The 57,671-nt window shown below is 59.9% G+C and carries 47 protein-coding genes and 9 pseudogenes (2 of these 56 cut by a window edge); 29 read left to right on the plus strand and 27 right to left on the minus strand.

Translation table 11 applies throughout. The features are described from left to right. From NLM32_RS09255 to NLM32_RS09265, 3 genes are all read right to left on the minus strand, one after another. Positions 1-776, minus strand: the 5' end (the start) of a protein-coding gene (locus tag NLM32_RS09255; protein WP_254128542.1) for a recombinase family protein. Its footprint begins 1,297 nt before the window's first position; only the first 776 of its 2,073 coding nucleotides appear in the window; its start codon is at positions 774-776; its stop codon lies off the left edge, out of view. 333 nt (positions 777-1,109) lie between these two features. Then, positions 1,110-1,634 carry a helix-turn-helix domain-containing protein gene (locus NLM32_RS09260; RefSeq protein ID WP_254128543.1) on the minus strand — a complete coding sequence of 175 codons (525 nt, stop codon included), beginning with the start codon at positions 1,632-1,634 and terminating at the stop codon, positions 1,110-1,112. Positions 1,635-1,832: 198 nt separating this feature from the next. Continuing rightward, the gene (locus NLM32_RS09265) at positions 1,833-2,156 is read right to left on the minus strand and encodes a DUF5372 family protein (RefSeq protein WP_256561097.1); all 324 of its coding nucleotides are present in this window, start codon (positions 2,154-2,156) and stop codon (positions 1,833-1,835) included. Between NLM32_RS09265 and NLM32_RS09270 the strand changes: the two are divergent. The 3 genes and pseudogenes from NLM32_RS09270 to NLM32_RS09280 all read left to right on the plus strand — a co-directional run. Further along, positions 2,150-2,926: pseudogene (locus tag NLM32_RS09270) on the plus strand (IS21 family transposase); the annotation flags it as partial. The gene NLM32_RS09265 and the pseudogene NLM32_RS09270 overlap by 7 nt on opposite strands. A 16-nt stretch (positions 2,927-2,942) precedes the next feature. Further along, complete coding sequence (gene istB / locus NLM32_RS09275) at positions 2,943-3,704, plus strand: IS21-like element helper ATPase IstB (protein ID WP_254128756.1); 762 nt, start codon at positions 2,943-2,945, stop codon at positions 3,702-3,704. A gap of 99 nt (positions 3,705-3,803) precedes the next feature. After that, positions 3,804-4,373, plus strand: a pseudogene (locus NLM32_RS09280) (IS630 family transposase); the annotation flags it as partial. A 1,408-nt stretch (positions 4,374-5,781) separates the two neighbouring features. Here NLM32_RS09280 and NLM32_RS09285 read toward each other — a convergent pair. Both NLM32_RS09285 and NLM32_RS45995 read right to left on the minus strand, forming a co-directional pair. Beyond that, entirely contained in the window at positions 5,782-7,008 is a 1,227-nt protein-coding gene (locus NLM32_RS09285) for an IS91 family transposase (RefSeq protein WP_254128757.1), read from the minus strand. Positions 7,009-7,029: 21 nt separating this feature from the next. Continuing rightward, positions 7,030-7,885, minus strand: a pseudogene (locus tag NLM32_RS45995) (tyrosine-type recombinase/integrase). A 576-nt stretch (positions 7,886-8,461) separates the two neighbouring features. Here NLM32_RS45995 and ltrA point away from each other — a divergent pair. Continuing rightward, positions 8,462-9,844: a group II intron reverse transcriptase/maturase gene (ltrA, locus tag NLM32_RS09300; RefSeq protein WP_254128725.1), complete on the plus strand. Its 1,383-nt coding sequence runs from the start codon at positions 8,462-8,464 to the stop codon at positions 9,842-9,844. 418 nt (positions 9,845-10,262) lie between these two features. Here the strand turns inward: ltrA and NLM32_RS09305 are convergent, their stop codons facing one another. After that, positions 10,263-11,699 carry an IS701 family transposase gene (locus NLM32_RS09305; protein WP_254128466.1) on the minus strand — a complete coding sequence of 479 codons (1,437 nt, stop codon included), beginning with the start codon at positions 11,697-11,699 and terminating at the stop codon, positions 10,263-10,265. Between the two features lie 405 nt (positions 11,700-12,104). On the opposite strand from NLM32_RS09305, the gene NLM32_RS09310 reads away from it, so the two are divergent. The 3 genes and pseudogenes from NLM32_RS09310 (at position 12,105) to NLM32_RS09320 (ending at position 14,867) form a co-directional block, all read left to right on the plus strand. After that, entirely contained in the window at positions 12,105-12,341 is a 237-nt protein-coding gene (locus NLM32_RS09310) for a hypothetical protein (RefSeq protein WP_254128758.1), read from the plus strand. 432 nt (positions 12,342-12,773) lie between these two features. Continuing rightward, positions 12,774-13,538, plus strand: coding sequence for a LuxR family transcriptional regulator (locus NLM32_RS09315; RefSeq protein WP_254128759.1), 765 nt, complete (start codon positions 12,774-12,776; stop codon positions 13,536-13,538). A 203-nt stretch (positions 13,539-13,741) separates the two neighbouring features. Further along, positions 13,742-14,867: pseudogene (locus tag NLM32_RS09320) on the plus strand (IS3 family transposase). A gap of 377 nt (positions 14,868-15,244) precedes the next feature. On the opposite strand, the gene NLM32_RS09325 reads toward NLM32_RS09320, so the two are convergent. Continuing rightward, positions 15,245-15,985 carry an outer membrane protein gene (locus tag NLM32_RS09325; protein ID WP_254135264.1) on the minus strand — a complete coding sequence of 247 codons (741 nt, stop codon included), beginning with the start codon at positions 15,983-15,985 and terminating at the stop codon, positions 15,245-15,247. Between the two features lie 40 nt (positions 15,986-16,025). After that, positions 16,026-16,448 (minus strand): hypothetical protein, encoded by a 423-nt coding sequence (locus NLM32_RS09330; protein WP_254128760.1) that lies wholly within the window; start codon positions 16,446-16,448, stop codon positions 16,026-16,028. A gap of 1,178 nt (positions 16,449-17,626) precedes the next feature. Between NLM32_RS09330 and NLM32_RS09335 the strand changes: the two are divergent. Continuing rightward, positions 17,627-18,415, plus strand: a pseudogene (locus tag NLM32_RS09335) (prolyl oligopeptidase family serine peptidase); the annotation flags it as partial. 1,839 nt (positions 18,416-20,254) lie between these two features. Here NLM32_RS09335 and NLM32_RS09340 read toward each other — a convergent pair. The 9 genes from NLM32_RS09340 to NLM32_RS09380 all read right to left on the minus strand — a co-directional run bounded on the left by NLM32_RS09340 (position 20,255) and on the right by NLM32_RS09380 (position 26,951). After that, positions 20,255-20,452 carry an aminotransferase class I/II-fold pyridoxal phosphate-dependent enzyme gene (locus NLM32_RS09340; RefSeq protein WP_256568230.1) on the minus strand — a complete coding sequence of 66 codons (198 nt, stop codon included), beginning with the start codon at positions 20,450-20,452 and terminating at the stop codon, positions 20,255-20,257. Between the two features lie 200 nt (positions 20,453-20,652). Next, positions 20,653-22,242 (minus strand): class I tRNA ligase family protein, encoded by a 1,590-nt coding sequence (locus tag NLM32_RS09345; protein ID WP_254128762.1) that lies wholly within the window; start codon positions 22,240-22,242, stop codon positions 20,653-20,655. A gap of 1 nt (position 22,243) precedes the next feature. Then, the gene (locus NLM32_RS09350) at positions 22,244-22,567 is read right to left on the minus strand and encodes a cupin domain-containing protein (RefSeq protein WP_254128763.1); all 324 of its coding nucleotides are present in this window, start codon (positions 22,565-22,567) and stop codon (positions 22,244-22,246) included. 299 nt (positions 22,568-22,866) lie between these two features. Then, on the minus strand, positions 22,867-23,019 hold the full coding sequence (locus NLM32_RS09355) for a hypothetical protein (RefSeq protein WP_254128764.1): 153 nt from the start codon (positions 23,017-23,019) through the stop codon (positions 22,867-22,869). Next, positions 23,004-23,438: a SidA/IucD/PvdA family monooxygenase gene (locus NLM32_RS09360; protein ID WP_309144838.1), complete on the minus strand. Its 435-nt coding sequence runs from the start codon at positions 23,436-23,438 to the stop codon at positions 23,004-23,006. The genes NLM32_RS09355 and NLM32_RS09360 overlap by 16 nt, the downstream gene beginning before the upstream one ends. Before the next feature lie 312 nt (positions 23,439-23,750). Beyond that, positions 23,751-24,335 carry an aminodeoxychorismate/anthranilate synthase component II gene (locus tag NLM32_RS09365; RefSeq protein ID WP_254128765.1) on the minus strand — a complete coding sequence of 195 codons (585 nt, stop codon included), beginning with the start codon at positions 24,333-24,335 and terminating at the stop codon, positions 23,751-23,753. Then, the gene (gene pabB / locus NLM32_RS09370) at positions 24,332-25,726 is read right to left on the minus strand and encodes an aminodeoxychorismate synthase component I (protein WP_254128766.1); all 1,395 of its coding nucleotides are present in this window, start codon (positions 25,724-25,726) and stop codon (positions 24,332-24,334) included. The genes NLM32_RS09365 and pabB overlap by 4 nt, the downstream gene beginning before the upstream one ends. 107 nt (positions 25,727-25,833) lie before the next feature. Then, positions 25,834-26,169: a Dabb family protein gene (locus NLM32_RS09375; RefSeq protein WP_254135266.1), complete on the minus strand. Its 336-nt coding sequence runs from the start codon at positions 26,167-26,169 to the stop codon at positions 25,834-25,836. 149 nt (positions 26,170-26,318) lie between these two features. Next, positions 26,319-26,951 (minus strand): GntR family transcriptional regulator, encoded by a 633-nt coding sequence (locus tag NLM32_RS09380; RefSeq protein ID WP_254128767.1) that lies wholly within the window; start codon positions 26,949-26,951, stop codon positions 26,319-26,321. A 113-nt stretch (positions 26,952-27,064) separates the two neighbouring features. Between NLM32_RS09380 and bioB the strand changes: the two genes are divergently transcribed. The 5 genes from bioB (at position 27,065) to NLM32_RS09405 (ending at position 31,613) form a co-directional block, all read left to right on the plus strand. Continuing rightward, the gene (gene bioB / locus NLM32_RS09385) at positions 27,065-28,060 is read left to right on the plus strand and encodes a biotin synthase BioB (RefSeq protein WP_254135267.1); all 996 of its coding nucleotides are present in this window, start codon (positions 27,065-27,067) and stop codon (positions 28,058-28,060) included. Between the two features lie 51 nt (positions 28,061-28,111). Further along, positions 28,112-28,465 (plus strand): aspartate 1-decarboxylase, encoded by a 354-nt coding sequence (panD, locus tag NLM32_RS09390; protein WP_254128768.1) that lies wholly within the window; start codon positions 28,112-28,114, stop codon positions 28,463-28,465. 81 nt (positions 28,466-28,546) lie between these two features. Then, positions 28,547-29,692 carry an 8-amino-7-oxononanoate synthase gene (locus NLM32_RS09395; protein WP_254128769.1) on the plus strand — a complete coding sequence of 382 codons (1,146 nt, stop codon included), beginning with the start codon at positions 28,547-28,549 and terminating at the stop codon, positions 29,690-29,692. 6 nt (positions 29,693-29,698) lie between these two features. Further along, positions 29,699-30,343: a dethiobiotin synthase gene (gene bioD, locus NLM32_RS09400; RefSeq protein ID WP_254128770.1), complete on the plus strand. Its 645-nt coding sequence runs from the start codon at positions 29,699-29,701 to the stop codon at positions 30,341-30,343. Beyond that, on the plus strand, positions 30,330-31,613 hold the full coding sequence (locus tag NLM32_RS09405) for an adenosylmethionine--8-amino-7-oxononanoate transaminase (protein WP_254128771.1): 1,284 nt from the start codon (positions 30,330-30,332) through the stop codon (positions 31,611-31,613). Before bioD ends, NLM32_RS09405 begins: the two co-directional genes overlap by 14 nt. A gap of 391 nt (positions 31,614-32,004) precedes the next feature. Here the strand turns inward: NLM32_RS09405 and NLM32_RS09410 are convergent. After that, positions 32,005-32,220, minus strand: a pseudogene (locus tag NLM32_RS09410) (IS5/IS1182 family transposase); the annotation flags it as partial. Positions 32,221-32,376: 156 nt separating this feature from the next. On the opposite strand from NLM32_RS09410, the gene NLM32_RS09415 reads away from it, so the two are divergent. Then, a complete protein-coding gene (locus NLM32_RS09415) occupies positions 32,377-32,673 on the plus strand; it encodes a hypothetical protein (protein ID WP_254103339.1) in 297 nt (98 codons plus the stop codon). A 297-nt stretch (positions 32,674-32,970) separates the two neighbouring features. Next, on the plus strand, positions 32,971-34,554 hold the full coding sequence (locus NLM32_RS09420) for a Fic family protein (protein ID WP_254128772.1): 1,584 nt from the start codon (positions 32,971-32,973) through the stop codon (positions 34,552-34,554). Positions 34,555-35,300: 746 nt separating this feature from the next. On the opposite strand, the gene NLM32_RS09425 is transcribed toward NLM32_RS09420, so the two are convergent. Both NLM32_RS09425 and NLM32_RS09430 read right to left on the minus strand, forming a co-directional pair. Then, entirely contained in the window at positions 35,301-35,669 is a 369-nt protein-coding gene (locus tag NLM32_RS09425; protein ID WP_254128773.1) for a hypothetical protein, read from the minus strand. A gap of 38 nt (positions 35,670-35,707) precedes the next feature. Next, on the minus strand, positions 35,708-37,288 hold the full coding sequence (locus tag NLM32_RS09430) for a Fic family protein (RefSeq protein WP_254128774.1): 1,581 nt from the start codon (positions 37,286-37,288) through the stop codon (positions 35,708-35,710). 454 nt (positions 37,289-37,742) lie between these two features. On the opposite strand from NLM32_RS09430, the gene NLM32_RS09435 reads away from it, so the two are divergent. The 6 genes from NLM32_RS09435 (at position 37,743) to NLM32_RS09460 (ending at position 40,295) form a co-directional block, all read left to right on the plus strand. Then, entirely contained in the window at positions 37,743-37,991 is a 249-nt protein-coding gene (locus NLM32_RS09435; RefSeq protein ID WP_254128775.1) for a hypothetical protein, read from the plus strand. A gap of 30 nt (positions 37,992-38,021) precedes the next feature. Further along, positions 38,022-38,315, plus strand: coding sequence for a hypothetical protein (locus NLM32_RS09440; RefSeq protein ID WP_254128776.1), 294 nt, complete (start codon positions 38,022-38,024; stop codon positions 38,313-38,315). Positions 38,316-38,330: 15 nt separating this feature from the next. Beyond that, complete coding sequence (locus NLM32_RS09445; RefSeq protein WP_254128777.1) at positions 38,331-38,561, plus strand: nucleotidyl transferase AbiEii/AbiGii toxin family protein; 231 nt, start codon at positions 38,331-38,333, stop codon at positions 38,559-38,561. A 7-nt stretch (positions 38,562-38,568) separates the two neighbouring features. Continuing rightward, on the plus strand, positions 38,569-39,018 hold the full coding sequence (locus tag NLM32_RS09450; protein ID WP_254128778.1) for a nucleotidyl transferase AbiEii/AbiGii toxin family protein: 450 nt from the start codon (positions 38,569-38,571) through the stop codon (positions 39,016-39,018). A 10-nt stretch (positions 39,019-39,028) separates the two neighbouring features. Next, complete coding sequence (locus tag NLM32_RS09455; RefSeq protein WP_254128779.1) at positions 39,029-40,045, plus strand: IS1595 family transposase; 1,017 nt, start codon at positions 39,029-39,031, stop codon at positions 40,043-40,045. A 70-nt stretch (positions 40,046-40,115) separates the two neighbouring features. Then, complete coding sequence (locus NLM32_RS09460; protein WP_254128780.1) at positions 40,116-40,295, plus strand: hypothetical protein; 180 nt, start codon at positions 40,116-40,118, stop codon at positions 40,293-40,295. A 296-nt stretch (positions 40,296-40,591) separates the two neighbouring features. Here the strand turns inward: NLM32_RS09460 and NLM32_RS09465 are convergent, their stop codons facing one another. From NLM32_RS09465 to NLM32_RS09485, 5 genes and pseudogenes are all read right to left on the minus strand, one after another. Further along, positions 40,592-41,095: a Mov34/MPN/PAD-1 family protein gene (locus NLM32_RS09465; protein WP_254128781.1), complete on the minus strand. Its 504-nt coding sequence runs from the start codon at positions 41,093-41,095 to the stop codon at positions 40,592-40,594. After that, complete coding sequence (locus tag NLM32_RS09470; RefSeq protein ID WP_254128782.1) at positions 41,056-42,750, minus strand: ThiF family adenylyltransferase; 1,695 nt, start codon at positions 42,748-42,750, stop codon at positions 41,056-41,058. Before NLM32_RS09470 ends, NLM32_RS09465 begins: the two co-directional genes overlap by 40 nt. Positions 42,751-42,838: 88 nt before the next feature. Next, complete coding sequence (locus NLM32_RS09475) at positions 42,839-44,056, minus strand: nucleotidyltransferase (RefSeq protein WP_254103352.1); 1,218 nt, start codon at positions 44,054-44,056, stop codon at positions 42,839-42,841. Positions 44,057-44,070: 14 nt separating this feature from the next. Next, positions 44,071-45,264 (minus strand): SAVED domain-containing protein, encoded by a 1,194-nt coding sequence (locus NLM32_RS09480; RefSeq protein WP_254128783.1) that lies wholly within the window; start codon positions 45,262-45,264, stop codon positions 44,071-44,073. Positions 45,265-45,374: 110 nt separating this feature from the next. Next, positions 45,375-45,956 (minus strand): annotated as a pseudogene (locus tag NLM32_RS09485) (IS630 family transposase); the annotation flags it as partial. A gap of 78 nt (positions 45,957-46,034) precedes the next feature. Between NLM32_RS09485 and NLM32_RS09490 the strand changes: the two are divergent. After that, on the plus strand, positions 46,035-47,207 hold the full coding sequence (locus NLM32_RS09490) for an IS110 family transposase (RefSeq protein ID WP_254128738.1): 1,173 nt from the start codon (positions 46,035-46,037) through the stop codon (positions 47,205-47,207). Positions 47,208-47,671: 464 nt separating this feature from the next. Here the strand turns inward: NLM32_RS09490 and NLM32_RS09495 are convergent. Then, positions 47,672-48,220 (minus strand): annotated as a pseudogene (locus NLM32_RS09495) (IS630 family transposase); the annotation flags it as partial. A 37-nt stretch (positions 48,221-48,257) separates the two neighbouring features. Between NLM32_RS09495 and NLM32_RS09500 the strand changes: the two are divergent. Beyond that, positions 48,258-48,551 (plus strand): LexA family transcriptional regulator, encoded by a 294-nt coding sequence (locus tag NLM32_RS09500; protein ID WP_254128687.1) that lies wholly within the window; start codon positions 48,258-48,260, stop codon positions 48,549-48,551. 388 nt (positions 48,552-48,939) lie between these two features. Here the strand turns inward: NLM32_RS09500 and NLM32_RS09505 are convergent. After that, a pseudogene (locus NLM32_RS09505) lies at positions 48,940-49,357 on the minus strand (DUF1810 domain-containing protein). A gap of 96 nt (positions 49,358-49,453) precedes the next feature. Between NLM32_RS09505 and NLM32_RS09510 the strand changes: the two are divergent. The 6 genes from NLM32_RS09510 to NLM32_RS09535 form a co-directional block, all read left to right on the plus strand. After that, the gene (locus tag NLM32_RS09510; RefSeq protein WP_254128784.1) at positions 49,454-49,642 is read left to right on the plus strand and encodes a hypothetical protein; all 189 of its coding nucleotides are present in this window, start codon (positions 49,454-49,456) and stop codon (positions 49,640-49,642) included. A 217-nt stretch (positions 49,643-49,859) separates the two neighbouring features. Further along, positions 49,860-50,780, plus strand: a complete 921-nt coding sequence (locus NLM32_RS09515) for a DNA-processing protein DprA (RefSeq protein ID WP_254128785.1) — start codon at positions 49,860-49,862, stop codon at positions 50,778-50,780. Beyond that, positions 50,752-51,408, plus strand: a complete 657-nt coding sequence (locus NLM32_RS09520) for a hypothetical protein (RefSeq protein ID WP_254128786.1) — start codon at positions 50,752-50,754, stop codon at positions 51,406-51,408. Before NLM32_RS09515 ends, NLM32_RS09520 begins: the two co-directional genes overlap by 29 nt. 1,197 nt (positions 51,409-52,605) lie before the next feature. Further along, positions 52,606-54,612, plus strand: coding sequence for a methyl-accepting chemotaxis protein (locus tag NLM32_RS09525; protein WP_254128787.1), 2,007 nt, complete (start codon positions 52,606-52,608; stop codon positions 54,610-54,612). A gap of 65 nt (positions 54,613-54,677) precedes the next feature. After that, the gene (locus tag NLM32_RS09530; protein WP_254128788.1) at positions 54,678-54,983 is read left to right on the plus strand and encodes a hypothetical protein; all 306 of its coding nucleotides are present in this window, start codon (positions 54,678-54,680) and stop codon (positions 54,981-54,983) included. A gap of 869 nt (positions 54,984-55,852) precedes the next feature. Beyond that, positions 55,853-57,671, plus strand: the 5' portion of a protein-coding gene (locus tag NLM32_RS09535) for a DEAD/DEAH box helicase (RefSeq protein WP_254128789.1). Its footprint extends 485 nt past the window's final position; only the first 1,819 of its 2,304 coding nucleotides appear in the window; it begins with the start codon at positions 55,853-55,855; the stop codon falls past the right edge of the window.

Genomic DNA, 57,671 nt, shown 5'->3' on the forward strand with positions numbered 1-57,671 from the left:
TAGCGCGGATTATGGATGATCTGCCGAGCGCGACAGTGCAGGAGCTCAGCCCACACGAGTTCGCCCTTGTGTGCGCCACTTCTCAAACGGCGCGGGAACAGCAGCTCCTTCGCGTGGAACTCCTTTACCACCGCCAAACAGGAGCCTGCGCGCCTGAAGGTGTCGAAGAACAGCCGCACGGCTGCCTGCACCTGGAGGTCCGGATCAAGGATAACACGCTCCTGTGTATCATGCACAAAGCCGACCGGGACCATCTGCTTCAGCTCGCCGCGGCGGGCGCGGCTGAGGATGCCGCCGCGAAGTCGCGCCTTGAGCACATGAAGTTCGGCTTCACTCATGGTTCCTTTTAAACCCAGGAGTAGACGGTCATTGAAGTGCGCCGGATCATACAGCCCGTCTTCATCCAGGATCAGTGTGTCAGCGAGTGCACACAGCTCGAGCAATCGATGCCAGTCGGTGTTGTTGCGCGCAAGGCGCGATACTTCAAGTCCGAGTACGATCCCGACACGGCCCAGGCCAACCTCGCTGACCAGACGCTGGAAGCCCTCGCGGTCGGCCGCGCTGGCGCCGGATTGCCCGAGATCGCTGTCGATGACCACGATCCGATCAAGCGGCCAACCGAGTGCGACGGCACGATCGCGCAGCGCATACTGGCGCTGCGTACTCTCGGTGTTCTCGAAGACCTGGCGCAGCGTCGACTGTCGCACGTACAGGAATGCCATGCGCGACAGATGCGTGGCCGTGATCTTCTGATTGGCCTCACTGTTCATTGGCATGATCGATATCCCTCCTTCGGTTCGGGTGTTCGACACAACGCGTCGAGAGAACCAGATTGGCCAGAAGCGCAGTCAGATCGCGATGCGGCACGCTGCCGAGCCACTGCGGCGCAGACCACGCGCTGGGAGGTTCAGCCGCCGGCATCTCCGCGGCGTTTGCGGTGCGCAGCACGCCTGACGCACGGATAACGCCCTCAAGTGCCCTGAGCCACCTGGGCATCCCTTCGCACAGCAGCAAGGCAAGACCGACGCCGCCGGGCTGACCTCTTGGACTCACCCCGCCGAGATCGGCTCGCGCGCCGATGACCTGTGAACGAAGCAGCTCGTAATGGGCTACGTACGGCGCGGGTTCGAGCGCTGCCGCTTCGGCGATCGGGAGCGTTTTTTTTCCTGCGGTTTCAGATACGGGAGCAGACGTCGCAGGATGCTGCGGGGATGGGCATAAATGCCGCAACGTTCGGCCAAGAGCTCGGCCAACTCTGCACCGCTTGGCATGCGTTCGGCCTCGCGCACCGCCTGCGCCAGCACGGCAAGGGCCTCCTCGGTAAGCTTGTGCGCACGCTTCGGCCCGCGTTTGCGTGGTAACAGGCCCGGCAGACCTTCGCGATTGAACAGCTCCCAGGTCACGTAGTAGACCGGCCGGGACAGTCCAAAGGCCTCTGCTGCATCCACCACGGCGCGCCCCTCCTTCTCGACGCTGCGTAGCATCTCGTACTTGACCTGGACCAGATCGTTCGGATCGAAGAATGCACTGCCGCGAAAGAGCGGATCGGTCACGGCCTGAGGGCGCGGGTGGGTGGCGCCCTGCGCCAGCAAGGCCTGTCGGCGCCGCGCCCGCTGACGTGAATCTGATGCCATCCGGCCTCCTTGAAGCACGAATCGCGTATGTGTCTTGATAAATAGATACAACATATGGACGGATATCAAGAAGATGGGATCGCAAAATCCACAATTGTCCTATCTTATCGCCGATTATTTGCTGGTCACCGTGTGTCGTCTCGCGCGCCACCGCCGATGCATGCACATATTTCCTAAGACACATTGTACATAATTTGCCTAACATGACGGTGGCTCCTCCTGCTGCCTCCGGCCCTCATCGATGAGCTTGCGCAGCTCACGCAGTCGATCGGCTCGGAAGAAGGCGCGACCAGCACCAACCGTGACTACGAGTTCGGGCTCGATAACGTCAGTCCATTCGACCGGAAGCGTGCGCAGCCTCCCTTCGGGGCCTGCGTATGACACGCGGTCTCCGCCCCAGTTGTTGCGCACGGCGAGCAGCTCGAACGTCTGTCCTCGCAGCGGATGGAACGGATGGGTGACCGTAAAAACTTGCGCGCCATGCTCGTCACCGTATGCAATGCGCGCTCGACTCCAAGGCAAAGGTCGAAGTTGCGGTGCAAGTCGCCCAGCGATGGATTCTGGCTCGGCTGCGCAACCAACGCTTCTTTTCGTTGGCGGAGCTGAACGCGGCCATCAAAATACTCGTCGTCGAACTCAATGCAAGGCAGATGCGCGACTTTGGCGCCAGCCGCGCCGAACTGTTCGCCGAGCTCGACAAGCCAAAGCTCACAAAGCTGCCGGACCAGGCTTACGCTTTCGCGCGCTGGAAGCGATGCCGGGTCGGCCCCGACTATCATATCGAGATCGACGGACACTGGTATTCCACGCCGTATCGGCTCATCCGTGAGCTCGTTGATGCGCGCATCGACGACAGGACGGTCGAGATCTTCCACAACGGCCGCAGGATCGCCAGCCACGCCCGCGAGCCCAACCGGCGAGGCCACACCACCGTCACCGACCACATGCCCAGCGCCCATCGCCGCTACGGCCAATGGACGCCCGCCAGAGTGATCGCCGCCGGCGAGCGGATCGGTCCGTCGACCGCCGCCTTCTTCCAGACCGTGATCGCGGCCCGGCCGCACCAGGAGCAAGGCTTTCGGACCTGCCTCGGCATTCTGTCGCTCGTCAAAAGCTACGGTGCCGAGCGCGTCGACGCAGCCTGCCGGCGTGGCATTCTGATCAAGGCGCGATCCGTCGCCTCGATCCGCTCGATCCTCCAGAACGGCCTGGATCGCACCTTTCTCGACGAGTCCTCCGAACACCAACCCCTGCGCCACGGCAACATCCGCGGTCGGGATTATTTCCACTGAAGCCAAGGAGACCTGTATGCTCAACCATCCTACCCATGAACGCCTGATCGAGCTCGGCTTGAGCGGCATGGCCAAGGCCTTCGAAGAGCAGCGACGATCGCCTGATCTCGAAGCCTTGCCGTTCGAAGATCGCATCGGCCTAATGGTCGACCGGGAAGCCGCGGAACGCGACACCAGGCGGCTCACCACGCGCCTCAAGCTGGCCTCGCTCCGCCAGAATGCGTGCGTGGAGGACGTCGATTTGCGCACGCCGCGGGGCATCGACCGGGCCGTCTTCGCCAAGCTCGTCAGCGGCGACTGGATCAATCGCCACGAGAATTTGCTCATAACCGGGGCGACCGGATTGGGCAAAAGTTGGTTAGCCTGTGCCCTCGGCCACAAAGCCTGCCGCGACAATCGCTCGGTTCTCTACCATCGCGTCCCAAGGTTGTTCGAAGCGTTGGGGCTCGCGCGGGGCGATGGACGTTATGCTCGCTTGCTCAAAACACTGGGCCGCGCCCAGGTCCTGATTCTCGACGATTGGGGATTGTCAGTGCTCACTGCGGCCGAGCGGCGCGATCTACTGGAAATCCTTGACGATCGCCATGGCCGCGCCTCCACCATCGTAACCAGCCAACTCCCTGTGGACACATGGCACGAAGTTATTGGAGATCCCACGCTCGCCGACGCGATTCTGGATCGCCTCGTCCACAACGCTCACCGCCTCCAGCTTGCCGGCGAAAGCATGCGAAAACGCAACGCCAAAACCATCACCCTTGACGAGCAACCAGAACGCTGACCCTATCACCGCCTCGGCCGGAGCGAGCTGCTCACGATCGTCTGAATTCGGCGCTCATGATCGCGCGAAATTGCTGCTCACGATCAGCGAAATATGCACCCCGTCCAGCTCATCGGCGAGGTGCGCCAGCCGATCCCGGCTCAACCGGGACAGCGCGAGCGCTACGATTACGAGTACCGCCGCAACGGCACCGTCAATCTCTTCGTCACCTTCGATCCGCATCTCGGCTGGCGCAACGTCAAGGTCACCGAGCGCCGCGCCGCCGTAGACTACGCGCACTGCATGCGCGAACTCGTCGACGTCCACTATCCCGATGCCGTCTGCATCCGTGTCGTGCAGGACAATCTGTCGATCCATACCGCCGGTGCGCTGTATCAAGCCTTTGCGCCCGCCGAGGCCCGGCGCATCCTGCGCCGCCTCGAGTTCCACTACACCCCAAAACACGCCAGTTGGCTCAACATGGTCGAATGCGAGATCAGCGTGCTGCAGCGCCAGTGTCTCGGCCGTCGCATCGACGATCCCAAAAGGCTTCGAAAAGAGATCGCAGCATGGCAACGGCAGCGAAACAAAGTCCGAGCCCGCATCAAATGGATGTTCACAACCGACGAGGCCCGCGCCAAACTTGGCCGCGCCTATCCAGCCATCGCCAAAGAGTCAAAATCACGGTGATGAACCACTAGCCGCAACGCACTGCGCAATGTTTGCCGAGCAAGGGCGAACACGAGACTGCCCGAGAGCAACTTGAGATTGCTGTACGGCCGCGCGGCGTGCAGTGCCGGCCATAGCCGAGTCGCCGCATGACAGAAGTATGAGGCCCGCGTAATGGGACGCGGATGCGGTTCAGGGTTCGAAATCAAGATGCCTTGCGCTGCTGATGCGCGATGCGCATCAGCTCTATCGGAAGATTGCGCTGGCCGCCCGCGCAGATCCTGCCGAGGTAGATACGCGCGAACCGAATGCACCACGGGTCGCCGCCACACTCGTATCGGAGACGTATCGCGTGATCGAGGTTTTCGTGTCGTTGCTAGAGTGTTTTTGACTCCGCATCTACGCGCTCCGCGGATACTCCCTCTCAATTCGGAGTTGGCACGTGGCTAACGTTAAAGAGAACAGCCACGCCGTCGTCTCGATCTCAAATCTGCAAAGGAGGTTTGGAAATCTCCCGGTCCTGAAAGGCATAAGTCTTTCGGCGCAGCGAGGTGATATCGATCCTCGGCTCGTCTGGATCAGGCAAGTCGACAATGATCCGCCGTGTCAACATGCTCGGAGGTTCCCGATTCCGGTGAAGTTCGACTCGGAGGAGAATGATCGAGCCGACGCAGAGCGCGCGAGGAGTACATCCCAGTGCGAGGTGTACATCCCAAAAGGGAAGTCAGGTGGATCGCATCCGGAGCTTGGCTGCGAAGGCATTTCAGTCATTCAATCTGTGGTCACATCTCACAATCTCGAGAACATCATCGAGGCGCCTGTACACGCGCCGCGACGTAGTCGCGCCGAGTGCACCTTCACAGGCTGAAGCTTTTCTCCAAAAGGTCGGCATCGCAGACAAGCGGAACCACTATCCCAGCCAACTGTGCCGGAGGTCAGCGACAGCGCGCGGGATGATCTGGTCCAGCCGCGCCCGGAACAGGTCGTTCGATCCCGTCGTCTTGTGCTTCTTCGGCCGCATCGTGCCCTCCGATGCACCACAGAATCATGGTCCGCGGCGAAAGGGAATCTGGAGGGTTCTGTGAGGTCGCGCTCACGCGAGGGCGCGGCAAGCGCTTCTACCGCGACCTCATTGAAGCCGGATTGAACGAAGGCGCGGGAGAATATGCACGGTGGTGCGGCTATGGGGATAGTTTGAGATCGCGGGTTGCTATCGGCAGACTGCGGAGCTGACGCGGCGACGTTTTGGTTGCGCAATGGCGGCAACTTGAGACAGAGAGCATTTTACAGGCGGTCGTGGTCGAGGGCCCGCAGCATCGAATAATCTTCATCGCGCTGTTTGGCCGCACGGATTCGGCAGCGTCTGCGATGATCGAGACGATGGGATCATAATGACGAATGATGATCGTCGTGCAGGGCATGAATTGGCTCACGATGTGTCGCACCGGAACGATTGGGTTGGAGCGCCGGAACGATTGAAGCTGTGTCGAAAGCGCTCAATGATGCGCATGACGCCACCACAATCGGGACAGGCAGGAACCTCGGCCCACGTCAGGGCTTCCGAATCCACAGGCGACGGCTCGCCATCGTTTGATGCTGTCCGCTCACGCTCGAGAAGTTTGCGGCAAAGGGCGAGTTTGGCAGCGCGATGGCCGTTGGCCATGAAGCCGAAGTGGCGGATGCGATGGAAGCCATCGGGCAGCGTGTGAAGAAGGAAGCGGCGGATGAACTCGTCGGGCTTGAGCTTCATGATCTTTGTCGCGCCGTTCTGGCGGTAGTCCTTCCAGGTGAAGGCGACGTGATCCTCGTCAAGGGCGACGAGCCGGCTGTTGGCGATTGCAATGCGATGGGTATAGCGGCCGAGATAGGCCAGCACCTGCGCAGGGCCGCCGAACGGCCGCTTGGCGTAGACAACCCAGTTGATGCGCCGCATGGCGACGAGGTGAGTTGCGAAGGCGGCAGGCTCGGCCAGGGATGCGAGATCGCTGAAGAAGTTCAGGGTGCCAGCGTCGAAGGCGGCGGTCAGACGTTCGAGGAACAGGCGTCTGAACAGCCGGGCAAGCGGTTTGATGGCCAGCAAGAAGTTTGGTCGGCTGGCGATCCAGCGTGTGCCATCGGGCGAGAGGCCGCCGCCCGGCACGACGCAGTGGACGTGGGGATGGTGCGTCAGCGCCTGCCCCCAGGTGTGGAGGACGGCGACGACGCCGATCTCGGCACCGAGCCGGCGTGGATTGGCGGCGAGCGTCGACATCGCCTCGGCGGCGGCTTTGAACAGGATCGCATAAACGATGGCCTTGTTCTGAAAGGCGATCGCGGCGATCGGAGCCGGCAGTGTGAAAACGACGTGGAAATAGGGGACCGGCAGCAGGTCGGCTTGACGCGCGGCGAGCCACGCGGCCCGGGCTGGCCCCTGACACTTCGGACAGTGCCGGTTGCGACAGGAATTATAGGCGATCCGCGTCATGCCGCAGTCGTCGCAAGCCTCCATGTGGCCGCCGAGCGCCTCGGTCCGGCACGCCACGATCGCGCTCATCACGCGCCGCTCGACGCGACCGAGATGACCGGCATGTACACGGCGATAGGTGTCGCCATGCCAGCGCAGGACATTGGCGATCTCGATGGCGGGTCTGGGTGGGCGGACGTCGGGGCGAGCCATAACCCGCATCCCGACGCGCTGTCATCCGGATGGCGTCACTTCCAGCGACAGGCGGACGAGCGGGCTCTGCGTCGCCCGGATCGTATGGGTGGCAACCTGCGTGTAGCGCGCCGTCGTCGACAAATTATTGTGCCCGAGCAAGACCTGAATGATCCGGATATCGGTTCCGTTCTCGAGAAGATGTGTCGCGAAGCTGTGGCGCAGCGTGTGCAGCGTGACGCGCTTGGTCAGGCCCGCAGCCTTCACCGCCGACCGACAGGCGGCGTGCAACACGGTCTGATCGCGATCGGATGATCTTCGTCACGACCAGGGAACAGATAAAGCCGCGGCCGGGCGAGCCGCCAGTAGGTGCGCAGGATGCCGAGCAGCTGCGGCGACAGCATCACGTTGCGATCCTTCGCGCCCTTGCCGTGGCGCACCTGGATGACGCCGCGGGCGCTGTCGATGTCTTCGATCCGCAGTCCCGCGACTTCGCAGGCCCTGAGCCCGGCCGCATAGGCGGTGGTGAGCGCGGCGCGGCTCTTCAGGCTCGATACCGCTTCAAGAAACTGCACCACTTCGTCGGCACTGAGAACGACCGGCGCGGTTCTCGCGCATAGGGAATGCGTTCCGGGATCAGCGCCTCGCCGAGCGTCACGCCGTAGAAAAACCGTAGCGCACAGACGATCTGGTTCAGCGCCGGCCATGAGATGCCGGTCGAGACCAGATGCACCTGGAAGGCGCGGACATCTTCCAGCTCCAACCGATCCGGAGATTTGCCGAAATAGCGGCTGAACTTCGAAACCGCGCTGATGTAGGATCGTTGCGTCGCCGGCGACAGATTGCGGACGGTCATGTCTTCGATCATGCGGCGGCGAAGAGGGCTCAAATCGGCCATCTCGATACTCCTGTCTGAGGGGGGGGCTCCAACACCCACATCCTCTCAGCCAGGAGGCGATCTACGCCACCTTGCCCCTCACGCCGCGGCAGCGGCTTCGTTGTGTGCCGAGCATGCTCAATAGCTCGGAAGTGAAAGTCTTCCACCCAACCTGATGGAGGTGAAGGGTTAGTGAAACGCAAGGGCTGCCGTCGCGAGGCGGGGTCTGAAGGAAGCGTGGATCAAAGGTGCGAGCCGATGAACAAAAACCGGATATGAGGCGCAAGCGTCGGACGAGCGGGCGACACATCGCGAAGTCCAGATCCATCAAGGATGCGAAGCGTAGATCCGGCGGTTGTGCACCGAAGGCGATTGAGCTTACCCCGGGAGATCTGCCCGGTGTCGCCCCCGGGCGACTGAGACGACCGCGAGGCCGTCTGACCGCCGAGCAGAAGTCAGCTGAGGGCGTATTAGGTCAGGCTGTCGGCAAAGCTATTGAGGCACTCCAAGGCCGAAAGGTGGAGAAACAGATAGGCGGAGCCGGAAACGATGGCTGAAGGCCCGAACGATTGAGAGAGCAAGTAGGACTGGTATCTCGTGAATAGAAAGCGGCAGAACAACCAGCAAGTGCTGGCCTTGGAACCGAAGGACCGGGGTGAAGCCCCGGCGCGCGGTGACGGGGAGACCGCACCATTCATGGCGAAATCAGCCACCGAAAACTCGGCTTTCACAGAACAACTGATGGAGGAGGTGTGCGACCGAGAGAACCTCGAAAGAGCGTGGAAGCGTGTTAAAAGGAACAAAGGAAGCCCTGGCGTTGATGGGATGACCATCGACGACGCGAAGGCGTTCCTGCGTCAGCACTGGCCAAACATTCGATCTCAACTGCTCGACGGAAACTATCGGCCGCAGCCGGTTAAGCGGGTCGAAATCCCGAAGCCGGATGGCGGGGTCAGGAAACTCGGCGTCCCCTGTGTCGTCGACCGCCTGATTCAACAAGCCGTGTTGCAAGTTCTCCAAGAGCGATGGGATCCGACGTTTTCGGAGCACAGTTTCGGATTTCGGCCGGGGCGGTCTGCCCACCAGGCTGTAGCCCAGGCACAGCGTTACGTCGCCGATGGCTACAACGTAGTGGTTGATCTCGATTTGGAAAGATTTTTCGACCGAGTTAACCACGACATCCTGATGTCGCGCGTCGCCGCACGGATACCCGATAAACGCGTGCTCAAGCTTATCCGGGCATTCCTGAATGCCGGGGTATTGGAAGACGGTTTGGTCCGACCGGTGGACGAAGGGACCCCGCAAGGCGGTCCGCTCTCGCCCTTCCTCAGTAATATCGTGCTCGACGATCTCGACAAGGAATTGGCTCGACGTGGTCACCGGTTCTGCCGTTACGCGGATGACTGCAACATCTATGTTCGCAGCCTCCACGCCGGCGAAAGGGTGAGGGCCTCGATCAGCCGGTTCCTGACCGACAAGCTCCGCTTGAAAGTCAACGAGGCCAAAAGCGCGGTGGCGCGACCCGAGGAACGTAAATTTCTCGGATTCAGCATTGCGAATGACGGGAGCGAGCGACGCATTGCGCCGAAAGCCCTCGACAAGTTCAAAGACCGAATCCGGGAAATCACATGCCGGACGCGAGGGGTCAGTTTGCAGCAGATGATCGCAGACCTCACGCCATACCTCATCGGATGGCGCGGGTACTTCGGCTTCTGCCAGACCCCGCGCGTGCTCACGAACCTGGAAGCCTGGATCCGCCGGAGACTGCGGTTGTATCTCTGGCGGCAATGGCGGAACGGGCATAACCGATTCACGGAGCTTCGCCGCCTCGGCATCGCGAAGTTCGCCGCATCGGTCGCTGCCGGTTCACCGACGGGACTCTGGCGCATGTCCGGACACCCGGCGGTTCAACACGCCCTACGAAATCATGTGTTCGACTCTCTTGGTCTCCCCCGAGTCTTCATGCCTGTGCCGGCTTAACTCGATCGAACCGCCGTGGTACGGACCCGTATGCCCGGTGGTGTGGGAGGGGTGGCGTCGCGAGACGTCCCCCTATCCCGATCAATCCACAACCGAAATTACAGGGTTTGGGGGTCTCAAGGCCACGTTCCCTGCAAGCTCAAATGACGGCGCAGCCGAAAAACAGACTCCCGCTCAATTACTTAGAGCATTGTTCACGGACGACTGGCTATTGTCTCCAGCTAGTCAAATTCATTGGACGAGGCTCTTCGATGATCTCGAATTGGTCTGGAAAGCTTGTTGGCTAGCTCAACTTTCCAAGCCTCAAATTAATGGGGCTCCGGCAATTCGAACGTACCTGCAAGTACAGTTCAAGGCGATATGGACGCAGGGAGAATCCGCGCCAGGTCGATCCGGTAATCAACACAGGAGATTAATCCTACTGCGTCACAAACGGTGGTCGGTGGAGTGGGCGAACTTGATCGCACAACAAGGACATCTCAACAACGTTCGGACCAGCCCTTGTTCGAGCCGCCGTCGCATCGTCGTGATCGAATCTGGAATGTGGCGTTGGGTTCGCAGTGGCAGATCCGCGGGGTCTGTAATCTGCGGGAACGCGAGCGAGCGGGATCGGCCGGGCGCACCGAGCGCCTGAGGGGGGAATCGTCTCCCGCTCGGAGATCAGGAATCCGAAGGCTGCAATGCACATCGTTGCGTGATGATGAAAGCCGCGCCAGCCGCGTCCCTCGAAGTGGCCAAGCCCGACTTCCTGCTTGAGATCCTGATAGTCGCGTTCGATGCGCCAGCGCAATTTAGCCGTCTCTACGAGAGTCCGGAATGCCACATCCTCCGGCAATGTCGAGAGCCAGTATTTGGTAGGCTGGTCCTCGCCTTTCGGCCATTCGATCAGCAACCATTCCTCCAACCGCTGGGTGGTTTGGCAATAATCACGGTGCGCGGCACGGACCCGGACGCGGGCAAAGCGCGAGCTCAGCTTTTCGTTCGTTCCTTGCCGCCATGTGATGGTGCGCCAAGCTTTGGCCGGCAGGCCGATCGCGAGCGCCTTGACGGCGGCCGGTTGATGCTGACGGTTGCGGCGCATCAGTTTCGGGGGACGACCGCGGCCCGACCATGGCTTCGGCGGCAAGGGACCGGTGCCGGGCGCCCATACCGTTGTGCTCGACAGAAGACCCGCCACATAGGTCAATCCCAGCGCCGTGATCTCCGTGCGCAGATCGCTGTTGTTGCCATAGCCCGCGTCCATCAGCACGACACCGCGCGGAAGTTCGCTCGCACAGGCCCACCGCAACTGCTCCAGCGCGATCTCAGGCTTGGTCCGGAAGCCGACTTCGGCAGGAATGCCCACCTTGCGCCGCCGATCGCAATCCTCAGTCCATTCCTTCGGAAGATAAAGGCGATAGGCGACAGGCAGGCTGGCGTGGTGGTTGGCAATCGACAGTGACACCGCCACCTGGCAATTATCCTGCTTGCCGAGCTGCCCGCAATATTGCCGTGCAACTCCAACCGAGTGTCGCCCCTGCTTGGGAAATCCGGTGTCATCGATGATCCAAGCTTCGATCGGGCCCTGGCGTTCAATCGCCGGCAGGACCATCTCGCGTACCTTGCCCAGCACCTTCTCATCCGACCAGGCGCCGCTGCCGACGAAATGCAGCAGCGATTGATGCTGGGCGGCCGTCCGTTCCGGAGCCGTCACCGCCGCCATCGGCTCCACGCTCTTGCGACCGCCACAGGCCATCAGGCCGACGCAATAGTCGCGCAGTGGCGCCTTCCGATCCGCATGACCGATGACGCTGGCAAGCCCTTCCAAATACGCCGCAAATCGCATTTCGCTGGTCTTGGTGCCACGCCCGTTCATGTCGGCCTCGTCGGTTGATGGTCGATGCCTCAACCATCGCTGATTCTGGCCGGCCAAAGCCTGCGGTTTTGTGACTCAGTCAGACTAGGGATGTCGTCTTGGTGCAAACAGCGCTGTTGTAAATCTGACGTATGTCGCAGTGCTTCAATTCTTAAGGCCCGTCCATCTCTTCAAGTGCTTACCTTGACGGCTAGTCTCCCGGGGAGCACGACTGGTATGATACTTGCTGAGCTTGTTTCGGTCCTTCAAAGTTCTTGGAGAAGCGGATGCTCAGCATCATCTACATCAGTCGGGTTCCGGATCTTGCCCGAACCGCAGTGCAGCTTGTCGCCCATGTCTGCAGGCGCAAGGACAGCGACCAGTGTCAGTCGATTCGATCGGCTCGTGTTGAACGGGACGGTGGACGTGCGCGAGTCGTTCGACGGCAACATGGGCGCTCTCGCAGTGAGTGCGGCAAGTGCGCCGCGTTATTTGCCCGGATTTGGCTCATTTGGATCCGAGACCACCGATCACCCCAAAGATCGCGTGTTCGCCGACGCCGGCTCGCTGCCGATAAGCTATATGCTGGCCGTGGTGATACGCATGAAACAACTGGCGATACAGTCCATACGAACTCGACTTCGCTCGCAAGCGAGCCTTTGATAGTGGCATCAAGCAGCTGGAGCGCGGCGTCATGGCCGGGACCGGAACTCTGGATCTCGCCCCGCTGGCGATCGAACAACCAGCTGATGTGTGTTTGGCGTAGCGAGAAGGCCGACAAAGCCATACAGTCCAGCGCGAAATATGGGCGCAGCCGTTGCCCGCGCGATCCACCTTCATTTGGGCGCCGACGAAAGCAATTTGGACGTCGCCATACAAACCAGCGGAAACGCGCGGGCGTCCCGATTTTGCCCATATCGACAACGTGGCCATGCCAAAACGGCGCTGAAGGCTCCGTTTGGGCCCTTGCTATCGGCGCAGTCGCGCGACCGCATTGCGAGCTGGAACATGTCAAAAATGCACCGAACTTCCGTCTGAAACAAACTCAATCGAAAGGCGCACAACGGCCTTCTGGCTTGATCGCGTGAGGCGCCAATGAATCTCTTCAGCTTCGTCGAATGCGCTAGTCAAACGCAATCTCTCAAAGCGCTGTTTGATCTGCTTGTGAGCTGTGCAAGCGAAGAGGGGTTCACTGAGATCGCTTACGGAGCACTCACTTTCTTGGAGCCGCTCCGTCTACCGGGGTGCCCACCGCCTCTGGTAGCTATGAAGGCCCCGCCTGATTGGTGCCAGCGCTATTTGGAACGCAAGTACTACACGGTCGACCCGGTGGTTCGGCGGACACCGATGTTTGCAGGGCCGTTTCTATGGGACGAGCTCGCCAAAGCACATCAACTGCAGGCATGCGAACAACGTGTACTACAGGAGGCCAAAGAGGCGGGCCTAAAGAATGGTGTCAGTGTGCCATTGTTCGGGCCATTAGGGCAAATATCAGTGATATCATTCGCTTCCTGTTTTGATGATGCCGATCCTCAGGCGAATGTGAGGCGCCTTAAGGTGCTGGCTTGGCACTTTCATATTGCGTTTGCGGAGATCGCAAAGCCCTCGGACTGCGCCTCAAACGGAAAGGTGAGCCTATCCGAGCGCGAAAAGGATTGCCTGCGATGGGTCGCGGAAGGCAAATCGTCCTGGGAAATCGGGAAGATACTGAACGTGAGCGAGAATACGGTGAATTTTCATGTTAAGAACGCAATGCGAAAGCTCGGCACGGCGAGCCGGACTCATGGTCTTGTAAAGGCAATTCGTCTTGGGCTTATTGAATTTACGGAGCCCGCGTTGACGAAGCCGATGGTAGCCTAACTGGTGTCGCGTCCGCTCGCAGGACGCCGCCACAAACGTGGCTAGCTGATTTCTGCGAACGAATGAGCAGTGCGCTTGCGGGGCGCTCAAACGGCAGTGTTGGTTGCGATGAAAGAGAGCTGGCTCCGCAAATTCGGACAGTAGCTTGAGTGGATTTTCTGCCTGACAGCGGCGAGGATTCTCGCCGCGAATCAGGAGCGAAGATGACGAAGAGGAGTCGCCGGACGCATTCTCCGGCATTCAAGGCGAAGGTGGCTTTGGCGGCCGTGAAGGGGGAGAAGACGTTGGCCGAACTGGCGCAACTGTTTGATGTCCATCCGAACCAGATCACGACCTGGAAGAACCAGCTCCTGGAAGGCGCCGCCGGCGTGTTTGGGCAGGACAAGGGACCGGCCGAGGCGCCGGTCGATTTGAAGGCGTTGCATGCCAAAATCGGCGAGTTGGCGTTGGAGAACGATTTTTTGTCCGGCGCGCTCACCAAGGCGGGCCTGCTGAGCGCAAAGCGATGATCGACCGCGACCATGATCTGCCTGTCGTGCGCCAGGCAAAGGTCCTGAACCTTGCCCGCAGCACGGTCTACTATGAGCCTCGGCCGGTTTCGGCCGAGGACCTTGCCTTGATGCGCCGGCTCGATGAGTTGCACCTCGATTATCCCTTCGCAGGGGCGCGCATGCTGCGATCGCTGTTGCGGCGTGAGGGCGTGCAGATTGGCCGCCGCCACGTCGCGACGCTGATGAAGCGCATGGGGATCGAGGCGATCTATCGCCGTCCGAACACCAGCAAGCCGGCACCGGGCCACAAGATCTACCCGTACCTGTTGCGCGGATTGAAGATCGAACGGGCCGACCAGGCGTGGTCGATGGACATCACCTACATTCCGATGCGGCGTGGCTTCGTCTACCTCGCGGCGGTCGTTGATGTGTTCAGCCGACGGGTCCTGGCCCATCGCGTATCGATCACGATGGAGGCAGCTGCGTCGAAGCGCTCCAGGAGGCGTTGACGAAGCACGGCAGGCCCGAGATCTTCAACACGGATCAGGGCAGCCAGTTCACGAGCGTCGACTTCACCAGCGTGCTGATGGACGCCAAGATCGCTATCAGCATGGATGGCAAGGGCGCCTGGCGTGACAACGTGTTCGTCGAGCGGCTCTGGCGCACGATCAAATACGAGGAAGTCTATCTGCGCGCCTACGACAGCGTGTCCGAGGCGCGAGCGTCGATTTCCAAATATCTGGCGTTCTACAATCAGGGACGCCCGCACTCGAGCCTTGACGAACGCACGCCCGACGAGGCTTACTTCGGCGTGCAAGCGATGGTGATGGCCGCATGATCGTCGCCCGCGATTTTGTCGTCGCTCTGGTCGGGCTACGCCCTCCCGACGCAACGACAAAATCGCAAAGCCCCGCAGTCAGTGTAAACCGGCAGGAATCCACTTAATTTCCGCGGGGCGCTGTCCAAACAACCGGGGCCAGCTCTTAACACGCCTCGAGCATAGTTGTTGATGGACGCTATCGTGCCCTGCTCACTCGGTGCCCTCACATCCAGGCAAACGCATCTTCGACTGTCTGAATGAAAATGAAATACCTCTAAGCATCAGCGTTCGAAGACAAGAGGCACTCCGATGATCCGGCGCTCTTAAATTAGCTCAAGAGAGAGCCCCGGCTAAAGGCCGGAGCTCTCGATCGCCCTTTGGGGGTGAGGAGATCGCTACTTGAGAACTAAGGGCCAGCCAAACTTGTAATTGACTCGCGCGGTCACGAGATCGAAATCCTGGTGGATGCGATCGTTCCCAAGGGTGCCACCACCGGCGGCGGTGAAGCTCACGTCGCTAGTCGGCATGAACACATGGTCGTACTCGAGGCCAGCTGACCAATTCGGCGTCAAGTTGACCTCGAATCCGGCACCAACGACGCCGCCCCAACGTGTCGTGTCCGCGCTCCCAAGTTGCGTGCCTGAAGCAACGGAGTTGACCTGGTAGCTGCTGCTCACGATCGCGGTGCCACCTTTGGCGTAAAGCAGTACGTTGCTGATGGCATACCCGATCTGGCCAGTGACCAAGCCGAACGCGTCGATCCTTGTCTGGTTCCTGTCAGCTGGGAAAGCAGTGCTGATATTGGAGCCGTTGAAATCGGCCCAGTTGCCCTGGCCCTCGACGCCGAGCACTGTCTGGCCGATCTGCCAGCGATGGCCGATCTGGCCACCCACCGTGCCGCCGCTTGCGTCGTGGGAGCCCTCAGGATTCGTGCCGGCAAAATCCCATGAATTGTGGCTCGACCCCCATCCGCCGTTGACGCCGGCATAGAAGCCGCTCCAGTCGTAGAACGCGACCACGACCGGTGCGGGTGGCGCCTTGGTGTAGACGGGCTGTGCAGCGAGATCCGCGGCGAATGCAGGCGCCGCAGCGGTGAGTGCGACGATGCTCGTAGTCATAAGCAACAAGTTTTTCATTTCGAGCTTCATTTCCTTTAGCGGCCCCCGGCCGGGCGCGTCATAACAGCGCCAACGCAAATTGCTGTAACTGCTGCGCAACATTCACCTTGGAAGAATCGGCTTGATTCTGACGCTGCGAGAGGTTGTACGCTTGAACGTTGCTAACAATGAACGCATCGGCTGTATTTGATGCGTACGGAAATTCTGACAAGGGAGTAGATGGCCGTATGTCGAACTCGTTGACGAAGGCTGACGGCCCGGATGCTTTCGCTGATGGACAACGACTGGAGTACGGTACCAGCGCATTTGCCCGAGCAGCGTCAAATGTGCGTTCGTTGAAGCTGTCGTGTCCATCTTGCGAGAGAATAAGCGCGTAGAAATGCCGCTGCGTTGGCAAACCGGTGGTCCATGGAGAGTGGGCCGCTATCCACACGGCTTCGCAGGCACCGAGATTGCCGCGCGCTGAAACAATTTGCCACATTGAAGGAGCTAGCTCGACGATGCTTTGCTACATGCGCAGCAGCGAATGTCAGGGTGCAGAGGAACAGTGGGTCTTCGGCTACTGCAGCACAGCGATGCCTGAGGTGGATTGTGGTCTGCTAGCAGGTCGCCTAAGGGGACGGTGAGAGCGGCGATGCATCGTTTTAGTGGTGAGTTCACAATCCCTATTAACCCGATTTGGGGCGGGGAATGAGAGCATGCCGACTTGTCTTTTATGTTGGCCGTACTGCTGCCCGAACAGCTGGAGAAGATCCCGCTCTACGAAGGAAATCCCGACAAAGACGTAGGTGGTGGTCAAGCGTGCAGAGAGCGGAGCAGCGCAAAACAAGAGAAGACGGGGTGTGATCAGCCCCAGAGCGATAAGATAGCGAGCAGGTCTCATTGTAAAATCCAGACACTTTCCGCTGTGAGTCGCCCTGGCTGCGGGGCTTTCGTCCTCATCGCTGCTAACGGCGTACGATTACGGAATAGGGGGCTGCTGACTTGGCGAGAGAACACGCACGCCATCGCCCGCGAATAATGTTCGGACGTTCGGAATTTCGGACGTCGCCGTAGTTACCAGACGCGGCTGGCAAGGCACCGATCTGATGCCAGCCACTCCTCGCGCCGAGCTTGCGCGCGAGTCTAGAGGGTGATGTGCCCTATGGCGGCTCGGTGCCGTAATGCTCGGATACGCCTTCAGAACTCAACGGGACGAGTGGCTCGAGAGGCATGTCCGGACTTCCAACCCGTACCTGGTCATCCCCATTGATGCCGCGAGTCGCCGGTCGTGCCGCGAGCTTTTCGAAGCGCTCATCACGGTCGATGACGCCCACGGCCTGGCGGTACGGCCAGGCTTGCTGAGCATTGGGAGCGGATCGATGGTCCGTCGCTGGGCTTTCCATCTTCACGAGGTAGCCGGAAGACGGCCGCCTTCAGTCTCGGCCCGATCATCTGTCGAGGTCTCGACGGAATGGAATGACTGAGGCGCGGCAGTCGCTCGATCAACGCGAGAGGAGGTTCGTCGGCCTCTCACCGCAATCGCACACGTCAACGGCGGCGAAACAGTCCTCGTGGCGTCGCGGACGCTCCGGCTGCGGCAATTCCGTGTTTCTTGGCCGCTGTCAACAAGCGGCTATTCGCCACTTGTGAGCGCAAAGGGTGAAAGTTACGCGACGCCTCCTAACCTGCCGGCCAGCGATCTCGGTCGACGGCGAGCGCATTCCCTATGAGCAGACCGGCCCGAAACTGGAGACGGGCGAGGCGCCCATCCACATGAGTGGTGATGGCGGGCTCGGCATTTCAGTGAAGCCGTACTACAATTCTGCGCTCGGCAAACTGTGGCTCGAGCGTGGAGGCACCACGGTGCAGGCCTATTTGCGCGGCGGCGAGTTCGGCACGTGCTGGCACGATGCCGGGCGGCTCGCCGGCAAGCGGCTCTCTCATGATGATTTCGCAAGTGTTGCGGCCGACCTTGTCCGGCGCGGCGTCACACAGGCAAAGCGGATCGCGACCGAGGGCGGATCGAACGGCAGCATTCTCATCACCAATATGCTGACGTGCTATCCTGAGTGTTTCGGCGCGCCGTTCTGCACCATTCCGCTGATCGGCATGAGCCGCTACACGAAGCTGCTCGCGGGCGCGAGTTGAATCGCGGAATTGGACGATCCTGATAAACCCCGAAGAATGGGAATGGCTCATGACCATTACGCCTACCATATTGCCAAGCCCGGGCAGGACGACCCGCCGATCCTGATTGCGACGACGCGGCGGGACGATCGCGTTCATCCCGGACACGCCGGCAAGATGGTCGCCAAGCTTCAGGGGATGGGCTAGGAGGCTTATCTCTACGAGCCGAACGCAGGCGGTCACGGCTATCGCAGGGACAACAAGGTGCATGCCAGCTTTCAGGTGCCGGGCTTTCAATTCCTGGAAAGTAAGATCGGCTGGCCGGGCGAGAAGGCGTAAGCGAGCTTCGCCCCTACGATCTCAATCGCTGGCCGGATTTCTAGGCGACCTGGACCAGCGCGAGATCCAAATCGAGCGCAGGCTTTTCGAGATTGCGAACGCTCGTTCGATGCGTTCGTGCAAATCGATGTGTACCGCCCAGAGTTCTGCTCGCCAGTGACATATTCGGGTGACCCAACCGCGAGGTTTGCTTCGCGTTAAATGGGCCATCCCCAAGTTTGGAAAAAGTCAGGGGTATCCGATGAGTTCAAGAGGACTAGCACATGCAACTCAGGCGTGCTTGGCAGCTTTACTTTAGCCCTGCTAGATGTGCGCTCAGGATGCCAAGGGAGCTATTATGGCCAAGACGCTGACTAAGAAGGCCGTACGTCGCGAGTACACGAAGACAGATGTGAAGGAACTGCGCGCACACTCGAGGGCGAAAACACCCGTTACGAAAATCGCGAAGCTTACAAAGCGAACGACCGGATCTCTGCGTCAGAAGGCGCGAAAGTTAGGCATCCCGCTCGGACACCGACGGTAGTAAGCGCGCCGTGTGGATGGAAGCACGCGCGCGAAGCACCCCAAATCGAGTACATCGGAAACCAGAAGCTCAACGTCATCTGAGTTTGGTGTCTGCACTCGTCATCACCACCATCCACAGGCCGTTCTCCTGGGGCCAGCTCGTGCTGCACGCAAGGCGGTGCTGGGCAAGCGTATGACGATGGCACGCTCGGTGGCGTCAAAAAGCCGCCACCGGGATCTCGCCGGCCACATCATCGAGCACACCTCTGTTGAAGAGGAGCGATTTTATCGGACCGGCGCCGTGGCTTGCTCTTGTGGCGCGCTCAGACGCCACTCTTCCATCGAGCCTTTAGATTGGTCGCATGACGGCCGGCGGCCACCTCGGCCGCTGCTATCTCGATCGCGCTCATATGGAAGGGCCTTCATTCCCAGACATTGGAAGTCATCCCTACTGTTCGGGAGGCATTCTAGACGCGACGCCAACGTCAGTTGATAGATGCCACTTCTCGAACTTGCATACAATTGAGCGGCTGCGTCACCGCTAGGCAGCAAATTGGCCATGTCAGCGTTCGAATCGGCCGTTTTCCGCAGGCGTTCGTCAGTATCTGCCGTACTGCTTTGCATGCAGCTTATCCAATCTCGCTAGTCCCTCCTCAATTAAATTCGTCGGAAGGTAGCTAAAGCACAGGCGTAGATGCTGGCCACTTCGTGGGCCATAATGACGGTCATGCACAAAGTGCACGTCGTGCTCACTGCGCGCAAGCTCAATGAAAGTCTCAGCCTCAATTCCATGGGCGAGCCGTACCCCAAAACGAGAAACCGCCGCTTGGGAGGAGATAGTCCGGCTCGCAAAACCGGCCATCCTGCAGCAACGTGTTCAAGCTGTCGCGCTTGGCACGATAATGCCGGCGTAGCCGCACAATGTGCGTATCAAGTGCGTCCGGCTGCAGCAACGATAGAACAAGACAATAGGGCTGACGCCGCCGTCGCATTTGAGGCGTACCGACCTGATGATAACATCCGAATCTGCAAGGACCCAACCTACTCGCGATCCCGGTCCAGCCAGCTTGGAAATGCTGTGGATATTTATGACGTTGCCGCCCGCGGCAAACAATCAGCTACGCCGTTGTACGGCAACTCCGAATAGACGAGATCCTGCTCCAACGCCACCCCGTCCCGGGCAAGCATCGTTGCAAGGCGGGCCATGTGGGCGCGATATCTGGCGCCTGGCCGGATTATGAAATGCTGGCGACGTGAAAAAAGTTTCACGCGGGCATTGCGGCGCAAGGTCGATTCAAGCTCGCTCAGATCGACGCCGCCGGCACTCATCCCAGGCTAGAGAATGGTGGCCCCCGCGATCGAAAAGATGCGCAGTGCACCGAGGTAAGACGGGTCCTCAGTCAGGACCACATCGCCCGGGTCGAGCCAGGCATCGCCAACCAATTGCAGAGCCTGTGAAGCACCAGCGGTAAGGATCACCTGCTGATGCTGTACATTATAACGCTGTGAGAGCCTTGTCCGCAGCTTAGGCAAACCGACCGCATCCGTTTACTGAAGCAGATTGGCGGTGGTGACACCGGTATCTCGGCTTAATGCGTGCGGCCAGGCCAGCTCTGAGAACATTGTCGGATCGGGTAGCCCATATGCGAAATTGATGGCGTGCTTCGCACTTGAGTAGTTGAACGGCGCTGAGCAAGGGAGCTGCGCGTCGGACCGGCAGGTTCATGGCTTCCTCATTTGTATCCCGCCAATTTTGCGTGAGCTTGGCGCCTGCGAAAACGCTCATTATATGCTGCGATGAAATCCGTGGGTACCGCGGCGCTGAGTGGGAAATCTATCTTTGGTGGCAGGCCGGCTTTTGGTGCCGGTTTGCCGAAGGACGGCTGCCATGCTGCGCCGAAGAAATGCCGGCCATATCGGAGTGCGAGCTCAGGTACCACAGGATAGAGCAGGTTCAGGAACAGCGAGATCTCTACGGCGTTCCACATGCCGCTGTTGTCACGCGCAAAATCGGCGACCTCGAAGTACCTATCGACGATATCAAGGGCATCCCAGAATCGGAGGTCCTCGATTGCATCCGCGTAACGCTGAGCGAGGATGCGTAGACGAGATCTAAGACGTCTAGTGTCCAATGTGCGTGCGTTATTGGCGTATTGGCTCAATGCATCTTCCCAGACCCGGATGTGCGATGCCGCCGCGATAAGCCGATCAACATCGAACTCGTTTTCGTCTCTGCCGAATGGCTGTGCAATTCGAGCGAGCGCGTAACGTACGACGTTGGGGTCCACCTCGCGCGCGACCTCGTCGGCCCAAAGCGCATGGTCGCGGCTGGTCGAAAACTTTTCGCCTTCGAGATTGTAGAAATCCTGGATTGAGTGGTTTGTCGGAATTGGATAGCCGCGCGCGAGCAGGGCGCCGGTCACGCCTATCGTGTAATAGAAGCGGTTGTCCTGGCCCATGAAAAACACAAGCCGGGTGGCGGGATCGCGCATGGTTGATTTTGCGTCCAAAAACTCATTGGCGCATTGCTCGCGAATTCCAGTGTCGAAGCACCACAAGCCCTCAAACCACGTGAGCAGGGTTTGACCGGACAAAGGTTCCGGCTGTAGTAGCTCTACACCATGACTGAAGTGACGCGACATCGGCAAACCCTGCATATCGTGGGCCAGCCAAGATCGCGCCTTGTCGCGTATGGGCTCGGCCCAGTCGCTTTGTCCAATAGCTTTGTCCAGCGCCTGCGCGAGGCGAGGCGTATCGAACACGGCATGCTCGACGGGCCTCAGGACAAGATTACGGCCGCATGTCGTGTGCCGGGCATTGCGTAATGTGTCGTGGCGGATTGCCAAGCCACAATGCTCACACAAATTACTTTCGGCAGGCGAATTGCACGCCGGACAATTGCCGACTGCCAGCGAGTCCGCGACAAATTCGTCGCAATGCTCGCAATAGAGTTGGACACCCTTGCGGACTTTGACGTAACCGGCCTCCTGCAGCTCGCAAAAAATCGCAAGCGCATTCTCCTTATGTAGCTCGCTGGATGTGCGAACGAAGACATCAGGCGTGATGTGCACCGCACGCAGGCACTGCAGGATCTCGTCAATGTGCTTTTGCGCGACCTCGCCGACGGGCTGCCCGAGCTTTCGCGCTTTTTGAAGCGTATACGTGCCATGCTCATCTGCGCCCGTGATGAAGTGTGCGCGATGGCCGGCCATACGCTGAAAGCGCGCGAAGATGTCGGCGAGCAAGTATACGCCGCCGACATGACCAAGATGCAATTTGCCGTTAGGGCAGGGGGGAGCTGGACATACGAAATAGGTGCGCATGTCAATCCCACCAGATGGAGAGGAATTTCAGCGTATTCTCCTGGCTGAGATTGCGGATGGCATGGGTCTGGTGCGGTGGCATGTAGAATAAAGTTACGTCCGACCGGATCTGCGCGCCGGCTTCAAATTCTCCCTCGCCGGAAATCAGCACCCACAATTCGTGTTTGTGGTGTGCATGCAGATCGACCGCCCCACCGGGCGTGACCTCAACGACCGAGGCACCGAACTCGGGGCTGAGATCATCCGGCAAATGCTCCAGCAAGCGGCAAACCAGCACGCCATATTCGGTTCGCATCAGGGAGCGATCGATCTGCTTCGTGTACACGACGTCTTTCTTTAAGTGTTGCGGTCACTCGCGATGGGATAGCCGTTGGGCGTTTTAGATCCTGGAGGTCAGCGATCTGGCCGACTGGTGGGTTGTAAGCACGCTTCATCCGGTTGTATTGGGTCGGCACGATCAGGACCGCCAGTAGATGCCCGCTGGAGCACCAAATAGAGCGTTCGGCGAGGGCGATCGCTCTTGTTCGGGATGAGTAGTGGGGCGCGTAGGGCCGTCTGTAAGCGAGGCGGTCCGCGGCGCCGGGGGAACATCGACGATACGCAAGTTAGAGGACCGCACCGCGCTCATGTGATCGCGCTCACCTTTTCCGTCGATATCACTGAATCCGATACAGCGTTCAGCCCTGCATCGTCCATCCTCGTAACCGCCCAGGAGTTGCCGAGATTGATCGAGATAAAACGGCTGTCCGCGAAGCTGTTGATCAGATTGTCCTCCATGTGCGCGCTGCCCAGGAGCGGACCGCAAAAAGGGGGGAGTGCGCGGCTGAAAGCCCGTGGCGTGCACTATGCGATCGCTTGTTGATAAAACTGTAGAGCCGCCCGTTTTGCGCGAGGCAATTCAGGAAAGAATAGGGACTGGTTGGGCTTACCAAGGTCACGCAATCTTTGAATGGCGACACTTGCAGGCGGCTGTTCGGCAGCGCTAGCCTGGGATGCCAGCAAAATGCCTCGCGCTTCTCCAGGAATAGTGCGCGCAGTCGGGTAGGTTCCATCAGCACTGCCAGGTTGAGATTGAAAGGACCGGTCCCGACGCCAATGACATCCAGCGTATCCAAGAAGGTCTCTCTCACGCTTGTGTAAGGTCCCGCTTGAGGAAGGTGGTTGGTTGCTGCGTAGAAAAGCCTACAATCTGACACTGCGTGAGATACAAGAGGTTTATCATCTCACTGAGCCGGATCCTTTGGGTCAGGTGCCGCTCCTCGCCGATCGCGAAATGCGATTTTCATGCGGGGCGTCTCGTCGATGGGGCTGGGCGCAAAGCGCCTGCCCGACGTCGGTTAGGATGATGACCGGCGTGCGCTAAGAGACGTACACGCCTGCCGCATCTGCTGAACGCGCGCTTTATGGGCTGCTGGCGGAAACAGATGGCCGAGAAAGAATGCGACTTGAAGTACTGCGGATGCGCCGCCGCCTGCAGTTGCGGAGGCGTAGGGTAGGAAAGCCCATCCTCAAGCCCGAAAGCTCTTTGCCCGTCGCAAAAAGTTTTTAAGCAGAGCGCCCCCATGCTGGGTCAGTATCGATTCGGGATGGAACTGCACACCGTAGGTCGGGTGATCGCGATGGGCAAGAGCCATGATCTCACCATCGTCCGAACGTGCCGTGACCACAAGATGTGAGGTGTGCGACTCATCGATCTCAACAACAAGGGAATGGTAGCGCCCGACGCAGAGAGGAGAAGGGAGTCCGTCGAACAGCCCTCCGCCGTTATGCGTGAGATAGGAGGACCGGCCGTGCGTGGGGCGGCGTGCACGTGCCACCGTTCCGCCGAAAACGCTCCCGATGCACTGGTGCCCAAGGCAGATACCTAAGATGGGGACATGACCTGAAAGTTCGCGAACGATCGAAGTCGATATTCCCGCCTCTGTGGGGGAGCAGGGACCGGGGGAGATGACCACGGCGTGCGGCTGGCGAAGGACGATATCACTGACGCTGATCGCGTCGTTGCGGATCACGTCCGTTGCTTCACCAAGCCGGCGGAAATAGCGGGCAATGTTGAAGACGAAGGAATCGTAGTTGTCGATGATGACAATCAAGAGCCACCGGAAGAATTGGTGGCAAATGCGTCAAACATGCGCTGTGCCTTGACGAGTGTCTCCTCGTATTCGGCCGCTGGATCCGACATCGCCGTTATCCCGCCACCTGCGTGAAAGGTAGCCAAATCGGCGTCGATCGTGACAGTGCGGATCGCGATATTCGTATCCATGCGCCCGTTGAAGGCGATGAAGCCGATAGCTCCGCAATAAATCTCTCGCGCTATGCGTTCGATTTCCGTAACAATCTCCATCGATCTCACTTTCGGCGCTCCGGTGATAGATCCGCCTGGAAAGCAGGCGCGAAGAAGGGCGACGGCGTCTTGGCGCTCTTCGAGTTGACCCGTAACCACCGACACGAGGTGGTGCACCGAGGCGTAGGATTCGAGATCGCACAGCGCAGGAACCTCGACTGAATGCGGAGTGCATACACGCGACAGATCACTCCGCAAGAGGTCGACGATCATGATGTTCTCGGCACGATCTTTGTCTGACGTAACCAGGAGTTGAGCGCGGCGCTGGTCCTCCTCGGCGTCGGCAGAGCGCGCACTTGTGCCTTTGATCGGGCGCGTCTCGACCCGTCGACCGTCGAGCTTCAGGAAACGCTCCGGCGAGCTTGATGCAATGGTGAGATTGCCGTAACGCAGGAGCGCTGCGAATGGTGCGGGGTTCAATGACCTCAATTGGCAGTAGAAGGCAGCCGGATCAAATGAGTTCGGCAAGTGCGCGCTAAAACGCTGCGCAATGTTGACTTGGAAGACGTCTCCGGCCTGGATCAGGTCGATGACGCGCTGTACTGCCGCAATATAGCCCGCGCGGCTGAAGTTCGAATGCCATGGTCCGACAGCGTCGTGGGCGTCATTTCTCGCCAAGTCTGCGGTGGCAAGAAGAGCTGCAAATTCATCGGCTCGCTGGCGTGCGCGCGTGGCGCGGTGCGCGGGATCCTGCTCGGGCCACCCTGTGGAGACGATCCAACTTCTGTCGTTGCGGTGATCGTAGCTGACGACCACGTCATAAAAATGCAGAATGGATTGAGGCAAGCGGTGCCCGGAGGCTGCCGGAACCGGCAATCGCTCTAATGTCCTGTTCAGGTCGTAACCGAAGAATCCGGCCGCTCCTCCCTGAAAGGGCGGGAGATCGGGGCGATGCTCTTGCCGATACTTAGCAAGCAGGGTGCGAAGGACCTCCCATGGATCGCCGTCAAGATTCTGTCCGTTCCAACTCGCCCGTCCGTCCGCGACCATATAGGTGCCGAACGGGTCGCAGGCCAGATATGAGTAGCGCCCAAGTAGCTCGTGGCTCGCGGCACTATCAAGAAACGTAAGATGAGATCGGCGGGCGAGGCGCCGCATTGCCGCGACAGGGGCAATCCATTGCAGCTCTTGAACGTGCATTGGCTATCCGTCACCGGCGAGTGGCGTTCGCGCGCTTCCGGCGATGGCTCGCCAAACGAGCGCGACGTTTGATCGAAATTGGCAAGCTTGTGAGACCGGGGGGCAGCCTAGCCTCCGCCAGCGGAGACCGCGCGGCGAGTGACGAGCCGCACATCCGTCGACACATTGTAGTCTGCCGCGAACCGCAGTTCGCGCAATGGCCGTACCCGCCTGATCGATTGCTTGTATAGATCATGCGCTTTGTAGGCTGCGAGTTCCGCCTCGCTCTCGAACTCACCATAGACGACGACGTCGATGTCGTTTCCGAGCTGATCGGTCTTGCGATTGCGTGCAACCTCCAGCCGGCGTGCATGCGGAATGGTCGTGAGAACCGAGAGGCCCTCGATTATCCCGTCAATGTGCCCCTCATCCTTGGCGGTGAACAAAACGATGTGGCGGATCATGAATGGCTCTATGAGTGTTAGAGATGGGTGCATAGCTAACTTGGGATCGCGCTCTCCGCAAAGCAACCCTTCCGCATCGCCGGTTGATCGATGGTTCGCGCTATTGTGCCCCGCGCTGCGCAACTCACTTCGCGAGAAGCGCTTCTTGGTCAACAGCTCGGGAGAGCCAGGCGCTCAATGGTCTGAATATGACGCGCGAGCAGGTTACAGGCTTGGTCAAGGTTGCGAGCTCGCAGGGCCTGCAAAATCAGACGGTGATCTTGGTTGGACCGTGGGCGCCAGCCAGCCGACCGCGCCATCGCGAACACCAGCCGAGAGTTTGCAAGCTGTAGTTCGTCAAGGCTGGCGAGCAGGCGCGGCATCGCGCAGGGCGCAACCAGGGCATAGTGAAAGGTCCGGTTGGCCATCTCAAACTCCTCAATCGTCTTGGCATTGTCTCCTTCGATGAGGGCAAGTTCAATGCGTGCCAGGTGGATCGATGAGAGCTTTGGAGCCGCATTGCGTAGCGCGACCACCTCGAGCGCCGCACGCATCTCGGCGATCTCCTTGACCGAATTCGTGTCGAGCGGAGCGACCCGCGCGCCGCGCCGAGGTGCACTCACGACAAGATGTTGAGCCTCCAATTGTCGAAAAGCCTCGCGCACCGGGACGTGACTGGAATTGAATTCTCGCGCGACATGATCCTGCCGGAGCGGCGAGTCCGGCTGCAGGGCGCCGTTGATAATGCGCTCACCGATCGATTCGGCGATGCGTCCGGCAGTCGTCCTGTTCTCGCTCATCATAGATTATCTATCGGAAAAGTGGGTGCGCGCCGATAGCACATCGATTAGCATCGATCCAATATCGCTGACGATAGATAATTTACGTGATTATCTATGATTACGGACCCGAGGCTATGGACGTGTGTGCTGGAGTTGACCGGAACGGAAGCTGCGGGCTCCCACGGGTTCGTGGAGAATGGAAGCGTGCCGAGGCCGAGGCGCTCTATGGTTTGCCATTCGCAGAGCTGATGTTTCGAGCGCAAAGCGTTCATCGCGATAACTTCGATCCGAACCACGTCGAAACAGCAAGCCTGCTCAGCATCAAGACGGGTGGCTGCCCGGAAGACTGCGGCTACTGCGCACAGAGCGCGCACTACGAGACGGGGGTGAAAGCGAGTCGCCTGATGGATCGCGCCGATGTGGTCGCCACCGCGCAACGTGCCAAGGAGGCTGGCGCAACCCGCTTCTGCATGGCTGCGGCCTGGCGCAGTCCGAAAGACCGTGATCTCGATCGGGTCTGCGAAATGGTCAGCGCCGTCAAAGGCCTTGGCATGGAAACCTGTGTCACACTCGGCATGCTGACGCCGAAACAGGCGGCGCAGCTTTCCGAGGCGGGGCTCGACTTCTACAATCACAACGTCGACACCTCGTCTGAGTTCTACGGCAGGATCATCACAACGCGCACGCTGCAGGACCGAATTGACACGCTCGTGCATGTGCGCGAGGCGGGCATCAAGATCTGCTGTGGCGGCATTATCGGTATGGGCGAGCGCGTTGAGGACCGTCTCGACATGCTTATCCTGCTCGCCAATCTCCGAAAGCCTCCAGAAAGCGTGCCGATCAATCTTTGGAACGAGGTCAAGGGGGTTCCCGTCGTTGACACCGCGATGCGTCCCGATTCGATCGCGCTGGTGCGTCTGGTCGCAACTGCTCGGATCATGATGCCGACGAGCGTCGTGCGGTTGTCCGCCGGACGGCATGACATGACCGATGAATTGCACGCGCTGTGCTTTTTGGCCGGGGCAAATTCAATTTTTATCGGAGACGTGCTGCTGACGACCAATAATCCAAAAACCGATCGCGATGCAAACTTGCTCACCAGGCTCGGCATCACGTCAGGGCTTGCCTAAACCACACAGGGCGGCGAGCTATCTCGTAAACTCCTTAAGCTTAGGTGAGAAATGCAAATTACCCTAATGAAGGGCAAAATCCATTGCGCATCGGTGACCGAAGCCGATCTGCATTATGAGGGCTCGATTTCAATCGATCGTACACTGCTGGACGCGGCAGGGATTTTGCTCAACGAACGCGTCGAAATTCACAACGTGGAAACCGGTGCGCGCTTCGCCACTTTCGTCACCGAAGCGCCGAGCGGCTCGGGGACCATTGACTTGAACGGTGCGGCTGCGCGACTGGCGCTCCCCGGAGACAAAATTAGCATCCTTGCATACGCCTTGCTTGATGAGGCGGAGGCCAAAACCTTTAGACCCCGTATTGTGCTCGTCGATCGCGAAAATCGACTATTGCCGGTTTGACCATCAAGGCGCCAAAGCGAAGTCGTTTTTCTGCGCACATCGTGAGAATTTTGCGCGATTTCAAAGCCCTCAGAGTGCAGAATGAATTCAATCCACGCGGGAAAGGCCGTCCGATATACCTCGGCGTTGAACGTCCTGAAAGAAGACCACCGCTTGCGCAGCCTCAGTCCGCGTGCAGGAAAAGATTTCACGTCGAACGACTATTTGGCGCTCGCGAACGCGCCGCGCATCAAGAAGGCTGTCTTGGCAGCGGTCGAGGCCGGTACACCGATCGGAGCCGGCGGATCGCGGCTCCTGCGCGGCAATTGCGAGGAGCATGAAAGTCTGGAAGCTGAAGCTGCCAGCTTCTTTGGGGCCGAGACGGCACTCTTCTTTGGCGGCGGCTATGTCGCAAACTTTGCGGTCCTGACGACGGTGCCGCAGAAAGGCGATCTGCTCGTTCTCGATTCTCTGGTGCATGCGAGTATCCATGAAGGCGCGCGGGCGGGCCGCGCTGACTTTCGGATAAGCGCACATAACGACCTGGATTCGGTCGAAAGCACGATTCGTGACTGGCGGGCAAAGGGCGGAGTTGGCCGCATCTGGATCGTGGCCGAAAGTCTCTACAGCATGGACGGCGATTTTGCGCCGCTCCAAGAGCTGGTTGCGCTCGCCGACCTGCATGATGCGTTTTTGATGGTGGATGAGGCCCATGCCACAGGTGTTTACGGTGTGAAGGGACGGGGGCTCACCGCTCCTTACGAGGGACGAGAAAATCTCCTGGTCGTTCATACTTGCGGCAAGGCGCTGGGCGCTGCTGGCGCGCTCGTCACGGCGTCGGGCATCCTGCGAGACTTTATGATCAATCGGTGCCGTCCCTTTATCTTCGCCACCGCCCCCTCACCGTTGATCGCCGTCGCCGTGCAAGAGGCTATTCTGATGCTGCAGCAGGAACCCGAGCGTCAGCAGCGCCTCATCGAGCTCGTCGCGTTCACACATCGGCAGATCAAACAGCGCGGTTGGAAGGGTCCTTCGGACTCGCAGATCGTACCGTTCATCGTAGGCGACAACGCGCGTGCGATGCGGCTTGCCTCGGCGCTGCAGGCTCGTGGCTTCGACATCCGCGGCATCCGGCCGCCGACCGTGCCGGCGGGCACGGCTCGTTTGCGCATCTCGCTGACACTCAACGTCATCGAAGATGACGTGTGCGCAATGCTCGACGCCTTGGCCGAGGAGACAAAAAGGTGAACTTCGATGACTCTGCGGATCGTGGTAACGGGCACAGATACTGGAATCGGAAAGACGGTGTTTTCCGCGGGGCTCGCGAACCTTCTCGGCGCGAATTATTGGAAGCCAATTCAGGCCGGGCTCGATGGAGAGACCGACACGGAGACTGTCGCGCGGCTCGGCGGCTTGTCGGCCGACCGCATCTTGCCAGAGCGCTACCGCCTGCAAACACCAGCCTCGCCGCACTATTCCGCCGCGGTTGACGGCGTTCGGGTCGCGGCAGAGTCGCTCGATGTGCCAGATACCGCTCGGCAGCCATTGGTTATCGAGGGCGCGGGCGGGCTCATGGTGCCCCTGACTGGCGATACTCTTTACGTTGATGTGTTCGAGCGATGGCGCCTTCCGGTCGTGCTTTGCGCGAGCACGGAGCTGGGCACCATCAATCATTCGCTCCTGTCGATAGAGGCTCTTCGAAAGCGTGAGATCCCCATTCTCGGCATGGCCTTCATCGGCGAAAGAAATGCCGAGACTCAGACCGTTATTCGCGAGATGGGGCGGGTGCGTTGGCTGGGACGATTGCCGTGGCTCTCGCCCCTCACCGCCGACACGCTGCAGGCCACATTCAAAACCTCATTCCAGGCAGATAGTTTCAAGCTGTATGCCAAGGAATAAATCGCCGATCTGGCATCCGTTCACACAACACGCTCTTCAAGACGAGATGACGAGAGTTGTCCGGGGGAATGGTGCCTATCTCCACACCGCCGATGGTGGCCGTATCATCGACGCAATCTCATCCTGGTGGGTGGTGACGCATGGTCATTGTCATCCACATATCGTGCGCGCGATTCAGGAACAGGCAGCCAAGCTCAACCAGGTCATCTTTGCCGGCCATACCCACGATCCTGCGGAGGAAGTTGCGGCGCGACTCTTGAAGTGCGCGCCCTCTGGGCTTGAGCATGTCTTCTTTTCCGACAGCGGTTCGGCTAGCGTCGAAGTGGCCCTAAAGATGGCACTCGGCTATTGGCATCATATCGGCAAGCAGCGAATACGCATTGTCGTGATGCAACATTCCTATCACGGCGACACGGTCGGCGGGATGTCGGTTGGTGCGCGGGGCGTGTTCAACGGGGCGTACGGGCCTTTGTTGTTTGACGTCACCTCAATCCCGTTTCCTGCAACAGGTCGAGAGCAGGACACGCTCGACGCCCTTGAGTCTGCGTGTCGGAACGAAGTCCCTGCAGCCTTTATAGTGGAGCCTCTGATATTGGGGGCCGGCGGAATGCTGATGTACCCACCCTGGGTGCTCAGAGAGATGAAGCGGGTCTGCGAGGCATCGGAGGTCCTGTTCATTGCCGACGAGGTCATGACGGGCTGGGGCCGCACTGGAACTCTCTTTGCGTGCGAGCAGGCCAATGTCACACCCGATATCGTCTGTTATTCCAAGGGAATTACGGGCGGAGCGCTCCCCCTGGCGGTGACGCTCTGCCGCGCCGACATATTCGATGCCCACTATTCGAAGGATCGCGCGCGCACGTTCTTTCATTCGAGCTCCTATACCGCAAATCCGGTGGCCTGCGCGGCCGCAAGAGCCAATCTGGACCTCTGGCAAGATCCCGAAACCCGCCAACGCGTGGCGGCGATCGCCACGATGCAAGAACAGGCAATTGAGCCATTCCGAGGCGATGCGCGCTTCAGAAACGTTCGTCAAACCGGCACCATTACAGCACTCGATCTAAAGACGAGCGATGCGGGCTATCTGGCGGACATCGGTCCGAAGCTTCACGCTTTCTTCAAGAATCGAAATCTGCTGCTACGGCCGCTCGGCAATACGATCTACGTGATGCCGCCGTACTGTGCGACAGCGGCAGATCTTGATGAAATCTATGCGGGCATCAAAGATGCCGCCGATGCGCTGGCTGGAAGGAACCCTCTGCGTGCATAGGCACGCGAGCGCCAACTTCGTCCTATTATTCCGACCGATGGGGCGAGTATCGCGCTTACTCGATCCTGAGTCCGTGGCGGGTTTTGGCGAAGGAGCCGGTAGAGGTTCGTCACGCTCGCAAGATTGAAAGGGCCGTCCGACAGATGGACAGCTCTCGTTTGTTCGTGGAGTGCGGCAACCGCCGCCCCGAAGCTCGTTGAGATCGCCTCCGGCATTGAGCCGGTTCAGCAGGGCGCGATCTTCATCACTGATGAACGCGCCGTTTCACTGGTCAGGCGGAGTTGGACACGATATCGGGCCCACAGCCTGACGCCGTTGCGGGGGCTCCCGAGTGACGAAGGGGGGCTGACCGTAAGTCGTCGTTTGTAAGGAACGTTTCTGAGTACCGTTCTTACGCAAGGTGTGACTGCGATGGGGGGCGACAGAGTATCCATAACAGGCCGCGTAAATGTTCCGCGTGCCAGTGGCGGAGCAGGCTGAAGCTGTAGCCGGCGGCGGCGAGCGTGGCGTTGATGCGGTTGCCGTCGCGGCCCTTGAGATGGTTACGGCGCATCCGGTGGTCGTCCTTGAGATGGCCGATCACAGGCTCGACGGCGGCGCGGCGACGCGGATTTGATGCGCAACCGATTTTGCGACTCAGGCTATGTCTCGACCCAGCGGTTGGGAGAGAGGACTGTCGTCATGTCACCAATAGAACTGAGAGCTGCTGGGCCGGCGGACGGTTCGTTGCTTTCTGATCGGGAGCACGCTGTTTGGTCTGAACATGCTGATCACCTGCCTGCTGTTCAGGATGAACCGTAACGATGCGTTCAGTTCGCTGCGGATCGGCGCGTACAACAACTTCCTGCGGTTCCGACTGACGGAAGATGGGTTCGACATGTTTGTGGTCGGGCTGGAGAACGTCCCACAGCGGGATGACTGGAGCGCCAATCCCAAACACGACAAAGACAAGCCCGATCCCGAGGTTCCGGTGTTCGTCCCGAAGGTTGAATTCAAACCGCATCTGATTGAACGGCTTTCGATCAGACTGGGGCCGAAGCGGGCCGCTCCAACCGCCTAGCTAGTCCTATGCGGCGTCCGCCACAGTCGATTTGCCAGGTGGATTGTCCGTAAAAGTCAGATATTATTGACTTTTTGTCCGTATTATTCGAATATGTCCGTGGCGGTCTATTCGAGCATTGCGGACAAGAACGGCACCTTAAACGATTTTTACGGACTATCCCCTTGAATATGGGCAGGATACTCGAATATTAGAGCTGGAAACGGGTTCCAATTCGACTAATGCGGACCAAAATAGGCGTTTAACCGACTTTAATGGACGGTCGTCCTCCTTATTCGAACCGCAGCGGACACGGCTATGGCGACCTACGGCGAGATCCTCATCACGACAAAAGACGACCAAGCCGGCAGCCGGCAGATCCGCAGGCGCGCCCAGGCCGGTGAACTTAGGCAAATCGTCGAGCGCGTCTATACGTCAAATCTGAAAGACGGTCTCGAAGCCGTCGTGGGGCGGAACATCTGGTACATCTTACCGCACCTGTTTCCCAAAACGGTGGTGACATCTCGCACCGGCGCAAAGATGCGACCATATCAGCCAGAGAAGGGCGGGAAATCTTACGTATTCCTCACAGGGCCATACTCCAACCGGACAGTCGAGCTTCCGGGCATGGAAATTCGACTAATCGAAGGGCCGTCGGCTCTGCCTGGCGACAGTCCAATGATCACCGCCGAGTTCTATTCACCGTCCCGCCCACGTTCTCTACTTGAGAACCTCAAACCCACGCGGACACGGGGCGGAGTGCAGCGAAATCTGAGCGATGCCGAATTCGAGGACTACCTAGTCACCCTGCTTGACTCGGGCGGGCCGGACAATTTCAACAAAATGCGCGACGAAGCGAGGAAGCTCGCACCTCAGCTTAGCGCTGAGGAAGAGTTCAAGAAGCTCGACCGCCTGATGGGCGGTTTGCTCGGAACGCAAAAAGTGCGCTTCGCGAGCAAGGCTGCGGAAATTAGACGGGCGGGCGCCGACAAAAACTGCTGCGCCCGACTGCAGGAGCTGTTCGCGCACCTCAAGTCGCTATCTTTTCCTGATCGGCCCGTATCCCAGGACCAGGGGGTGAGACAGTCGAACGCGTTCCTCGAGGCCTACTTTTCCAACTTCATCGAAGGCACCGAATTTACGGTGGTAGAGGCGAAGCGCATCGTCTTCGAAGGCGTCGCGCCTATCAACCGTCCCGCGGACGGGCACGACGTGATCGCAACGTACCGGCTACTCACCGACGAACGCGCACTGACGGCGGTGCCTGCTGACTATCAGGAGTTCGAGAACATGCTGAGGGCGCGTCATGCGCTCTTGATGGACGCCCGTCCCGAAAAGCAGCCTGGCAGGTTCAAGACAGTCAACAACAAGGTCAGTGGGATCTCAATGGTCCAGCCCGACCTGGTCGTTGGCACGCTGAAGTACGGCTACGATCTCCTGCAGGGGCTCACCGAACCTTTCGCACGTGGCGTCTTCCTCCATTGTCTGATCGCGGAAGTGCATCCGTTCGATGACGGCAACGGACGCATATCGCGCCTGCACCTCACTTCAGAACTTTTGAGAGGTAACCAGGCGCAAGTCATCATTCCGACCGTATTTCGCGGCGACTACATCGGAGGCATGAGGGCGCTCACGAAGCGAAGCGAACCAGGGCCCATCACGCGCGCGTGCTTGCGCGCGCAGGAGGTAGTCTCAACCATACATGAGGCCACAGTGGACGGCGCCATTGAGGCCTGGGCGAGGACGAACGCATTCGTGAGAGAAGGACAGAACGCCAGATGGGAAAACTACGACGCCGCGACGGAGATTGAGTGGCGCGACGAAGTACCCGCCACAAAGGACTATTGGAACGCCGAGGACAACCCACAGGGTTTTCTTTCTCCGAATGCGATGGGCCGCTGAGAAGGCAATGGCGGGTCGCCATCGTGGCAGGCTCCCGATGAACTCGATCAACGTCGTGACGCGCGCCTGAAACCCGGCCATGTCGTGCTTGAGTCGCGGCGTGGCGGTCAACGGCGGCTAGCGCCGGGCGGTGGCCTCGTGTCTACCTGCCGCGCACGAAAGCGTCGTCCCAAGATTTTGGTTCGGCATGAGCTGCGCCCAGCTCAGGTCTCTAAGACTACTCGGCTGCCTCCGCCATATATTCGCGATCCAGGAGCAAAGGGTCTTCGGCGATGGCACGGGTCGCCCAGTGTTCGCACCAAGCGACCCAAGCATGCATCATTTCCCGCTTTCGTATGGCGCGACAATCAGGATGAGAACGCCTGATCGCCGCCGCCCACTTTCGGCGAGCCCGTGGGTCCGAAGAGTAGAATTGTCTCGTAACGTCTTTCGAAGAGACCCCTTCAAGATGGTCCAAAATGAGGTCTGCTTCTTCTTCGCCGAAACCGAGATCGCGTTCTCCATAAGTCGCAAAGGCGTGACGAACTTTATGGGGTGAGAAATTGGCGCCGGGCAATCATCGCTGCCGCGATGTGCACCCGTGACCGCTCGGCGACGCTGGCACGTACCAATCAGTAGCTGAATTCCCAGGGAGATGCGCTCGGAGAAGTATCCTTCACGTGCAATTACGAGCGCACGCCCCCACCTCAATCTCGGGGGGCGCATCACCTTTCTCGTCTTCTGGATAGAATTCATCCTCGCCAATCTCAACTCGCGTTCGGGGAGGAGCTTGCAGTTTTAGCATCACGCCATCTGCCACCGTTCGTCTGATCTTGACGGACAGCTTCAGCGAGCCAGTTCCAAAACCGTCTGATCGTGCGAACCATGCCTTCGGCCATGGCTTCCGCGCCGCGCTGATGGACCGCCGCAATGGCCTCTGCCATCTCGTTCCGCGTGATCGTATTGACCATGTGATCGTCGAAGCGACAAAGCTCGCGGGGTTGCGGTTTCTTCCGGTAGTCGACGAGCGTCCCGCTGCTGGTGGCGATGATCAGCATGCCGATGCCCCTGATGATGATCGCGATGCGCTCCCTGATCCCGATGACGCTGGTCAGGGCGATGATCGCGGCGATCATCGCGGTAACCACAGACCAGCGCATCCCCGCGCGCTTGCTTAGTTGAGTTTAGCCGGTGCCTGGACTTCTCCCGGACGGCTCCGCCGCGGAGGAGGTGGTTCAAGCCGGCAGCAATCTGCCAGGAAGGCCGCGAACGAAGCGATGTTGCCTTGTACGCTCGCGCTCTCCAATGCCTTCATGTACTCGTCGCGTCTGTCGACGGGGATGATGGTCCAAGGCAGTCCTCCCGATGCCATCATGACATTCATGAGAAAGCGTCCTGTTCGACCGTTACCGTCGGGAAGGGGATGTATGAAGCTGAAGATGAAGTGTCCGAGGACGGCTCTCACGCGCGGATCCTTCTCTTCCTTCAGGCAGTCCAGAAAGGCCTCCATGGCGTCGGGCACCGATTCCCATGCGACCGGCGTATGTCCGGAGTTCCTGATGAAGACGAAGTGAGTGCGGTAGCCCGCAAGATTTTCGGGCTCGATGATGCCTGCCTGGACTGAAGGCTGAAAGAGAGCCCGGTACCAGTTGAGGTGCTCCCGATCGGTGATCTCGGCCGCATCCTCGCCGTTGAGCACGCGCACCACCGAGGCGCGGACCAGTTGGAACGCATTCCAGTACCCCTTCGCGGCCATCGCATCCTTTTGCTTACGGTCTCCATCGCTGCCGTCAGGATCCCAATTCCCGGTCCTGACCTTCTCGATCAAGTCCTCGGTGACCGAATAGCCTTCGATGGAAAGCGAGTGATATGCATCCGAGGTGTATAGCTCATCGATTGCCGTCAGATATCCGTCGTGATCGTTGATGCGGCGCGGCTCGATCTTGAAATTCTCAAGCACCTTCTCACGCATTTCCGCCCACATGAGGCGGACCCGCGTCATAATCGGCGGCGCGGCCCGGATGGGGAGTTGCATCGGGACCGATGCCTTGAACGGATCGGTGTCTTCCCTGACGTCGTGGCCGGCCGATGTCATTGTGGTGATGATCACGTCGGCGGCTCGAGCATTGCCCAGCAGTCGGTACGCCCCGGCAATCCGCCCCGCCACGGCCGCACGTCCGCCCTCAAGGAGAACCTTCGAGATCGGGCTCACATTCCTCAGTGATCCGAGCACGGCGATGAGGTCGTTCTTCTGGGTCTGCCAGAAGATGGGCGCAGCAGCGCAGATAGCCTCTGGCGCCGGGAAGGTCCGCACGCCGGCGGTCTCGATCGGCGCCACCGGAAGTTGGCGCACTTTGTAAAGATAAAGAGAAGTGCCGTGGAGGAGGGCCTGTGTCTGGTTATTGGCGGACGGCGCCGCAATGACCACCTGTTTGGGAATGTTAAGATTTGCGGCCAGCAGGGGAATTGAGCTTTCCGCCGAGAGGACCCAATCGCTCTTGAAGCGCTCGTCGCAATAGGTCCGGCAGAACTCCCAGAAGGACGAATACCAGGAGGTGCTGTCGCCCGACCCTTCCTCCGGGCGCGTCATCAGGACCCATCCCTTGATGATCTCCCTCAGGAACCCGGTCCCCAGCAGCCGCTCGCGGTGAGTGCGCGAAAGTTCCTCACTTTGGAAAATTCGTCGCTTGCCGCCATTGCTGAGGTTCTTCAGTTCGGTGAGGGACTGAGCGAGTTTTTCGTGGAGGGAGGGCATTTTGAACTCCCGGGGTTCGATAGTTTGGTGTTGGATTATTACAATAGTATTATGCTTTGTAATTACAATAATAATATGTCGTACGATCTCAATAAATATATGTTGTGCAATTGCAATAGCGCTCTGGAGTAGTGGTCAATAGCCTCACCCGAGGTGGGATTCCAGGACGGTGAGACTCAAAACCGACTCTCAGTTCCAACCTATCCAAAGCATCTGGGCGCCAAAACGGGGCCAACATCCAGCCGCGTCGCCCGCCAATATCACTACTTAAATACCTAAAAGTAATAGAATTTGGTCCGCAGTTGGCGCCAACACCGGCCGGAAAAAGGGGTCCCAGACGGCAGGGCGGGTCAAACGGGCTCAAAATGGCATGAAAACGGATCAAAACCGGCGAATTTCCAGATCCTGCTGAGTACGCGAGCGATCCGCTGTCCCAGCGCCACTCGTCTGGCTCATGGACAAGGCCCGCGCTCTGGGCCTGGCCTATCGGGACAAGGTCGAGATCGACGTGACCGAAACGGTCCTGGCGATCAACGATTCCTACAGCGAGTTCGGAAAGGGGTTCTATCACTACTTCTCGAAGCGGTTTTTCCGCTCTGTCGGCATCGCGCCCGAGAAGGGAACGTCGGCGACGACGTCGCGCATCGGCGAGACGATCGACGGTTCGATGCAAGCCTATCCGGTTGACGCCCATACCGGCTAGTGCTAGTTTCACGCCACTGGAGATGCCGCAATGAACGAGACCGTTCGAAGTTCGGAAATACTGCGGCTTGCGGCCAAGTACGTGTGGTGGACGCCGCCCGATATTGTTGCGTCCGACGGAATGTCTAGACTCGTTGCTAATGTGATGGAGATGGGTACCTGGGAAGACGCCTCCGCGCTGATCGAATGCGTCGGAATTGATATGTTTAGGGAAGTTCTAAAATCTCCCCCAGTTGGCGTAGTCTCCAACCGATCGCTCGCTTTTTGGCATTATCGATTGGGCGGGCATGGAACACCACCGAAGTCGCGTCGCCGGTTTTCCTGACGCTGGAATTTGCTTATGGTGTTTACGCCGCGCCTCGACATTCTACCCCCTGCTCAACGCAGCCTATGGCCTCATCTCGCCCAAGTGCCTGGACACTTTGTTCTATATGGCGGTACGGCGATTGCGCTTCACCTCGGACATCGTCAATCCGTCGATTTCGACTTTTTTTCGGACGCTGATCTGGACGACGGACAAAAGTACAACCTGCTGAACGAAATCGCATGGCTCAAAGGCGCCTCCGTATAAGGATACGTTGACAGTCAGCGTCGATCATATGGCCGCGCCGATCAAGGTGTCATTCTTCGGGGGCGTGAAGAGCGGTTGCGTATGTGAACCGGACAAGACCGACGACGATGTCCTGTGCGTCGCGTCGATGTACGACTTGTTCGCACATAAGCTCAAAGTGATTCATGATCGGGCCGAAGCCAAGGATTACCAGGATATCGCTGTCATGCTTGCGAACGGGCAGAGCCTGCCGCGCGGACTAGCCGCGTTGGAGGCCCTTTTCGGGTCGAGTGTGCCTCCGATGATCACGTTGAAGTCGCTGACCTACTTCAACGACTTGAACGAGCCGTGGCGCCTTACCGACGATATGAAGTCCACGATAACGACGGCCATAAGCGGTCTCCCGAAATCCTGGGGAAGGATTTCCGTTTTCTCGCAGACGCTTTGTTGCCAGGAGTCCAAAAATCCGAAGCCATAGTCGCAGCTTGATGGATATTTTTCAGCGCGACGACCTGCCGTTCCCGCAGTCTCTGCCGGAGTTCCGGCGATTGTTCCCCGACGACGCGGCTTGCGCTGGCTACCTCGAAAAGATCCGTTGGAAGGATGAGTTCGTTTGCCCTCATTGCGGAGTTTCCGGCTCACCATTCCGTTTCACCAGCCGCCCCGGGGTCTTACGCTGCCGCAACTGCCGGAAGAATACAGGGCTAACTGTGGGCACGGTGATGGAGCGCTCGCATACGCCGCTCAGTGTTTGGTTCTGGGCAGCGTATCTTGTCTCTAGTCAAACGCCCGGCATGTCCGCCGCGCAGTTCCAGCGCCAGATTGGATTAAAGCGCTATGAGACGGCATTCCAGATCCTGCACAAGTTGCGCGCCGGTATGGTGCGGCCGGCCCATGACCGCATCGGTGGGCGCGCCAACGAGCATGTCGAAGTCGACGAAACTTGGGTTGGCGGACGCACGCGCGGCGAAGGCCGCGGCGTCCACCACAAGACGCTAGTTGCGGCCGCTACCGAAGTCCGTCAACGTGTACCGGGGACCAAACGCGACGCGCGCAGGAACGGACGCTACGCCGGGCGGATCCGGCTCGCGGTCATTCCGGACCGTAGCGCCGGATCACTGTGCGGCTTTGTTGAACAAGCCGTCGCGCCTGGGGCCAAGGTCGTCACCGACAATTGGTCCGGGTACGCAGATCTCACCAAGCTTGGGTATGACCATCATGCGGTCGCGGAACGGAGTGATCCGCGAGCCGCCGAGGAGCACCTGCCGACAGTTCATCTGGTGTTCGCCAACTTGAAGACTTGGCTGATCGGCACCCACCACGGCGTCAGCCCGCAGCACCTGCAAGCCTACCTCAACGAGTTTACCTTCCGGTTCAATCGGCGATTCTATCCATTCAACGCCTTCCGCTCTCTACTCGGCATCGCCGGCGAAGTGACCGCGCCGACTTACGAAGCGCTTTATTCCGGCGAATGGCGTCACCCTACATGTCGCAACGATGGGTGAAAACCGAATAGGCATAGGATGAACGACCGACTAGCTCGAAACTCAGGCTCATCGTGACGAGGGGACAGCAATGTACCTAGGAATCGATCAGCAGTCCGGCCTTGTCTATGAAGGCCTCGATGGCCCCGTGCTTCCGGTCGTGCCCAGACCGACCGTCACGCAAGCCAAGCTGATCAAGCGCGAGGAGGATTGGAACGACGGATCTGGCAGGACCTTATACTGCGCCGGCTGCGCGCCCTCGGGCTGGTAAAGTCGCCCGCGTCGCGTTCGCGTGACGGGATCGAACGCGTCTTCCCGGAAGATCCACGACATCGGAGAATGTGCAGGAGCAATCTCGCCCAAGTCGTCGCGAGACTGCATGCCCGCGGCAAGACCAACGAGGCACATACGAAGGGGCTTCGCGACCCGGTCGATGAAGACGCGGAATTGGCGCTTCATGCGTTGGGTTTCACGCTGCGTGACATCGGGTGGGCTGACGGGCAGTAGAGTCCGCAACCGCCAATGGTGGCAACAAGCGCGGACGGTTCTTTTTGCGACCTGTCCGCCTCACGATCGCGCCAGCTGATGGACCAACGACCGATCACAGATCGAAACGAACATACTGTCCGGGAGCGCGGCCCTTCCCACGATCACCATGACGAAACCGTTGAGCGCATGCTGCGAGCGACGCACGCAGTCCGAAATGTTGCGCGTATCGATGGTCGACGGTGACGCGATGTCCTCGGGATGGGTGTGCCAGCAACCGACGAAATGCAGTCCTCGCGAAAAGCTGGCATCGATTTCCGCCTTTTCCGCTTTTTCGTCGGGCCGGTACGAATAGCGCGATCTGCGGTCGGTCGGTCTCGGACCCGTCGCTTCGCAGACATCGATGCTAGGCAGGTCGAAGCGAGCGAACAGCAGCCCGCCGGCCTCGCGGTGCCAGAATCGGGTTTGACGGTTACTGTCGAAACGCTGGAGAACCTCGGCGACGAAGCGGAGCGATTGCCCGGAGTGTCCGATATCGAAGGAGATCACGCCGCCAAGACTTTCCCGGCCGGTGGCCGGCCCCATGGTCGCTCGACCATCATGCCGCCTTCCAGCGCATGAGGAGCGATCTCGCGGAGCATCTCGCTCCAGCTGCCGCCCGCGGATTCGACGAACGCACGGCGCGCAAGCCACATGCGATGCGTGCTCGGTCCGATGATGCCGAGAAGACCGTCGAGCGCAGCTTGGGCGATGAGCGACGTAATGAAGCCGAGCTCGACGGGGCCGTACGGCTCGAACGCCGCGCCGCAGGCTGGTTCGTAACGGCGCGTTTCTTCCGGCCAGTGCGTGGCGACCACGTCGGGCTCGCCGGTCTCGTTCAATCCGTCACGAAGGCTCCCTCCGGACGAGGAAACGATGACGGCGTGGCCCGCGATCGCGTGTGGTTCCGTCCAGCCGTAGACGATCGGAAACTGCCTGCCATTTGCCAGATGCCACTCGTCGAGCAAGGACTCCGCCGGCCAGTCGCCGAGAGCCGAAACAATAAGGTCGACGTGCTCCAAAGGCCCGTCGGACCGCAGCAGCAGATCCTGAACCTTGGCGATGTAGTGCTCGACCTCCACATGGGGAAGGTCGGCGCGTATCCGCTTCGCGAGTTCGGACGCCTTGGGATAGGAGATCGATCTGACGCCGAGCGTATGGCGGCCGACGTTCGCTCCTGTCAAGCTCTGCTGGTCGACAAGAATAAGCTTCGCCACGCCCGCTCGCGCGAGACTGAGGGCGACCGGCGCGCCCACGGAGCCGCAGCCGAGCAGCGCGACGGTGGCCCCGCGTAAGGTCGCGATGCGCGGATCCTGCGCCCGCCCGTGTACCCAGGTGGGATCGACCCTGTCCACCGGAAGACGGCCTGCCGGCTCGCCGCCGAACAGACGCCAGAGGAAGACCTGCTCAGGCACCCGAGAAGGACGAAATCCTTTGGCGAGCGGATCCCTGCCGCGAACGATTGCGGGTCGGCTGACGACCGTCGTGGCGATTGCCGGACCGTGTTCGGTCGAGGCGCCAAGCGCGACGAACAGGCGAGGAGCGACCTCGCGCGAAAGTCCTTCGAGCAGATCGGCGACGCCGGCATCGGCGGCGAGCGCGTAAACGTCCTTTGCTGCTTTGGGATACTGGGAGGGGAGGAGCGGGGTTTCCAGCCAAACCAGCACGCCTCCTCGCGAGACCATGTCGGCCGAGTAGAGGGCGGAGTTGAAATTCTTCAGCCACCGCTGCAGCTGGCCGTCATCGTCAGCCAGGACGATGTGACTGCGGCCCTCCCATACTCTGATTGTCCGGGAAGGTGGAGCCGGCTCGACCAATGAAAGGATGGTCCGCTCCGTCCCCTTCTTGGCATGGTCCCAGTAGGTGAGAAACTCGGATTTGAAGTCGTCTTCGTGCTCGCCGCGGACGAAACCTTCGATCAGCTTGATAGCCTTATCGAGCAACACCGAGACGCCCGCGTAGGGATCGTCGACGGAAAACGTAGCGTGATCAGGCACCAGGCAGAGAACGCCGTCCTTTTCCACGTGCGGCCACGTCAGAAAGCGTGGGCGATCCACCACCGCGATCCGCGCCGGGACGGAAGGAAAGCCGGCGGATACGATGATGTCGATGCGCCGGATGCGATCGGAGAAAGGGTATTCGAACCGCCACCCTGCCGCGGGATCATGCTTCCGGTATCTCGCCAGATCCTCCGCGCTCAACCTCGGTGGCCGCAGCCCGGCGTGCCACCAGCCGCCCTGCACCGCACCGATGGCCGATCTGAACCGCTTTGCGAGCGCGTGGTCGCCCCTAGGCACTCCGACGATCTCCTTTGAGCTGCACCGCCGAACTCCTGGCTTGCGCCTCGTTGCTGACGAGGCCTTTGGACAGAACGGCAGGAGCGGCCAGACCGGCGACGGAACGCTTCTTCACGCGTTCCGCCGTTCCAACGCCCACGCCCTTCGCCAGGTGCTCCGCGATCAGCTGCTTGTTCGATAGGACCGCCGCGCGCGAAAAATCCTCGCGGGCCCGACCGAGCCACTCGAAGAATGCGGCCGCGCGCTCGGGATGCTTCTTCCACTTGTCGGCGAAGTTCTCGGACGGATCGCTCGGATTGGCGATGACCAGACTGCCATCCTGCGACCGCTCGATGAACCGGTCCATGTTGGTGAGGATCGTGAACAACGCATCGGATATCTTGTCTTCGCCGTTGTAGGCGTGCGCCGCGAGCGTGGTCAGGATGATCGAGATCGGGCGCTCGTCCGAGCGGGTGATGAACATGATGTCGCGGTGTCGCTTCAGGATCATGATGGCAGACTGCAGCGGCGTCCTGACTTCATAGTCCGGAATCGGCTCCGTGCCCGCGCGCAAGCTCTTGCGCATCAGCTCCCGCTTACGCAATTCGAAGATGACAGCCATGCGGCTGTGGAACCACTTCAGATATCCCCGCGGATTCGATCGCGGCCATGTCGGGGATAGAATCTCGTAGAAGGGGTGATCGATGTCCGTGATCGCGATCGCAGTGTCGGCGAGCGACAGGTCGAGGCCACGCGCCTTGAGCAGCACTACCTGCTCCAGCCCGTTGAGAAGCCCGGGCGTCACGTCCATGTGAAACTGTGCGCCATCGGCGTATTCGAGTCGCCAGCATCGGCGATGCTCGACGACCGGCTTGTTCATGCGCCGATAGATCGCGTACAGCCGCATCTCGACGCCGAGACGACGCTTGAGTTCCTTCTGGGTGATCTCGCCCTTCGTGAGCTTGCGGAATTCAACGACGGCATCGATATCGTAGTGCTCGTCATCGCTGATCGGTACGACCACGGTGCCGAGCCCGAACGATCCCTGGATGTGAACCTGAGGGTCGAATTGCCGGATGCTCGAGTCTTCGCGATTGAGCCATTCGCCCAGCGACTTGTAGCTGGTCTCCGCCTGCTCGTAGCGATACGGCGGGATCTCGAGCTCCTCGGCGAGCGCTTCGAGAAATTCTTCGGCATCTCTGGTGATCGTGGGACGCAGGTGCACGTTCATAGGCCTCTCCTTTGTCAGCCGGTGTGTTCGAGCGTATGGGCGAGGATGAAGCCGCCCAGCTTCCTGTTCTGGTCGTAGACTTCGAGGGTAGGGTGCGCCTTCGGCTGCCAGGAACGGCCCGCCTCGATGGCGACGGATAGGGGTACTGCGGGAAAGATGCGCACCACGCAGTTCTCGCCGTGCGCAAACTTGATCGCGTCCAGCGTGGATCGGAACAGCCGCGCGAATTCCGCCAGATCGGTCGGGCGGCGCATGATGTCGTTGTGGGCCCCGCTGGCGGCGATGGACCAGATGGCTGCGCCGGTGCCAAGGGCCGAGACGATGCGGTCGTCGGCAACGGGAGCGCTCACCTCGAGTTTCAGCGCCACGGGACCGTCGGTACGCGACGGGCGCTTCACGTCGAACTCGATGGGCCGTCCATCCGGGTCCCACTTCCATCCCTTGGGGCTGCGCAGGAGTTGTCGAACTTCGGCTGTCGCGATGTCGGAGATCAGGCGACCGAGTTCGAACAGCAATGGGATCGGCGCCAAACCGAAAACGGCAAGGCGCCGAATTTCCTGACGCTCCATGCGGCCGCGCACCTTCTCGGCGAAGCCGGACCGGAGATTGCGTACATGAGTGCGCCAGAAGTCGGGATCGTGGTCGGGCAGATCGAGGGTCGCAAGGTCGAGGTCGATCCAACCGTCGTCGAATGGATAGCGGTCTGGGATCATCGCCCACTTCAGGTCGCCTTTGGCGACCGGAGACTCGTTTGTCCCGATCCGAGCCGCGTACCGAATGACGTGGCTGCCGAAATCCTCGTCGATGGCGGTGACGGTCCGGATGCGTGCTTCGTGGCGGCGCTTCATCGCCGTCAGAACTTGTTCCGGATGCTCGGCGACCATCTCGCGGTCGAATACGCGGTGGTGCACGTCACAGACGAGCATCAGGTTGTCGGGATCGTGGGCGAGAAGTGGGGAGCGGATCGAATCCCCGCGAGGGCCGTCGGGAGAGTCGGCGACGATATGCCCGATGTAGGCCGTGTTCGCGTTCGCTGCGCCCGAGATCTGATCGCCAATGAGAAGCTTGTTGCACCCCGCATATTGGCAGCGGCCCGCCGCCCGGGCCCAGACGACGTTCTCGATCCTCTTAGGCTGCGCCTTTCGCTTCGTCGGGCGTGGTGCTCGCGCGGGTCGGCGCTCGCGGTTCTCCGCGGCTGCGGTCTTCATGGCGGGCTCCGCGAAGTGATGCGGGCGGGGGCGTCATCGCTCGATGGCGGATGAAACCACTTGCTTGCTCCTGCACAATCGAGCCATGCAGGAACCGAACTCGTAGCTCGTCACAGTGATTGTGACTCTTTGGACGTTGCGGGATAGGCGCGGCCCATTTTGGCGCGGGCTTTTTCGGTCGTGAACATCCATTTGATGCGGGCGCCAGCGGCATTTCGTTGTTTCTCCCATGCGGCGATTTCGCGGCGGAGCCAGTTTGGGTCGTCGATCCTGCGGCCGAGGCACTGACCGCGGAGCACGCCGATCTCGATCTCGACCATGTTGAGCCAACTGGCGTGCTTTGGGGTGTAGTGGAACTCCAGGCGGCGCAGAATTCGCCGGGCTTCGTCAGGCGCGAATGCCTCATAGAGGGAGCCTACGGAGTGGGTCGACAGATTGTCCTGCACGACGCGGATGCACCCGGCGTCGGGATAATGAACATCGACGAGTTCGCGCATGCACTGGGCGTAATCTTCTGCCGCCCGTCGCTCTGTGACTTTGACTTTGCGCCATGGCCGATGCACGTCGATGCAGACGAAGAGATTGACGGTGCCGTTGCGGCGATACTCGCAATCGTAACGTTCGAGTTGGCCCGGCTCGGCGGGGATCGGCTCGCGAACCTCGCCGATGAGCTGGACCGGGCTCTCGTCGAAGATTCCATGGGGAGTGGATAGCGACTAGGTCTGAGGCCAGACTGAGGTTGCTGAATCCCTTCAACCTGGAGAACGACGATGTTGCTCGATCATCATTCCGACGGACCGGCCGCTATCCGCACGCAGTTTGGCGCAATTTTTGTGTCGTTGGAACTGAGCCGTTCGACTTGGCTGGTTACCTCGCTATCGCCCGGCAAGAGCGAGAAAATGTCCAAACGCAGCGTGAAGGCCGGCGATATTGCGGAACTCTTGAAGCTGTTCGCAGAGCTAAAGCGCAAGGCGCAGGCGCGAACGGGTGAGAGCTATCCGATCATTACAATCCAGGAGGCGGGGCTGGATGGGTTCTGGCTTCACCGCAGTCTGCAGCAGGAGGGCATCGAGAGCCACGTGGTGGATCCGGCCTCGATCGCGACTTCGCGCCGGCGCAGGCGGGCCAAGACGGACAGGCTGGATGGCGAGACGCTGCTGCGGGCGCTTTTGGCCTACAAGCGCGGCGAGCCGCGGGTCTGCGCGATGGTCGTTGCTCCCTCTCCGGAAGAAGAGGACCGCCGCCGGATTTGCCGTGAGCGGCGGACATTGATCGCTGAGCGGATCGAGCATGTGAACCGGATCAAAGGCCTTCTGTTCGCGCAAGGGATATCTGATTACGCGCCGTTGCGGCGCGACCGGCGGGCGCGCCTTGAGGCCCTGCGTACGGGGGACGGTCGCGCACTGCTGCCGCATCTCAAAGAGCAGGTCAGTCGCGAACTCGATCGGCTCGAACTGCTGCTCGACCAGATCAAGGCAGTGGAGGCCGCGCAGGATGCTCTCCTGGTCGAGGCGGGAAAGCCAGCCGGCGAGAAGAAGGGCGCAGCGGACCCGGTCACAATGCTGCTCGCCTTGAAGGGAATGGGCGCCAACTTCGCCGGGGTTCTCTGGTCGGAGGCCTTCTACCGCCACTTCGCCAACCGTCGTCAGGTTGCTGCCTATGCCGGTCTTGCGGCCACGCCATGGCGGAGTGGCGGTATCGAACGCGAGCAGGGCGTGTCGAAGGCCGGCAATCCGCGGCTGCGCACAACCATGGTCCAGCTCGCCTGGCTCTGGGTGCGCCACCAGGGACAATCGGCTCTGGCGCAGTGGTTCAAGGCGCACAGCCAGCGCGGCCGCAAGCGTGCGATCGTGGCGCTGGCGCGCAAGCTGCTCGTGGCTCTGTGGAAGTACGTGACCGCAGGCGTCGTGATTGAGGGAGCCGTGATGAAGTCCGTCGCCTAACACAAGCGCTTTCCCCCGCAAACTCAAAACCAATCTGCCGAGGTTCGATCAGCCTCGGCCGATCCGGGTGGACGAACCGATGGTCTGCATGGCTTCAAAAAGCCGCGTCGAAGAATGGTCTCGTCCTCTCGAGCCTGCCCGCCGCAAGCGGAATGTTGGTGCAGTTGCCTCGCGCGACGACCGAATGTGAGTTTGATCTGGCAAGTAAACCAGATTGCCAAAACCGGGCTCGACTTGGATCGCCATCGAAAAAAGGAGCTATCTGGCCTGCCTACGCCCGACCACATCAGCCTGATGGCGTGCTCGATCAAGTCAAGGCCAAGCCGCTGCGCGGCGGCCCTACGGGCCGGCCTTGACTTGATCTGCGCGCCCCATCTCCAAAGCTCCAAGGTCGGGACGAAGAGCTGGCCTGCCATCGAACAAAGAGCTGACCAACCACCTTGACACACTCAATCCCCATGTGAGCAGACCAGCGGCCGCTCGGGATCCGGCGCCTCGGCGTAGAGATCGAGCACGTCCTCCATGCGGGCGACGTATTCGCCATCGACCTTTGGAATGCACCACATATCCTTGCGCCACGGCTTGAGGCCGTTTTCGGCCAGCCGCCGGCGCACCGTCTCGCCCGACAGGCTCTCGTGGTCGGTGAGCCTGACCATGGCGTCGGCCAAAAGCTCCAGCGTCCAGCGGGCGCGACCCTCGGGAGGGGTTGCGCAAGCCGTTGCCACCAGCAGGGCTTCCTCCTTGCCGGTGAGCTTGCGCTCTGCGCCAGGCCGCGGCTCCTCGCTCAACGCCTGCTCCAGATTGCCTTCCACGAAGCGCCGCTTGGTCCGGTACACGGTGGAACCACCCACCGCTACGGTGCGGGCAATCTCTTCATCGCTGCGGCCGGCATCGGCCGCCAGCAATATCTGGGCGCGCTTGAGCTTGCGGGCAGCCCGCTTGCCCTTGCTCAACATCGCGGTGAGTTCACAGCGTTCGGCTTGGCTCAATTCGACCCGATAACGTACATTCATCGCGACCTCCTTGTCGGAGGACCGGACGAATCGACAAATGAATCGAAAATCAGGCGCCGCTCGCAGCCTCAGCCCTCAAGGCTTCACCGAAAAGCAGGGCCAGTACCTGGCCTTCATCTACACCTACGCGCACATGTTCCGACGCCCGCCCGCCGAGACCGACATGCAGCGCCACTTTCAAGTCAGCCCGCCTTCGGTCCACCAGATGATCGTGACCCTCGAACGAAATGGTCTCATTCGGCGCCAACCCGGCGTCGCTCGAAGCATCCAAATCCTCGTGGCTCCGAAAGACCTGCCCATCCTGAACTGGCTCGGAATCAACCAGTCATAATCAGTGTGACGAGGTACTCGAAGCAGGCGAGGAGCCTGCCGAATAGCTGGCGTCCGCCACTCGCGTGGTGGTCACGCGAGCGAATTTCTTGCCGCCGAGTTGCGCGCGAACGCGCGGATGCCGTCTCAAGACCTGCATTTGCCCCCCGGTGCGCGCTACCGTTTCCCCAATAGCGCGTGGGTATTCCCTGAGATGGTATTTCCGTGCTCAAACTTCAAGATGTTGATAGTGGAAACTCAGCTCGACCCCACCTATTGACAATGGACGAATCGACCCGACTGTGGGAAACTGGCTAACTCCGGTGGAGGGCCACATTCCGCAGCCCGTCGCAAGACATGCCGTGCCGTCCTCAGTTCCCACAGGACCACGGTCAACGAGCTTCGCTTCGCTAAACTATCGACACGGTCGCCGGATCTTTGCCTTCCGGATAGAAGGCCACGATAGCGTCGTTGAAGATCGGCTGCTTCGAGACGGCGTCGAACAGCCGTCATACTCGATCGAAACTTCATGTCGTCGGGCGACCCGAGAATATCGGCAATCGATTTGTCGCTGGCCGCCACGATAAGCCGGGTGCATTCGACGAGGCGCGGTCCCAGCACATCATGTTGCAGATAAGCGGCGGCTTCCGCGCGAGAGCTAATCGCAAACCGCTGCACCATCGCGCTGAAGCTTAGACCAGCGATTTGCGGGAAAACAAACCACATCCAATGCGTCGCCTTACGGCCGCGGCCCAGTTCTTCGACGACCCGCCGGTAAACCGGGTTTTGCGCGTCCACGAAACGCTGCAGGTCGTACGGATCACTCACGCGTTATCCCTTCCTTTCGGACGTGGCCGGCTTGTCCGACCCGACGGACACAACGTAACCCTGCGATCGGAGATCCACCAAGGACGACGACAAATAATGCCTGGGCGAAATATCGAACTGCCGAAGACGGGTTACGCCATCGAGATCGACGGAATTCTCAAGTCCAAGTTCACCACCAGGGAGGGCGCTGAAGATGGCGCCGTCGAACTGAAGCGCCGCTTTCCGAAGGTTCGCGTTCGCATCTACGGCGCCATCCAGCAAACGAAATTCGATCCGCCCGTTTAGTTCAGGCGGAGCCTATAGCTGCGCCGCCGAGGCAAAATAGGAAGGCTATAGGCAGGTCGATCCCGGCCTTGACTTTGTCACCCCAATGAGAACAAATTGAGAACGATCTCTGGTTCAGCCATGGTACGTAGCTCACCGAAGCCGTTCAGCTTCATCAACAGTCCAATTTGTTAATAGGGAATCGCCGTAAGATAATGAAGCCGGATGGTGGGTCAGAATGAAGAATGCTCTCTTTGCTTCGCGGGATGGTTCGCCCGCAATAAACCCCATCTCGCCTGCTCGCGAGCTTGGAGCCTACGAGGAAATGTGGCTCCAACCTGGAGCTACCTTCAAAAACATTGCAGAGCGGTTTGCGAAGGACCCGACAGCGCTACCCTCCGACTTTGTTGCTCACTCGATTGCGGACGCAAGAGCACGGGAAGTCTTTCAAGCCTTGAAGACTGCGGGCGTCCATGGCTTCGGCATTCGGATCAACCACGCTGGTGACTATCCCGAGCGGTTGCGAGATGCTCAGCATCCGGTTGAGTTGCTCTACTATCGGGGCACGTGGGAATTGTCCGAGACCCGCGGCGTGGCAGTTGTCGGTAGCCGTAGAGCATCTGCGGAAGGTCTAAAGCGCGCTGCCCGGATTGCGCGTGAGCTGGTCGGCGCCGGGTTCACGGTGGTCTCGGGTCTCGCTGCCGGTATTGACACCGCTGCGCACAGGGCCACGCTCGAAGCTAAGGGGCGTACAATTGCGGTGATCGGCACTCCTCTCGGAGTGACGTATCCCAAAGAAAATGCTGAGCTACAGGCTCAGATCGCGAGCGATTACCTTTTAATCTCTCAGGTGCCGGTTCTACGTTACTCAAAGCAGGCCGTGCCACAAAACAGACTGTTCTTCCCTGAGCGAAACATCACGATGAGTGCGCTCACCGAAGCAACCATTATCGTCGAAGCGGGTGAGACTAGCGGGACGCTAACCCAAGCGCGCGCCGCGCTTCATCAACGGCGGAAGCTCTTCATTTTGGACTCTTGCTTCGCAAGATCGGACATCACCTGGCCAGCCACTTACGAGGCGCGGGGGGCGATCCGTGTGAAGAAGTCGGAAGATATTTGGGACGCTTTGGGTGACCATCCAGCTTCGACAAATCGATGATCAGAACCGTATCGACCATGATTTCATACAGCCAAATGATGAGTGCTATTACCTGTTCGAGTACACGGCTCGGCAGGGCTACGGTTTCAGCGCGACGAATTCTCTTATTTCTAATTTGAAAAAGAAGCCTTCTCAGCGGAACCAGCTCCACTACGTTTACAAAGGGCGAGCAATCAACGAGTGCGCAGCGGTGCTGGGGCCAGCTATCAACCCGAGATGGCTTACTGGCGGAGTGCTGGTTCCGATGCCGCCGTCGAAGATCAGAACTGACGCCGAGTACGACGACCGAGTGGCGCAAATCTGCCGGGCACTGCGATCCGCAGTAGCTATCGACGTGCGAGAGCTGCTATTGCAGACGGCAAACTTGCGTGCAGCGCATGAAAGCGATCAACGTCCTTCCGTTCAGGAGATCAAGGATGTCCTCGCAATAGACGAGTCGGTCTGCAACCCAGAACCGACCCGAATTGGGATCGTAGACGATGTGTTGACTGCTGGCACTCACTTTCGTGCTGCCAAAGAGGTGTTGAGCAACCGTTTCCCCGCCGCACATATCGTCGGTTTCTTTATCGCTCGAAGGGGCTTTGCGAACCCATTTGAGGCCGACGACTTCTCTATCTTCGGTAAGTAAAGTCCGTGGTTTGGTTGTAGCGCCCTGACAACGTAGTCGTTGCGCGGCGATCTACTACCTAATCGTACCCTGGGGTTTGGCCGAAGGCTGAGCAAGAGCACCGCCGACGAAAGGCTGTATTGACTAACCACCCGGTCACCCATCCCATCGTTGCCACTTCGCCCACCGTGTCACGCGCGTCATGGAACGCTTTGCAGGGTGCGGTGCCTAAGCCCAACAGGTCGCTTTCGGCTCTCACCGTGGCGCTGAAGTCCGCAGATGTCTCCTTACCTCCTCTGGCTGCCCCTATAGTGTGCCTAGCGTACAGCTAGAGGTGACGAAAAAACTTGGACACCAGCACACTCACGCGCTCAGGTTTGGCAATCTCTCTGAGGGAGATGGTGCCGGCAGCCCGTACTCCTCCTTGGCTGCCGTGCTCCAACGCTCGCTGGGCCCGCGTGCCGTCGTCGGACCACACTCTCACGTGCCGCCGGCCGCCGCAGCCATGCGCTGCATCTGAGCGTCAGTCAGCGAGGGCGCGACAGGATGCGCTGCAAGCGGGGCCTCGGCTGCCTCGATGGGCCCTATCAAAGACTGCCAGTACACCCATTGCTGCTACGTTGGCCGCTTTGAGGTCATTCGTTCCGAGCGATTTCTTGAGAAAACCTGCCTCTCGCAGTCTGAGTTGAGCACACGGGCAACGGCCTCTTGTAGGCGCTCGGGCACCTTCCGCTTGGCGTAGAAGGTACCATGTCTGTCCTTGATCAGTCCCATTAGCGCGCGCATCAAAGCTACGTGCAGTCCAAGTCATGATTTGCGGGAGGTTTTTGATCTATCAGCGCTTCTAGCGCCGCTGGCGTGCCCTAGCGGAGGGAGTGAATCCTGCGCAACTATGCCAAAAATCGCTCAATTTATGCGCGAGCTGCCACCTGCGGTGCGAGTCTGCAGCTAGATGACGTGATATGCCGATCTCGCAATCGTTCTTTGCATTGTCGACGATCGGTGAATCGGCGAAGCGAACACGTTGAGCCTGCGCACGCGAAAGAAGAACGCAAAAGCAAACTGCCCCTCCACTCTCCTCACGGGACGCTGTCGATCCCGGTCTCTTCGTCAACCTTGTGTAACAAACCCAACCTAGAGGTTGCGAATGGTCAGCATCTCTCCCCGAGCTCACGCTTCGAGCGTGCTGATCAGAATCGCACCGGAAATGTTCACGGATTGATTGGCTATTTGATGTCCGTCTCAACGGCTACGAAACGGTTGGTCTTGCCAATTCTTCGTCGACTTCGGCCAAGCCTGCGAACCAAGATCGCCCTGCTTGGAATAGTGGGCGTGCTCGTCACAGGAGCGACTTGCATCGTGGGGCTGAATTATGTTGCGCAGGCGCAGCGCGAGGCAGACCAAAGCACCCATCTTCGCGCTCACCTGGCGGCGCTTTCCGAAGCGTTCCTTGAATCGCAACAGCTGGCGCTGGAGTTCCTGCGCAAGCACGATGAAGCATTGATCGCGCGGCACGCGCAAGGCATTAAGAAGGCCCTGGGTGACCTCGACCAGATCGAGGAGTATGTTGCTTCCTTGCCAGAGGGCGATCCTCTGAAGGACGTGTCATTCCTCCGGGCCGGCATTGGCCTTTACGCAACGCGTTTCAACAACATCGTTTCAGCGCAGCGCGTGCTCGGGTTCGCCGAGAACGATGGCCTGCAGGGCAAGCTGCGCGACGCCGTACATCAGGCCGAATCCCGGATGGCGCAGTTCAATCAACCGCAGCTAACCGTGTTGATGCTGATGATGCGGCGGCACGAAAAAGACTTCTTGCTGCGGCGTGAGGAGAAGTACGGTGATGAACTGGACAAGCGGGTCGCCGAGTTTGGAGCCGCGCTGGAGTCTTCCGAGTTGGCGTCAGCCACCAAAGTGGAACTGAAAACGCTCATTGATTCGTACCGAGCCAGTTTCGTAGCCTTCATGGTTGCCCAACAGGCATTGGATGATCAGATTGATGATCTCGGGCAGATCTATGGTCGCAATCATCCTCTCCTGTTGAAAGCGATCGCTACAGCTGATGCCAGTTCTGCCGCAGCCGAAGAGCGTGCCTCGCGAATCCGCCAGATGCTGGGCTGGGGCATTGGGCTTGCCACACTCGCAATCGGCTTCGTTGCGATTTTTGTCGGGCAGGGCATAGCTCGGCTGATCACTCGCATGACACAAGCGATGCGCCAGCTGGCGGCTGGGCAATTCGAGGTGACCCTGCCTGGACTTGGCCGTTCGGACGAAATCGGTGAGATGGCGCAGGCCATGGAAGCCTTCAAACTTAAATCAAAAGAGAAGGCGCAGGCCGAGCTTGTAGCGAATCTGGAACAGGATCGCTTGGCAGGAATGCGGCGGAAGGCGGAGCTTGAGAAGCTTGCCATGACTTTTGAAAATGCAGTAAGCGGCGTCATCGATACACTGTCATCCGCTTCGACCGAGCTGGAGGCGTCCGCTCGTAGTCTGACGGACACGGCGCACAACACGCAGGAAGTCTCGCGCAAGGTCGCCTCCGCCTCGGAGGAAGCTTCAGGCAACGTTCAGATTGTCTCTGCGCGTACCGTTGAGATGATCGCGTCTGCTACGGAGGTTAGACGTCAGGTCGAGCAATCTGCAGAAATCGCAAGAAGCGCCGTGCGTCAGGCGGAAGAAACCGACCGAAAAATAAAGCACCTATCGACAGCTGCGCTGAAGGTTGGCGGCGTGGTTGAGCTGATCACCGCAATTGCCAGGCAAACAAACCTTTTGGCTCTTAATGCAACGATCGAGGCTGCACGAGCGGGCACAGCCGGCCGCGGCTTTGCCGTTGTTGCGCACGAGGTAAAGTCGCTGGCAACACAAACAGCCAAGGCGACCTCGGAAATTGCAGAGCAAATCGCAGATATCCAAACCGCCACGGAGGAGTCGGTCAGTGCCATCACGCAGATCAGCAGCAGTATCGGCAGGATCTCGCAAATCGGCTCAAGGATTGCTGCAGCGATCGAAGCGCAGGGTACGGCAACCAACGATATAGCGCAGAATATCCAACATGCGGCAGAAATGTCGACGCAGGTCGCCAGCAACATCCGGCAGGTTGCATTGAGCGCCTCAAGCACAGGCGCGTCATCCTCGCAGGTACTGACGTCTGCGAATGCACTCGCTCAAAATAGCCATCGTCTCAGATTGGAAGTCGATGGTTTTCTGGCCGGGGTCAGGTCGTGATGATCTGAAAACTCCAGCAGAACTATTTGACAGCGTGATTATTTGCTCGCATTGGGGATCTCAGAATGCCTGTCTACCTTGCATCGTATGATTTGAAGGAGACCAATCCTGATCCGCACCCCACTTTTTTGAAGCAGGCTGCGGCGCAGGGCTGGAAACTGTGGATACTTGGCTCGAACAACGTGCGGTATCGACTGCCGAACACAACGTTGGTGGGCACATTTGATGCTTTGGCCGTTGCCGAGGCCAGGCTCGAAGCAGCCCGGTTGGCAACGGAGAACGAAATTGGCGGCACCGTCACGACGAGCAAGTGGATTGTTGCGGAATACGGGCCCACTCGCTTCAATTCCGACGAACGGCAGAGCGCGTAAGGCCGCCGGAGTTATGTTGGCGGCCCCAGGTTCGTCACAATCCTCGCTCGCAGCGTTGTGTTTAAACAGCGTTGTGCTTTGTCGGCCCCGTGGTTGCGCCAGGTCCGGCATGTAAGGCGGTGGTACGCGGGGATCAAGCGAGTTCGCCACCGCCACCGTCTGCGGCGATGCGCGGAAGTCGAGGTGTTTAACCGCGCCGTACATGCAATGGGCTCGGCACGGAGACCGCTCCGATTCCCGAGAACCTGGTCTCGCGGAAGGCCGCTATGGCGATCGCCGAGGCAGAGGCCCTGATTGGCGCCGTCGACACGGCCGGAGGGCGATGTCATGAGCCGCATCTGCTCGGCTTGCCCCACCAGACAGAATCCCTTGCCAAGGTGGTTTGTGAACACCGACGAACCGGCCACCATTGCACTTCTACGAGACAAACATCTGCGTGAGTGATACGGCGGTTCGCGACCTGGTCACCCAAAATACAAGAGCGCACTGGGGCGCTGCTGGGTGCGCCCCGTGTCAACGTGCTGGAACGGCTTAATCTGGCCTTGATATGGGCCCATTTCAGGCACGTCGATGACCATCACTTTGATGGGAGCTGCTTCGTCGTGGACGACGATGTAGCAGTCGGCCACAATCTCCGTTTGCCAAGGCGCGATGGCCTGCGATTTTGTGCTCCGCTTCGCGGGGCTTCGGATACACGGCGGCCATGGCGAGTGCGGGTGCTCGGAGTTCTCCAAGCCCCAAGGCATCTTTCCACAACCAGATGCTACCACACAGCTATCGCGTACTTGCATGCCTCTCGTTTCAGCGTAGCGTCGCTGTGTCCGAGTCATTGGTTTCGCCTCCAGGCGGAGTGGTAGTGGGATTGTTTTATGTCGCATGCATCCCCGGCGCAGACGGTTTTTCCATTTGGCGATCAGCCGGACGAGCTGTCGCGCGGAGATCGGAAGGAGGTGGCGTGGGACCAAGTTCTGTTGGGTGCCTTCGCTGATCGCGGCTTCCAGTCAGGTTTTTTGCCGCTGGCTGAGGAGGCCGTGCGCGCACAGCCTGGCGATGGGCATATCCTGCTGCTCGCCGCTACGGCGGCGCTGCTGGATGAGGATGCGGCCCGCGCACAGGTCTTTCTGAAACGCTTCCGCAAGCGCTACGTTGCGATCGATGCTTGCTACCTGTTGGACGCCCTGGCACTCGCGCAGCAGAATAGGCTCCTGCCGGCGCGTTCGCTGCTTGACGCTCACGGGCTCACGGATTGGCTCAACGTTGCGAACGTTTTTCCCGGAGGCCTTGAGCGTCGGGGATGGCTCTACCGTCACTACGCTCGGATCTTCGAGCCCAGCAAGACCGTCCGGAGCAGGCGCTCGGCCGCCGGTCCGGTGCCAAAAGCCAAGACCCGCGTCAAGCCAAGGCCGCCCACGGAGGGGGCCGTTACGCCGACCATACCGGCTTCGTTGCCGCTGATCGACATCGATATTCCCTTCACCACCGAGCTCAATCTCGCGCCGTTGTTGGACGCCTTGCACAAGCCGCCGAACAGCGACGGCGCCTTGTATGGCTTGCGCGAGCGCTTTGCCCATCTCGGCCTCGCGCAAGGATTCGACGAGCTGCTCTGCCTGCCGCATCTGCGCGGCATCGAAACCTTCTGGTACCAGGTCGAGACCGTGCGCAAGGTACTCAAGCAGCATCGTGGTCGCGTTCTGCTTGCCGACGAGGTCGGGCTCGGCAAGACCGTCGAGGCCGGCATGATCCTCAAGGAGTATCTTTTGCGCGGCATCGTCGACAGCGTTCTGGTTCTGACCCCGGCCTCGCTCGTCGGGCAGTGGCAGGAGGAGCTCGAATCGAAGTTCGACATTGCCTGCGCGACCACTCATGATGCGCTGCTGCGCAGCGACCCGGAAGGGTTCTGGCGGCAGAATCGCCTGATCGCTTCGCTCGCCCTGGCGCGTCGCAGCGAGCATGCGGCGCACATTCTCGACCGTAGCTTCGATCTCGTCATCGTGGACGAAGCCCACCATCTGCGTGACCGCACGAGCCAAAGCTATAAGCTGGTGGATGCGCTCAACAAACGCTTCGTCCTGCTGCTGTCGGCGACGCCGGTGCAGAACGATCTCACGGAGCTCTACAACCTGCTGACGCTGCTCAAACCCGGTATCTTCAAGACCATGAAGGAGTTTCGCGCGGCTCACGTGAGGGCGGGCAAGCCGCGCCAACCGGCCAATCCCGAGCGCCTGCACGAGTTGATGCGCGGCGCCATGGTGCGCAACACCCGCGCGGTCGTCGCGCTAAAATTGCCGCGCCGTCACGCCGTGACGATCTGCGCGGATGGCACCGAGGGCGAGCTGACAGCCTACCGCGAGCTCGAGGCCGCGGTGCGGCGACTGGCGGCCCAGGGGACAAATCGGCTGGCCCTTCGGCATCTGCTCGGCGCTGCCGGATCATCTCCGGCAGCGGCCGCCGCCGCGGTGCGGCGCTTGTCCGGCCGCCACGTCGATGCAAGCTGGCACGCGCTGGCGCAGAAATGGGCCTGCATTGGCGTCGGTGGCAAAGAGGCGGCGCTCCTCGACCTCTTGCGTCGGAACCCGGACGAGAAGAAGTTGGTCTTCGTTCATTACCGCGAGACGCTTGAGCATCTGGCCACGCTGCTGGCACGCGAAGGTTTTGCCTTCGCGCGCTTCGAGGGCGCGCTCAGCGGCC

The organism is Bradyrhizobium sp. CCGUVB14, from assembly GCF_024199935.1.
Classification (GTDB): Bacteria; Pseudomonadota; Alphaproteobacteria; order Rhizobiales; family Xanthobacteraceae; genus Bradyrhizobium.

Coding starts and splice junctions, on each gene's coding strand:
- NLM32_RS09475 (WP_254103352.1), bottom strand. CDS start 44,056: ATGAACGTGCACCTGCGTCCCACGATCACCAGAGATGCCGAAGAATTT.
- NLM32_RS09500 (WP_254128687.1), top strand. CDS start 48,258: ATGAATCGAAAATCAGGCGCCGCTCGCAGCCTCAGCCCTCAAGGCTTC.
- NLM32_RS09420 (WP_254128772.1), top strand. CDS start 32,971: ATGGCGACCTACGGCGAGATCCTCATCACGACAAAAGACGACCAAGCC.
- NLM32_RS09355 (WP_254128764.1), bottom strand. CDS start 23,019: ATGGAGGACAATCTGATCAACAGCTTCGCGGACAGCCGTTTTATCTCG.
- NLM32_RS09435 (WP_254128775.1), top strand. CDS start 37,743: ATGGACAAGGCCCGCGCTCTGGGCCTGGCCTATCGGGACAAGGTCGAG.
- NLM32_RS09415 (WP_254103339.1), top strand. CDS start 32,377: ATGCTGATCACCTGCCTGCTGTTCAGGATGAACCGTAACGATGCGTTC.
- NLM32_RS09405 (WP_254128771.1), top strand. CDS start 30,330: ATGCCAAGGAATAAATCGCCGATCTGGCATCCGTTCACACAACACGCT.
- NLM32_RS09375 (WP_254135266.1), bottom strand. CDS start 26,169: ATGATCCGCCACATCGTTTTGTTCACCGCCAAGGATGAGGGGCACATT.
- NLM32_RS09285 (WP_254128757.1), bottom strand. CDS start 7,008: ATGGCTCGCCCCGACGTCCGCCCACCCAGACCCGCCATCGAGATCGCC.
- istB (WP_254128756.1), top strand. CDS start 2,943: ATGCTCAACCATCCTACCCATGAACGCCTGATCGAGCTCGGCTTGAGC.
- NLM32_RS09425 (WP_254128773.1), bottom strand. CDS start 35,669: ATGATCGCCGCGATCATCGCCCTGACCAGCGTCATCGGGATCAGGGAG.
- NLM32_RS09515 (WP_254128785.1), top strand. CDS start 49,860: ATGAAGAATGCTCTCTTTGCTTCGCGGGATGGTTCGCCCGCAATAAAC.
- NLM32_RS09395 (WP_254128769.1), top strand. CDS start 28,547: ATGAATTCAATCCACGCGGGAAAGGCCGTCCGATATACCTCGGCGTTG.
- NLM32_RS09530 (WP_254128788.1), top strand. CDS start 54,678: ATGCCTGTCTACCTTGCATCGTATGATTTGAAGGAGACCAATCCTGAT.
- NLM32_RS09460 (WP_254128780.1), top strand. CDS start 40,116: ATGTACCTAGGAATCGATCAGCAGTCCGGCCTTGTCTATGAAGGCCTC.
- NLM32_RS09480 (WP_254128783.1), bottom strand. CDS start 45,264: ATGAAGACCGCAGCCGCGGAGAACCGCGAGCGCCGACCCGCGCGAGCA.
- NLM32_RS09455 (WP_254128779.1), top strand. CDS start 39,029: ATGGATATTTTTCAGCGCGACGACCTGCCGTTCCCGCAGTCTCTGCCG.
- NLM32_RS09330 (WP_254128760.1), bottom strand. CDS start 16,448: ATGTGGCAAATTGTTTCAGCGCGCGGCAATCTCGGTGCCTGCGAAGCC.
- NLM32_RS09315 (WP_254128759.1), top strand. CDS start 12,774: ATGAATCTCTTCAGCTTCGTCGAATGCGCTAGTCAAACGCAATCTCTC.
- pabB (WP_254128766.1), bottom strand. CDS start 25,726: ATGCACGTTCAAGAGCTGCAATGGATTGCCCCTGTCGCGGCAATGCGG.
- NLM32_RS09490 (WP_254128738.1), top strand. CDS start 46,035: ATGTTGCTCGATCATCATTCCGACGGACCGGCCGCTATCCGCACGCAG.
- panD (WP_254128768.1), top strand. CDS start 28,112: ATGCAAATTACCCTAATGAAGGGCAAAATCCATTGCGCATCGGTGACC.
- bioB (WP_254135267.1), top strand. CDS start 27,065: ATGGACGTGTGTGCTGGAGTTGACCGGAACGGAAGCTGCGGGCTCCCA.
- NLM32_RS09445 (WP_254128777.1), top strand. CDS start 38,331: ATGGTGTTTACGCCGCGCCTCGACATTCTACCCCCTGCTCAACGCAGC.
- NLM32_RS09325 (WP_254135264.1), bottom strand. CDS start 15,985: ATGAAAAACTTGTTGCTTATGACTACGAGCATCGTCGCACTCACCGCT.
- NLM32_RS09465 (WP_254128781.1), bottom strand. CDS start 41,095: ATGGGGCCGGCCACCGGCCGGGAAAGTCTTGGCGGCGTGATCTCCTTC.
- NLM32_RS09430 (WP_254128774.1), bottom strand. CDS start 37,288: ATGCCCTCCCTCCACGAAAAACTCGCTCAGTCCCTCACCGAACTGAAG.
- NLM32_RS09510 (WP_254128784.1), top strand. CDS start 49,454: ATGCCTGGGCGAAATATCGAACTGCCGAAGACGGGTTACGCCATCGAG.
- NLM32_RS09440 (WP_254128776.1), top strand. CDS start 38,022: ATGAACGAGACCGTTCGAAGTTCGGAAATACTGCGGCTTGCGGCCAAG.
- NLM32_RS09260 (WP_254128543.1), bottom strand. CDS start 1,634: ATGGCATCAGATTCACGTCAGCGGGCGCGGCGCCGACAGGCCTTGCTG.
- NLM32_RS09305 (WP_254128466.1), bottom strand. CDS start 11,699: ATGAACGGGCGTGGCACCAAGACCAGCGAAATGCGATTTGCGGCGTAT.
- NLM32_RS09380 (WP_254128767.1), bottom strand. CDS start 26,951: ATGATGAGCGAGAACAGGACGACTGCCGGACGCATCGCCGAATCGATC.
- bioD (WP_254128770.1), top strand. CDS start 29,699: ATGACTCTGCGGATCGTGGTAACGGGCACAGATACTGGAATCGGAAAG.
- NLM32_RS09345 (WP_254128762.1), bottom strand. CDS start 22,242: ATGCGCACCTATTTCGTATGTCCAGCTCCCCCCTGCCCTAACGGCAAA.